Source organism: Micromonospora sp. NPDC000207 (assembly GCF_040300925.1).
In the GTDB taxonomy this organism is placed as follows: domain Bacteria; phylum Actinomycetota; class Actinomycetes; order Mycobacteriales; family Micromonosporaceae; genus Micromonospora.
On sequence record NZ_JBEPEQ010000003.1, the window covers coordinates 56,451 to 113,052 of the forward strand.

Annotated in this window: 60 protein-coding genes and 1 pseudogene (2 of these 61 only partly in view); 25 read left to right on the plus strand and 36 right to left on the minus strand. The window is 72.2% G+C overall.

Translation table 11 applies throughout. The features are described from left to right. The 4 genes from ABT336_RS01870 to mshA all read right to left on the minus strand — a co-directional run. Window positions 1–8, minus strand: partial view of a phosphoglyceromutase gene (locus ABT336_RS01870; protein ID WP_350894571.1) — the 5' portion only. 760 nt of this gene lie to the left of the window's left edge; 8 of the gene's 768 nt are visible here — the first part of the coding sequence; its start codon is at window positions 6–8; its stop codon lies off the left edge, out of view. A 504-nt stretch (window positions 9–512) separates the two neighbouring features. After that, window positions 513–1,205 (minus strand): hypothetical protein, encoded by a 693-nt coding sequence (locus tag ABT336_RS01875; RefSeq protein ID WP_350894572.1) that lies wholly within the window; start codon window positions 1,203–1,205, stop codon window positions 513–515. A gap of 112 nt (window positions 1,206–1,317) precedes the next feature. Further along, window positions 1,318–1,842, minus strand: a complete 525-nt coding sequence (locus ABT336_RS01880) for a type III secretion system chaperone family protein (protein WP_350894573.1) — start codon at window positions 1,840–1,842, stop codon at window positions 1,318–1,320. Between the two features lie 32 nt (window positions 1,843–1,874). After that, window positions 1,875–3,239, minus strand: a complete 1,365-nt coding sequence (mshA, locus tag ABT336_RS01885; RefSeq protein WP_350894574.1) for a D-inositol-3-phosphate glycosyltransferase — start codon at window positions 3,237–3,239, stop codon at window positions 1,875–1,877. A 191-nt stretch (window positions 3,240–3,430) separates the two neighbouring features. On the opposite strand from mshA, the gene ABT336_RS01890 reads away from it, so the two are divergent. Beyond that, the gene (locus ABT336_RS01890; protein ID WP_350894575.1) at window positions 3,431–4,195 is read left to right on the plus strand and encodes an SDR family NAD(P)-dependent oxidoreductase; all 765 of its coding nucleotides are present in this window, start codon (window positions 3,431–3,433) and stop codon (window positions 4,193–4,195) included. A gap of 1 nt (window position 4,196) precedes the next feature. Further along, window positions 4,197–4,985: a class I SAM-dependent methyltransferase gene (locus ABT336_RS01895; protein WP_350894576.1), complete on the plus strand. Its 789-nt coding sequence runs from the start codon at window positions 4,197–4,199 to the stop codon at window positions 4,983–4,985. A gap of 30 nt (window positions 4,986–5,015) precedes the next feature. Here ABT336_RS01895 and ABT336_RS01900 read toward each other — a convergent pair whose 3' ends face one another. Next, window positions 5,016–6,107, minus strand: a complete 1,092-nt coding sequence (locus ABT336_RS01900; protein WP_350894577.1) for a UDP-N-acetylmuramate dehydrogenase — start codon at window positions 6,105–6,107, stop codon at window positions 5,016–5,018. 66 nt (window positions 6,108–6,173) lie between these two features. On the opposite strand from ABT336_RS01900, the gene ABT336_RS01905 reads away from it, so the two are divergent. The 3 genes from ABT336_RS01905 to ABT336_RS01915 all read left to right on the plus strand — a co-directional run bounded on the left by ABT336_RS01905 (window position 6,174) and on the right by ABT336_RS01915 (window position 8,527). Continuing rightward, entirely contained in the window at window positions 6,174–6,932 is a 759-nt protein-coding gene (locus tag ABT336_RS01905) for a maleylpyruvate isomerase family mycothiol-dependent enzyme (RefSeq protein ID WP_350894578.1), read from the plus strand. A 105-nt stretch (window positions 6,933–7,037) separates the two neighbouring features. Further along, on the plus strand, window positions 7,038–8,039 hold the full coding sequence (locus tag ABT336_RS01910; RefSeq protein WP_350894579.1) for a LacI family DNA-binding transcriptional regulator: 1,002 nt from the start codon (window positions 7,038–7,040) through the stop codon (window positions 8,037–8,039). 68 nt (window positions 8,040–8,107) lie between these two features. Next, a complete protein-coding gene (locus ABT336_RS01915) occupies window positions 8,108–8,527 on the plus strand; it encodes a RidA family protein (protein WP_350894580.1) in 420 nt (139 codons plus the stop codon). A gap of 70 nt (window positions 8,528–8,597) precedes the next feature. Here ABT336_RS01915 and ABT336_RS01920 read toward each other — a convergent pair whose 3' ends face one another. Then, window positions 8,598–9,401 carry an EI24 domain-containing protein gene (locus tag ABT336_RS01920; RefSeq protein WP_502891077.1) on the minus strand — a complete coding sequence of 268 codons (804 nt, stop codon included), beginning with the start codon at window positions 9,399–9,401 and terminating at the stop codon, window positions 8,598–8,600. A 187-nt stretch (window positions 9,402–9,588) separates the two neighbouring features. Here ABT336_RS01920 and ABT336_RS01925 point away from each other — a divergent pair, with 187 nt between their 5' ends. From ABT336_RS01925 to ABT336_RS01945, 5 genes are all read left to right on the plus strand, one after another. Then, window positions 9,589–10,500, plus strand: a complete 912-nt coding sequence (locus ABT336_RS01925; protein ID WP_350894582.1) for an ABC transporter ATP-binding protein — start codon at window positions 9,589–9,591, stop codon at window positions 10,498–10,500. An 11-nt stretch (window positions 10,501–10,511) separates the two neighbouring features. After that, on the plus strand, window positions 10,512–11,246 hold the full coding sequence (locus tag ABT336_RS01930; RefSeq protein ID WP_350894583.1) for an ABC transporter permease: 735 nt from the start codon (window positions 10,512–10,514) through the stop codon (window positions 11,244–11,246). Window positions 11,247–11,263: 17 nt separating this feature from the next. Then, complete coding sequence (locus ABT336_RS01935; protein ID WP_350894584.1) at window positions 11,264–12,532, plus strand: sensor histidine kinase; 1,269 nt, start codon at window positions 11,264–11,266, stop codon at window positions 12,530–12,532. After that, window positions 12,529–13,179, plus strand: coding sequence for a response regulator (locus ABT336_RS01940; RefSeq protein ID WP_350894585.1), 651 nt, complete (start codon window positions 12,529–12,531; stop codon window positions 13,177–13,179). Before ABT336_RS01935 ends, ABT336_RS01940 begins: the two co-directional genes overlap by 4 nt. A 95-nt stretch (window positions 13,180–13,274) precedes the next feature. Beyond that, window positions 13,275–14,291 (plus strand): helix-turn-helix transcriptional regulator, encoded by a 1,017-nt coding sequence (locus ABT336_RS01945; RefSeq protein WP_350894586.1) that lies wholly within the window; start codon window positions 13,275–13,277, stop codon window positions 14,289–14,291. Here ABT336_RS01945 and ABT336_RS01950 read toward each other — a convergent pair. The 5 genes and pseudogenes from ABT336_RS01950 to ABT336_RS01970 all read right to left on the minus strand — a co-directional run. Next, window positions 14,282–15,202 (minus strand): SDR family oxidoreductase, encoded by a 921-nt coding sequence (locus tag ABT336_RS01950; protein ID WP_350894587.1) that lies wholly within the window; start codon window positions 15,200–15,202, stop codon window positions 14,282–14,284. The genes ABT336_RS01945 and ABT336_RS01950 overlap by 10 nt on opposite strands. Window positions 15,203–15,474: 272 nt before the next feature. Beyond that, complete coding sequence (locus tag ABT336_RS01955) at window positions 15,475–16,362, minus strand: alpha/beta fold hydrolase (RefSeq protein ID WP_350894588.1); 888 nt, start codon at window positions 16,360–16,362, stop codon at window positions 15,475–15,477. Beyond that, window positions 16,359–16,673, minus strand: coding sequence for a DUF2516 family protein (locus ABT336_RS01960; RefSeq protein WP_350894589.1), 315 nt, complete (start codon window positions 16,671–16,673; stop codon window positions 16,359–16,361). The genes ABT336_RS01955 and ABT336_RS01960 overlap by 4 nt, the downstream gene beginning before the upstream one ends. A gap of 76 nt (window positions 16,674–16,749) precedes the next feature. Next, the gene (locus tag ABT336_RS01965) at window positions 16,750–17,649 is read right to left on the minus strand and encodes a hypothetical protein (RefSeq protein WP_350894590.1); all 900 of its coding nucleotides are present in this window, start codon (window positions 17,647–17,649) and stop codon (window positions 16,750–16,752) included. Window positions 17,650–18,091: 442 nt separating this feature from the next. Further along, window positions 18,092–18,455, minus strand: a pseudogene (locus ABT336_RS01970) (helix-turn-helix domain-containing protein); the annotation flags it as partial. Between the two features lie 111 nt (window positions 18,456–18,566). Here ABT336_RS01970 and ABT336_RS01975 point away from each other — a divergent pair. Beyond that, on the plus strand, window positions 18,567–19,370 hold the full coding sequence (locus ABT336_RS01975; protein ID WP_350894591.1) for an alpha/beta fold hydrolase: 804 nt from the start codon (window positions 18,567–18,569) through the stop codon (window positions 19,368–19,370). Between the two features lie 122 nt (window positions 19,371–19,492). Here the strand turns inward: ABT336_RS01975 and ABT336_RS01980 are convergent, their stop codons facing one another. The 4 genes from ABT336_RS01980 to ABT336_RS01995 are packed head-to-tail and all read right to left on the minus strand — an operon-like array spanning window position 19,493 to window position 22,864. Next, on the minus strand, window positions 19,493–20,452 hold the full coding sequence (locus tag ABT336_RS01980; protein WP_502891078.1) for an asparaginase: 960 nt from the start codon (window positions 20,450–20,452) through the stop codon (window positions 19,493–19,495). Between the two features lie 41 nt (window positions 20,453–20,493). Next, complete coding sequence (locus tag ABT336_RS01985) at window positions 20,494–21,321, minus strand: beta-keto acid cleavage family enzyme (protein ID WP_350894593.1); 828 nt, start codon at window positions 21,319–21,321, stop codon at window positions 20,494–20,496. After that, entirely contained in the window at window positions 21,318–22,439 is a 1,122-nt protein-coding gene (ygfZ, locus tag ABT336_RS01990; protein ID WP_350894594.1) for a CAF17-like 4Fe-4S cluster assembly/insertion protein YgfZ, read from the minus strand. The genes ABT336_RS01985 and ygfZ overlap by 4 nt, the downstream gene beginning before the upstream one ends. Continuing rightward, entirely contained in the window at window positions 22,436–22,864 is a 429-nt protein-coding gene (locus ABT336_RS01995; RefSeq protein ID WP_350894595.1) for a Fur family transcriptional regulator, read from the minus strand. The genes ygfZ and ABT336_RS01995 overlap by 4 nt, the downstream gene beginning before the upstream one ends. A gap of 57 nt (window positions 22,865–22,921) precedes the next feature. On the opposite strand from ABT336_RS01995, the gene ABT336_RS02000 reads away from it, so the two are divergent. After that, window positions 22,922–23,758 carry an aminotransferase class IV gene (locus ABT336_RS02000; protein ID WP_350894596.1) on the plus strand — a complete coding sequence of 279 codons (837 nt, stop codon included), beginning with the start codon at window positions 22,922–22,924 and terminating at the stop codon, window positions 23,756–23,758. Between the two features lie 7 nt (window positions 23,759–23,765). Here the strand turns inward: ABT336_RS02000 and ABT336_RS02005 are convergent, their stop codons facing one another. Further along, window positions 23,766–24,353 carry a heme-binding beta-barrel domain-containing protein gene (locus tag ABT336_RS02005; protein ID WP_350894597.1) on the minus strand — a complete coding sequence of 196 codons (588 nt, stop codon included), beginning with the start codon at window positions 24,351–24,353 and terminating at the stop codon, window positions 23,766–23,768. A 43-nt stretch (window positions 24,354–24,396) separates the two neighbouring features. Next, window positions 24,397–24,501, minus strand: coding sequence for a small membrane protein MtfM (mtfM, locus tag ABT336_RS02010; RefSeq protein WP_350894598.1), 105 nt, complete (start codon window positions 24,499–24,501; stop codon window positions 24,397–24,399). Window positions 24,502–24,524: 23 nt separating this feature from the next. Here mtfM and ABT336_RS02015 point away from each other — a divergent pair, with 23 nt between their 5' ends. From ABT336_RS02015 to ABT336_RS02025, 3 genes are all read left to right on the plus strand, one after another. Continuing rightward, window positions 24,525–24,887: a DsrE family protein gene (locus ABT336_RS02015; RefSeq protein ID WP_350894599.1), complete on the plus strand. Its 363-nt coding sequence runs from the start codon at window positions 24,525–24,527 to the stop codon at window positions 24,885–24,887. 100 nt (window positions 24,888–24,987) lie between these two features. Further along, complete coding sequence (locus ABT336_RS02020; RefSeq protein ID WP_350894600.1) at window positions 24,988–25,380, plus strand: SCP2 sterol-binding domain-containing protein; 393 nt, start codon at window positions 24,988–24,990, stop codon at window positions 25,378–25,380. Further along, the gene (locus tag ABT336_RS02025; protein WP_350894601.1) at window positions 25,377–27,431 is read left to right on the plus strand and encodes an amylo-alpha-1,6-glucosidase; all 2,055 of its coding nucleotides are present in this window, start codon (window positions 25,377–25,379) and stop codon (window positions 27,429–27,431) included. The genes ABT336_RS02020 and ABT336_RS02025 overlap by 4 nt, the downstream gene beginning before the upstream one ends. 46 nt (window positions 27,432–27,477) lie before the next feature. On the opposite strand, the gene ABT336_RS02030 is transcribed toward ABT336_RS02025, so the two are convergent. Next, window positions 27,478–28,344, minus strand: coding sequence for a hypothetical protein (locus tag ABT336_RS02030; protein ID WP_350894602.1), 867 nt, complete (start codon window positions 28,342–28,344; stop codon window positions 27,478–27,480). Between the two features lie 275 nt (window positions 28,345–28,619). On the opposite strand from ABT336_RS02030, the gene ABT336_RS02035 reads away from it, so the two are divergent. The 3 genes from ABT336_RS02035 (at window position 28,620) to ABT336_RS27470 (ending at window position 34,113) form a co-directional block, all read left to right on the plus strand. Continuing rightward, a complete protein-coding gene (locus tag ABT336_RS02035) occupies window positions 28,620–33,026 on the plus strand; it encodes a S8 family serine peptidase (protein WP_350894603.1) in 4,407 nt (1,468 codons plus the stop codon). 294 nt (window positions 33,027–33,320) lie between these two features. After that, window positions 33,321–33,845: a DivIVA domain-containing protein gene (locus tag ABT336_RS02040; RefSeq protein WP_502891079.1), complete on the plus strand. Its 525-nt coding sequence runs from the start codon at window positions 33,321–33,323 to the stop codon at window positions 33,843–33,845. A 106-nt stretch (window positions 33,846–33,951) separates the two neighbouring features. Next, on the plus strand, window positions 33,952–34,113 hold the full coding sequence (locus ABT336_RS27470) for a hypothetical protein (RefSeq protein ID WP_502891080.1): 162 nt from the start codon (window positions 33,952–33,954) through the stop codon (window positions 34,111–34,113). A 46-nt stretch (window positions 34,114–34,159) separates the two neighbouring features. Here the strand turns inward: ABT336_RS27470 and ABT336_RS02050 are convergent, their stop codons facing one another. Continuing rightward, a complete protein-coding gene (locus ABT336_RS02050; protein ID WP_350894605.1) occupies window positions 34,160–36,322 on the minus strand; it encodes a TPM domain-containing protein in 2,163 nt (720 codons plus the stop codon). Here ABT336_RS02050 and ABT336_RS02055 point away from each other — a divergent pair. Continuing rightward, complete coding sequence (locus ABT336_RS02055; RefSeq protein ID WP_350894606.1) at window positions 36,309–36,677, plus strand: hypothetical protein; 369 nt, start codon at window positions 36,309–36,311, stop codon at window positions 36,675–36,677. The genes ABT336_RS02050 and ABT336_RS02055 overlap by 14 nt on opposite strands. 191 nt (window positions 36,678–36,868) lie before the next feature. On the opposite strand, the gene ABT336_RS02060 is transcribed toward ABT336_RS02055, so the two are convergent. From ABT336_RS02060 to ABT336_RS02080, 5 genes are all read right to left on the minus strand, one after another. Further along, the gene (locus tag ABT336_RS02060; protein ID WP_434741867.1) at window positions 36,869–37,192 is read right to left on the minus strand and encodes a DUF1416 domain-containing protein; all 324 of its coding nucleotides are present in this window, start codon (window positions 37,190–37,192) and stop codon (window positions 36,869–36,871) included. A 5-nt stretch (window positions 37,193–37,197) separates the two neighbouring features. After that, a complete protein-coding gene (locus tag ABT336_RS02065; RefSeq protein WP_350894608.1) occupies window positions 37,198–38,046 on the minus strand; it encodes a sulfurtransferase in 849 nt (282 codons plus the stop codon). Between the two features lie 198 nt (window positions 38,047–38,244). Continuing rightward, a complete protein-coding gene (locus tag ABT336_RS02070; protein ID WP_350894609.1) occupies window positions 38,245–38,373 on the minus strand; it encodes an Ms5788A family Cys-rich leader peptide in 129 nt (42 codons plus the stop codon). A 9-nt stretch (window positions 38,374–38,382) separates the two neighbouring features. After that, window positions 38,383–39,192 (minus strand): LmeA family phospholipid-binding protein, encoded by an 810-nt coding sequence (locus ABT336_RS02075; protein ID WP_350894610.1) that lies wholly within the window; start codon window positions 39,190–39,192, stop codon window positions 38,383–38,385. 92 nt (window positions 39,193–39,284) lie between these two features. Beyond that, complete coding sequence (locus ABT336_RS02080) at window positions 39,285–40,328, minus strand: hypothetical protein (protein ID WP_350894611.1); 1,044 nt, start codon at window positions 40,326–40,328, stop codon at window positions 39,285–39,287. A 320-nt stretch (window positions 40,329–40,648) separates the two neighbouring features. Between ABT336_RS02080 and ABT336_RS02085 the strand changes: the two genes are divergently transcribed. The 3 genes from ABT336_RS02085 to mshD all read left to right on the plus strand — a co-directional run bounded on the left by ABT336_RS02085 (window position 40,649) and on the right by mshD (window position 43,518). Further along, complete coding sequence (locus ABT336_RS02085) at window positions 40,649–41,362, plus strand: winged helix-turn-helix transcriptional regulator (RefSeq protein ID WP_350894612.1); 714 nt, start codon at window positions 40,649–40,651, stop codon at window positions 41,360–41,362. A gap of 165 nt (window positions 41,363–41,527) precedes the next feature. Beyond that, the gene (locus tag ABT336_RS02090; protein ID WP_350894613.1) at window positions 41,528–42,394 is read left to right on the plus strand and encodes a polysaccharide deacetylase family protein; all 867 of its coding nucleotides are present in this window, start codon (window positions 41,528–41,530) and stop codon (window positions 42,392–42,394) included. A gap of 197 nt (window positions 42,395–42,591) precedes the next feature. Beyond that, window positions 42,592–43,518 (plus strand): mycothiol synthase, encoded by a 927-nt coding sequence (mshD, locus tag ABT336_RS02095; protein WP_350894648.1) that lies wholly within the window; start codon window positions 42,592–42,594, stop codon window positions 43,516–43,518. A gap of 147 nt (window positions 43,519–43,665) precedes the next feature. Here the strand turns inward: mshD and ABT336_RS02100 are convergent, their stop codons facing one another. The 8 genes from ABT336_RS02100 to ABT336_RS02135 all read right to left on the minus strand — a co-directional run bounded on the left by ABT336_RS02100 (window position 43,666) and on the right by ABT336_RS02135 (window position 51,015). Continuing rightward, a complete protein-coding gene (locus ABT336_RS02100) occupies window positions 43,666–44,154 on the minus strand; it encodes a hypothetical protein (RefSeq protein ID WP_350894614.1) in 489 nt (162 codons plus the stop codon). Window positions 44,155–44,232: 78 nt separating this feature from the next. Then, window positions 44,233–45,123, minus strand: a complete 891-nt coding sequence (gene pstB / locus ABT336_RS02105) for a phosphate ABC transporter ATP-binding protein PstB (RefSeq protein WP_434741873.1) — start codon at window positions 45,121–45,123, stop codon at window positions 44,233–44,235. Between the two features lie 3 nt (window positions 45,124–45,126). Beyond that, entirely contained in the window at window positions 45,127–46,047 is a 921-nt protein-coding gene (gene pstA / locus ABT336_RS02110) for a phosphate ABC transporter permease PstA (protein ID WP_350894615.1), read from the minus strand. Further along, on the minus strand, window positions 46,044–47,036 hold the full coding sequence (gene pstC, locus ABT336_RS02115; RefSeq protein WP_350894616.1) for a phosphate ABC transporter permease subunit PstC: 993 nt from the start codon (window positions 47,034–47,036) through the stop codon (window positions 46,044–46,046). The genes pstA and pstC overlap by 4 nt, the downstream gene beginning before the upstream one ends. Window positions 47,037–47,125: 89 nt before the next feature. Continuing rightward, on the minus strand, window positions 47,126–48,205 hold the full coding sequence (gene pstS, locus ABT336_RS02120) for a phosphate ABC transporter substrate-binding protein PstS (RefSeq protein ID WP_350894617.1): 1,080 nt from the start codon (window positions 48,203–48,205) through the stop codon (window positions 47,126–47,128). Window positions 48,206–48,442: 237 nt separating this feature from the next. Next, window positions 48,443–49,081: a phosphate signaling complex PhoU family protein gene (locus ABT336_RS02125; protein ID WP_350894619.1), complete on the minus strand. Its 639-nt coding sequence runs from the start codon at window positions 49,079–49,081 to the stop codon at window positions 48,443–48,445. 212 nt (window positions 49,082–49,293) lie between these two features. Beyond that, window positions 49,294–50,466, minus strand: a complete 1,173-nt coding sequence (locus ABT336_RS02130; protein ID WP_350894620.1) for a helix-turn-helix domain-containing protein — start codon at window positions 50,464–50,466, stop codon at window positions 49,294–49,296. 246 nt (window positions 50,467–50,712) lie between these two features. After that, entirely contained in the window at window positions 50,713–51,015 is a 303-nt protein-coding gene (locus ABT336_RS02135; RefSeq protein ID WP_350894650.1) for a DivIVA domain-containing protein, read from the minus strand. 313 nt (window positions 51,016–51,328) lie between these two features. Between ABT336_RS02135 and ABT336_RS02140 the strand changes: the two genes are divergently transcribed. Both ABT336_RS02140 and ABT336_RS02145 read left to right on the plus strand, forming a co-directional pair. Next, on the plus strand, window positions 51,329–51,538 hold the full coding sequence (locus ABT336_RS02140; protein ID WP_350894621.1) for a helix-turn-helix transcriptional regulator: 210 nt from the start codon (window positions 51,329–51,331) through the stop codon (window positions 51,536–51,538). Between the two features lie 173 nt (window positions 51,539–51,711). Further along, entirely contained in the window at window positions 51,712–52,290 is a 579-nt protein-coding gene (locus tag ABT336_RS02145) for a hypothetical protein (protein WP_350894622.1), read from the plus strand. Between the two features lie 193 nt (window positions 52,291–52,483). Here the strand turns inward: ABT336_RS02145 and ABT336_RS02150 are convergent, their stop codons facing one another. Further along, complete coding sequence (locus ABT336_RS02150; protein ID WP_350894651.1) at window positions 52,484–53,350, minus strand: NUDIX hydrolase; 867 nt, start codon at window positions 53,348–53,350, stop codon at window positions 52,484–52,486. 267 nt (window positions 53,351–53,617) lie between these two features. On the opposite strand from ABT336_RS02150, the gene ABT336_RS02155 reads away from it, so the two are divergent. Continuing rightward, a complete protein-coding gene (locus ABT336_RS02155) occupies window positions 53,618–54,586 on the plus strand; it encodes a Gfo/Idh/MocA family protein (protein ID WP_350894623.1) in 969 nt (322 codons plus the stop codon). Between the two features lie 52 nt (window positions 54,587–54,638). On the opposite strand, the gene ABT336_RS02160 is transcribed toward ABT336_RS02155, so the two are convergent. From ABT336_RS02160 to ABT336_RS02170, 3 genes are all read right to left on the minus strand, one after another. Then, window positions 54,639–55,643 carry an inorganic phosphate transporter gene (locus tag ABT336_RS02160; protein WP_350894624.1) on the minus strand — a complete coding sequence of 335 codons (1,005 nt, stop codon included), beginning with the start codon at window positions 55,641–55,643 and terminating at the stop codon, window positions 54,639–54,641. Between the two features lie 5 nt (window positions 55,644–55,648). Then, window positions 55,649–56,275: a DUF47 domain-containing protein gene (locus ABT336_RS02165; protein WP_350894625.1), complete on the minus strand. Its 627-nt coding sequence runs from the start codon at window positions 56,273–56,275 to the stop codon at window positions 55,649–55,651. Window positions 56,276–56,416: 141 nt separating this feature from the next. Beyond that, window positions 56,417–56,602 carry the 3' portion of a PPK2 family polyphosphate kinase gene (locus tag ABT336_RS02170; RefSeq protein WP_350894626.1) on the minus strand. 735 nt of this gene lie beyond the right edge of the window, so the window shows 186 of its 921 coding nt (coding positions 736–921); the start codon falls outside the window, past its right edge; the stop codon is at window positions 56,417–56,419.

Here is a 56,602-nt window from a genome sequence, read left to right on the forward strand (position 1 = left end):
GCAGTCATGCCGATCATCCTGCCCGAAGACGGGATCGGACACGCAGCCGGTGGTGGTGACGGCCACCACGTGGCGGTTCGGGGCCGGGTTCCACACCCACCGGGAGCGGGGTTCCACACCCACCGGGAGCGGTGCACCGTCACTGGTGACGTGCGGACGCCCGCCACGGTGTAGAACCGTGACGGGCGTCGCCCCTCGCTGTGCCCGGCGGCGGCGGGCGACACTCACCCCCGTAAGCGTCGCCCGCTCGCGCCGCCGGTCCGGCAGGTGGGCACCGTCCCCCAACGGTGTGGTCCACCCGCCCCTTCGCGTCACCCTCGGTGCGCGGATCTGTTCGATCCGCCGCTCCCCCGAACGTTTCCGAGCGGAACGCGGTGCAATAAAGTTAGTTCGCCCAGTTTATGAATTCAACCCAGGGCGGCTGTCTCGCCGGTCACAGCCCTCGCCCGCAGCTCGGGTCGTGTCCTGCGGTGAGGCAACCGTCGCATACCCCGACCGGACCCCGGTAAACATCAGGCGTCCTCGCGTTGCGGGGATTCGGTCCGGAAGAAGTTGCTCTGCCGTCCGTCGCGCAACTGCTCCTGGTAGATCAGGTTCAGTCGTCGACTGTCGAAGGTCTGGAACCACTCGGCCCAGGTGACCTCCCGCAGGCGGCTGCTCTCCCGGTAGCCCGGAAGGTTGAAGGTCAGCACCCCCGGGCGTCCGTCACGCTCGGTACCGGAGATGGTGGCGGGCTTGGCGTTGCGGGCTGCGGCCCACCGACGGATCACCTCGTGGTTGGTGGTGACCAGACTGCGCCCCGGGCGTTCCGGTCGGTCGGCCAGGGAGGTGATCAGCTGCGAGGAGGAGACCGACCGGGACGTCGACCGACCGGTCCGCACCCCGGTCCGGCCCGCCGTGGCCCTCCGCCCCGAAGCGGCAGGGGTCGAGGCGGCCTTCCGGGCCGGAGTGGCCCGGGTCGAGGCGGCACGGGACCCGGCGGTACGCCGCCCCGAGCGCAGGCTCCGGGCCAACGTCTTGACCAGTTCCGGCTTACGCAGTGCGGACACCCCGGTCACCCCGAGCCGACGCAGCCGCATCCGGATCTCGTCGACCCGCAGCCGGGAGAGCTCCGACTCGGAGACCCCCGGCGTGGCCGGGGACTGGTTGCCCGCCCGTCGTTTCGTCGCGGTCCCGCCGCGACCTGAGCTGTTGCGCTGAGCCATTGGCGTTCACGCTCCTCGACAGAGTGCCTGAGCGCGTCGGTTCGCACCGCACCGCGCGGTGCGGCATACCCCGCAGAGCGCCGACGAACCCCGCAGCGACGAACGGGCCCGCTCAGGTGCCGGGACGCTCAGTGGGTCCGGCACCCGAGGGCTCGAAGAGATGGGCGAAGGCGGCCAGGTTGGCTGTGGACTCCCCCCGCTTGACCCGCCACTGCCACTCCCGCCGGATCGCGGTGCCGAACCCGATCTCCAGCATCGTGTCGAAGGACTCGTCGGCGTAGGTCAGCACCGAGCCGAGCAGCCGGTCCAGCTCGTCGGCGTCGACCCCGCGCAGGTTGACCCGACCGGTGAGGTAGACGTCGCCTGCCGCGTCGATGGAGAACGACACCCCGTACATCCGGGCGTTGCGCTGCAACAGCCAGGCCCAGAGCTCCTCGTGGCGCTCGTCGGGTCGACGCATCACGAACGCCTCGACCCGCAGGGCGTGCTCCCCGGCGATCAGGTGACAGACCGTCTTGAGCTTGTGGGTGCCCGGCAGGGTGACCGCGTACGACCCGTCCCCGGTCGACTCCCAGGCCAGCTCCCGCTCGGTGCAGACCGTCTCGATCAGGGCGGCGACGTCACTCTTCGCGCTCATCCGCCCCACTGTACGGCCCGCTCAGCCCCCGCTCACCAGGTGCAGGACAGGGCCGGGTCGGCGGCCAGCCGGGCGGCGAGCCGGGCCCGGTGCTCGGCGATCGTCGCGTCGTAGACGGCGAGCAGCCCGGCGGCCGTCCGGTTCCAGGAGAAGTCGCGGGCGTGCCGTTCCGCGCCTCGCTCCAGGGCCAACCGTTTCGCCCGGTCCGGCAGCAGACGTTCGAGCGTACGGGCCCAGTCCTGCGGGTCGTGGCTGTCGACCAGCACCCCGCTGACCTGGTCGCGTACCGCTGTGACAAGTCCACCCACGGCGGCGGCCACCACCGGCGTACCGCAGGCCTGGGCCTCCAGGGCGACCAGGCCGAAGGTCTCGTTGTACGACGGGACCGCGACCAGGTCGGCGGCCCGGTAGACGGCCGGCAGGTCGTCCCCGGTCTGCGGCGGCAGGAAGCGCACCCGGTCGGCGACGCCGAGGGAGGCGGCCAACTCGATCAGCGCGGAGGGGCGGTCGAGTCCACTGCCACTCGGGCCGCCCACGATCACCACTGTCAGCTGCTCGGCCAGGGTGGCGTCCCGCTCCCGCAGCGCCGCCGCCGCCCGGACCAGCACGTCCGGTGCCTTGAGTGGTTGGATCCGCCCGACGAACGCCACCTGGTACCCGGTGGTGGGCAGGCCGAGCCGACGGCGGGCGGCCACCCGGCTCGCGTCCCGGTCGCCGGGGGCGGGGCAGAACCGGTCCAGATCCACACCGGGTTGCACGACGTCGACCCGGTCCGGGTCGGCGTGGTAGCGGGTGATCAGGTCCTGGGCTTCCATCCGGGTGTTGGCTACCAGCCGGTCGGCCTCGGCGACGACCTGCTCCTCGCCGATGAGCCGCGCCTTCGGCTCGGGCCGGTCACCGGTGGCGAGCTGGGAGTTCTTGACCTTGGCCAGGGTGTGGGCGGTGTGCACCAGGGGTACGCCCCAGCGGTCCCGGGCCAGCCAACCCACCTGGCCGGAGAGCCAGTAGTGGGAGTGGATGAGGTCGTAGTGGCCGGGGAGCCGGGCGGCCTCGGCCCGCAGGACCCCGGCGGTGAAGGCACAGAGCTGACCGGGGAGTTCCTCCTTGGTCAGCCCCGCCAGCGGCCCGGCCGTGACGTGCCGGACCTGGACCCCGGGGACGATCTCGACCACCTGGGGCAGGTCGCCGGAGGTGGCCCGGGTGAAGATCTCCACCTCGACGTCGGCCTCGGCGAGCCGGCGGGCGACCTCCAGGATGTAGACGTTCATGCCGCCGGCGTCCCCGGTGCCCGGTTGGTGCAGCGGCGAGGTGTGCACCGAAACGGTGGCGATCCGCCGGGGCCGCGGCCACGGTAGGGCACCCCGCTGACGTCCGACACCGGTGTGCATCTCCGCCACTTCTGCTCCTAAATATGGTGATTTGAGGCCGTCTGCGTCGGCCGCCGTCTTCGGACAACGCGCAAGGTCAGACTCATGTTCCCCGCAGGGTCGGGGAGATGCCCCCGGCGCGGCCTCCCGGGTGACGCGCACCTCACCCGACGTGGGCACCGCCCGTTCGGCACAGCCCCCGGGCTCGGCACAATGACCTGATGACACCTGTCGCGATCGTCACCGGCGCCTCCAGCGGAATCGGCGCGGCCACCGCCCGCCGCCTCGCCACCGAGGGCTTCCACGTGCTCGCCGCCGCCCGGCGTACCGACCGGCTGACGGAGCTGGTCGAGCAGATCTCCCGAGCCGGTGGCGCGGCCACCGCTGTCGCCTGCGACGTCACCTCCGACGAGTCGGTGGCCGGGTTGGCGCAGGCCGCCGCCCAGGCCCCCGGGCCGGTCACCCTGCTGGTCAACAACGCCGGTGGGGCACGGGGGCTCGACCCGGTGGAGTCCGGGTCGGTCAGCGACTGGCAGTGGATGTACGACACGAACGTCCTCGGCACCCTGCGGGTGACCCAGGCCCTCCTGCCCGCCCTGGAGGCGTCCGGGGCCGGCACCATCGTGATCGTCAGCTCCACCGCCGGCACCGTCGTATACGAGGGCGGAGGCGGCTACACCGCCGCCAAGCACGCGCAGACCGCCGTGGCCGGCACCCTCCGGCTTGAGCTGTGCGGGCGACCGGTCCGGGTGGTCGAGATCGACCCCGGGATGGTCCGTACCGACGAGTTCAGCCTGGTCCGGTTCGCCGGCGACGAGGACCTGGCGAACGCCGTCTACGCCGGGGTCCCCGACCCGCTGGTCGCCGACGACGTCGCCGACTGCATCGCCTGGTGCGCCACCCGACCGCAGCACGTCAACGTGGACCGGCTGGTGGTGCGCCCGCTGGCCCAGGCCGCCCAGCACAAGGTGCACCGGGTCACCTGAGGTGGCGCAGCACCGCCCGGTGGGCGTGGTGACCCGGGGCACGACCAACCCGAACCGGCTCCGCCGGGTCGACAACTGGATCGTGGAGTCCTGCGGGGACCTCCTGCGTACGGCCGCCGAACCCCTGGTCGTGGACCTCGGGTACGGCGCCGCGCCGACCACGGCCGTGGAGCTGCGCGCCCGCCTCGCCGACCGGGTACGCGCCGACGTACGGCTGGTCGGGCTGGAGATCGACCCGGTACGCGTGGCCGCCGCGGCGGCTGCCGCCGACCCGCCCGGACTGACCTTCGCCAGGGGCGGGTTCGAGCTGGCCGGACTCCGCCCCCACCTGGTCCGGGCGTTCAACGTGCTGCGCCAGTACCCCGAGGACGAGGTCCCGGCCGCCTGGCGGACGATCACCACGGCGTTGGCACCCGGCGGTCGACTCGTCGAGGGCACCTGCGACGAGCCGGGTCGGCTGGGCGGGTGGCTGCTGATCGACGCCACCGGCCCTCGCACCCTGACCCTGGCCGCCCGGCTGGCCGCCCTGGACTCGCCGGCCCGGTTCGCCGAACGCCTCCCCAAGGCGCTGATCCACCGCAACGTGCCCGGAGAGCGCGTACACGACCTGCTTCGGGCGCTCGACGCGGCCTGGCGGTCCGCCGCCGGATACGCGCCCTACGGCCCTCGGCAACGGTGGGTGCAGACGGTCGCCACGGTGAAGGCGGCCGGGTGGCCGGTCCTCGACCGACCCCGCAGGTGGCGGCTGGGGGAGATAACCCTGCCCTGGACCGCCGTCGCCCCCGACTGAGACCCCCGCCCCGCCGAGGCTGCGGGAACCTCAGACGGCGCAGTTGACCAGCACGGGTTCGGGATGCAGGGTGACACCGAAACGGTCGTACACCCCGTCGCGGATCTCCCGGGCCAGCACTACCAGGTCGGCGGTCCGGGCGTTTCCGCTGCGGTTGGTCAACGCCAGGGTGTGCTTGCTGGAGATGGCCACCCCGTTCGGGCCGGGATGTCCCTTGCCGAACCCGGCCCGGTCGATCAACCACGCCGCGCTGACCTTCACCACGTCCCCCGCGCCCGGCCAGGCCGGCGGCTCGCCGAACTCCTCGGCCCGTTGCAGGAACAGCTCGTAGGCGGCCTGGTCGAGCACCGGGTTGGTGAAGAACGAACCCACCGAACGGGTGTCCGGGTCGGCCGGGTCGAGGACCATGCCCTTGCCGGCCCGCAGCCGCAGGACCGTCTCCCGGGCGGCGGCGAGGGGCACCCGGTCACCGACTGCCACCCCGAGGCTGCGGGCCAGCTCGGCGTAGCGGACCGGGCCGGACAGCAGGGAGCGGGTCAGCCGGAAGTCGACGGAGAGCACCGCCCAGCGGTCGCTGTACTTGAAGATGCTGGACCGGTACGCGAATCCACAGTCCGGGGCGGCGACGCGGAGCAGGGCGTCCTCCCGACGGTCGTACACCTGGACGCCGGTGATGGTCTCGGCGACCTCCTGGCCGTACGCGCCGACGTTCTGGATCGGGGTCGCCCCGGTGGAGCCGGGGATCCCGGACAGGCACTCCAGCCCGGACCAGCCGTTGGCGACGGTGGCCGCGACCAGGTCGTCCCAGGGTTCGCCGGCCTCCACCCGGACGGTGACGGTCTCCGGGTCCTCGGCCACCACCGCCAGGCCACGGGAGCGGATCAGGACGACGGTTCCGGTGAACCCCTCGTCTCCGATCACCACGTTGCTGCCGCCGGCGAGCAGGAGGACCGGCTCGTCCCGCCCCTGCGCTTCTTGCACCTTTTGTACGATTTCGGGGGAACTGGTGGCAGTCACCAGCCGCCCCGCGGTCCCGCCGAGGCACAGCGTGGTGAATTTCGCCAACGAATCTGCGTCGTCGGGTTGGATTCCGGTGGTCGGTTGGGCACTAACGTCGGACACGCCTTTCACCCTAGGCTGAACAACAGCCGCGGCACCCATTGGTGGCCGGGTCGCCCAGGAGGACGCATGAGCAGACTGCACGGCACGAAGGACTTCTGGATCGGGGCGCTGCGGGCCGAAGGCCCCGCGTTCGCCGCCGCCCTCGCCGAGGCCCCTCCGGAGACACCGGTCCTCTCCTGTCCCGGCTGGACAGTCACCGACCTCGCCGTACACCTCGGCGGCGTCTACCAGTGGGTGCACACCTTCGTCGGCGCCGGCGAGACCTCCGCCCCGGCCCGGCGGGAGGAGATCGAACTGCCTCCGGGGACCACAGCGGCGCAGTTCTGGCAGCACTCGTACGACCAGTTGATCGCCCTCCTCGACGGCCTCGACCCGGAGGCCCCGGCCTGGAACTGGGCTCCGCAGCCGAAGAAGGCCGGCTTCTGGATCCGCCGGATGGCCCACGAGACCGCCGTCCACCGGTGGGACGCCCAGCTCGCCATCGCCGCCGGCGACCCGATCGAGACCAAACTCGCCACCGACGGGGTCAGCGAGGTCCTCGACACCATGCTGCCCGCCGGTCGACGGACCGCCTCCGGGCAGTGGCGCGGCATGGTCCACCTCGGTGCCACCGACGCCGACCAGGAGTGGTACCTCCGGCTGCGCGGGGAGGGGGTCGCCCTGCTGGACACCGACACCATCCTCGACCACGACGAGCACCACGCCCGGGTACGGGTGGCCGGCACCGCCAGCGACCTCGTCCTGGCACTCTGGGGCCGGATCGCCTTCGACACCCTCGCCGTCACCGGTGACGCCACCCTCCTCGCGGGACTGCGCACCGGCTGAGGCACGGCCCCGGCCACTCGGCCGGCACTCGGCCGGCACCCGACCGGCACTCGGCCGCGAGGGTGTCGGCACCGGCCACCACCGGTGGTGCAATCATCGACGACCATGACACAACGCCCGACCCTGGAGGAGGTGGCCCGGCGGGCCGGGGTCTCCCGGGCCACCGTCTCCCGGGTGGTGAACGGCGCCACGACGGTGGCCGGGCCGATCCAGGAGGCCGTCCGCCGGGCCGTCGCCGAGCTGGGGTACGTGCCGAACCTCGCCGCCCGGAGCCTGGTCACCCACCGGACCGACTCGGTGGCGCTGGTCCTGCCCGAGGCGGCCACCCGGGTCTTCTCCGACGACCACTTCTTCCCCGCCATCATCAGGGGGGTCAGCCGGGAGTTGGAGGCCGCCGACAAACAGCTCGTGCTGATGCTGGCCGGCTCACCGGCCGGACACGCACGGGTCGAGCGGTACACCACCGGGCGGCACGTCGACGGGGTCCTCTTCGCCTCCCTGCACGGCGCCGACCCCCTCCCCGGCATCCTCGCCGACCTGGGGCTGCCGGTGGTGTGCAGCGGTCGGCCCCTCGGCGGGACGACAGTCCCGTACGTGGACGTCGACCACGCCGGCGGGGTGTCCAGGGCCGTCGCACACCTTGTCGCCTCGGGGCGACGGCGGATAGCCACCATCGCCGGACCACAGGACATGGTCGCCGGGATCGACCGGCTCACCGGCTACCGCGACGGCGTCACCGCCGCCGGGTGCCCGGAGCTGATCGGGTACGGCGACTTCACCCGAGCCTCCGGGGCGGCAGCCATGCAGGAGCTGCTCGACCGGCACCCCGACCTCGACGCCGTCTTCGCCGCCTCCGACCTGATGGCGCACGGGGCGCTGCGTACCCTGCGCAGGGCCGGCCGACGGGTGCCGGACGACGTGTCGGTGATCGGATTCGACGACGTCTCCTCGGCCGCCTACACCGACCCCCCGTTGACCACGGTCCGGCAACCGATCCTGGAGATCGGCCGGGTGATGACCCGACTCCTGCTCCGCCTCGCGGCCGGTGACCCCGTCGACCCCTTCGTCGTCCTCCCCACCACCCTCGTCCTGCGCGACTCCGGGTGAGGGCAGGGCCGACCCCTGTCGACGCCCGCGAGGGGTGGGTCCGTCGGGTGGCCGGTTAGCCTGTGGGGATGCCGGACCCCGTCACGCTCGTACGCGTACCCGCGCTCTCCGACGCCGCCGAGTACGCCTACGCGGCCGTTGTCGCGCCCTCCACCCGGTTGGTCTTCACCGCCGGGGCCTGCCCGCTCGACGCCGACGGTGCCACAGTCGCCCCCGGTGACCACGCCGCCCAGGCCCGACAGGTGATGGCCAATCTGACCACCGCCCTGGCGGCGGCCGGGGCTCAGCTCACCGACGTCGTCCGTACCACCGTCTACGTGGCGTCGTCCCGACAGGCCGACCTGGTCACGGTCTGGGAGGTGGTACGGGACGCGTTCGGCGACCACGACCCGCCCAGCACCCTGCTCGGCGTGACTGTCCTCGGCTACGACGACCAACTCGTCGAGGTGGAGGCGGTCGCCGCCGTCCGGGACCAGCCGACGGCCTGAGGGGCCAGCCGACGGCCTGAGGGGCCAGCCGGACGCGGGCTGACCTCCACCCGGCCGGACGGCAAACCTGTCACCCGCCCTTCGCGGGTTCCTGGATGGTCTGGCCCAGGGAACGGCGGGCGAGCAGGGCGGCCCCGGCCACGGCCGCCGGCATGACCAGGACCGCGCCGAGCGGGATCAGGAAGCAGAGGAAGACCGCCACGCCGAAGCCGAGCGCCGTCGGGCGGTCCGCCTTCAACACCGCCCGGCGCTCGGTCAACCCCTTGCCGCGCCGGTAGAAGGGGGCTCCGACCAGCTCGACGGCGAGCAGCCAACCACCGATGGTCGCCCCGACGACGGGTACCACAGTCTGCCCGAGAACCGGGATGAACCCGGCGGCGAAGAGCGTGATGCCGATCGGCACGGAGATCGCGATCAGCCGGAGGGAGTCGCGGACGCTGCGGCGCAGGGACGGCCAGAACGGCTGGTCGACGGCGTCCGGCGTACCGCCGAACCGGTCCTCGACCCGCTCGGAGATCTTCTCGTAGAACGGGTCACCGATCAGCAGGGTCACCGCGGTGAAGGTCACCACGCCGACCAGCCCGGCCAGGGCCAACAGGGCGATCCCGGCGACCACCCGGACCAGGCCACGGGCGGTGGCCGACCAGTCGTCGGCGAACGGGGTGACCCAACCGGTCAGGTCGTCGACGAAGTAGAGCAGGGTGAACAGGGCGGCCCCGAAGATCACAGTGGTGATCAGGGCCGGGATCACCCCGAGGAGCATCAGTCTCGGGTTGCGGACGTAGAGGCCGAGCCCGCGCCGCAGCAGCCCGACCCCGGTGAAGAAACGACGGACGGCGCCGGTCACCGGCGCGGCGAACCTGGGTGCGCTCACGAGCGGGAAGCCTAGCGGTCGTCGGCAACGGCGCGGCGACACACGACCGGCCGAGCGCATCCATCGTCCGGTGGATCGCGGGGATCCACCGGGGGGCGCAGGCCGGGTGCCACCGGCTGGTCGATCCGTCGCGCCGCCGGAACCGAGAGGCTGTTCCCAGGTACGCGGGTCGAGCGCGGGAGACGACGTGACAACGGTGATCGAGGTGACGAACCTCCGGAAACGGTACGGCGACCTGGTGGCCGTACGGGACGTCTCGTTCTCCGTGGCCGCCGGGGAGATCTTCGGGGTGCTCGGCCCGAACGGGGCGGGCAAGACCACGACAGTGGAGTGCGTCGCCGGTCTGCGGGTCCCGGACGGGGGCGGGGTGTCGGTCCTCGGGGCCGACCCCCGCCGGGACCGAGACCGGCTCCGCCGGCTCGTCGGAGTGCAGTTGCAGGAGAGCCAGCTGCCCGACCGGCTCCGGGTCGGCGAGGCCCTCCGGATGTACGCGTCGTTCTACCGGAACCCGGCCGACCCTGGTGAGTTGATGGAGGAGTTGGGGCTGGGGGCGAAGCGCGACGCGGCGTACAAGTCGCTCTCCGGTGGGCAGAAGCAGCGACTCTCCATCGCGCTCGCCCTGGTGGGAAACCCGCAGATCGCCGTTTTGGACGAACTGACCACCGGGCTGGACCCGCAGGCCCGCCGGGAGACCTGGGGCCTGGTCGAGCGGGTCCGGGACCGGGGGGTGACGATCCTGCTGGTCACCCACTTCATGGAGGAGGCCGAACGGCTCTGCGACCGGGTGGCGGTGATCGACTCCGGCCGGGTGGTGGCCATGGACAGCCCCGCCGGCCTGGTCGCGGGGGTCCTGCCGGGGCAGCGGGTCCGGTTCCGCCCCTCGGCCCCGGTCGACGACCGACTCCTCGCCGACCTGCCCGAGGTCACCTCGGTCCGGCGGCACGGCCCCCAGGTGGTCGTCACCGGCACCGGGAACCTGCTCCACGCGGTCACCTCGGTCCTGGCCCGGCACGAGATCGTCGCCGCCGAGCTGCGGTTGGAGCAGTCCACCCTCGACGACGCCTTCGTCGAGCTGACCGGGCGTCGGCCCGCCGAGTGAGGAGCAGCGACATGCGTGCCTTCGGACAGATCCTCCGGACCGAGGCGGTCCTCTTCCTGCGGGACCCCTCCGCCGTCCTGGTCGTGGTCGGGTTGCCCCTGGCGCTCCTGCTGGGCCTCGGGGCGATTCCGGCCCTGCGGGAGCCCAGCCCCGACTTCGGGGGGCAGACGTTCATCGCGTACTTCGCCCCCAGCCTGCTGGTGATGACCCTGGCGGTGACCGGCCTGACCGCCCTGCCGGTCACCCTGGCCACCTACCGGGAACGCGGCATCCTGCGCCGGATGGCGACCACGCCGGTCAGCCCGGCCGCCCTGTTGGCCGCCCAACTCCTTGTCGTCCTGGCCTCGATCGTGGTCAGCGCCGTGCTGGTGGTGGTGGTCGCCCGGCTCGCCTTCGGGGTGCCCCTGCCGCAGCGCCCGCTCGGCTTCGCGGTGGCCTTCCTCCTCGGTACGGCGGCACTGCTCGCCCTCGGTCTGCTGGTGGCGGCAGTGGCCCCGACGAGCAAGGCGGCCCAGGGGTTCTCGGTGCCCCTGTTCATGCTGACCATGTTCCTCGGCGGGGTGTACGTGCCCCGGTTCCTGCTGCCGGACTTCCTGAACCGGGTCGGGGAGTACGCCCCGCCCGGGGTCCAGGCCCTGCTGGACGCGTGGACGGGCACCTCCCCGAACCCGGTTCCGCTGGCCATAATGGCGGTGGTCGCCGTGTTCGCCGGTACGGCCGCCGCCCGGCTGTTCCGCTGGGAGTGAGCGGGGAGGGACCGAAGATGACCAGCGGTGTCGAGCAGCCCACCGGCCGGTACGCGGAACCGGGCCAGGAGATCCGCCTGTACCGGCTGGTGCCCTTCGGGGGGCTGCTCGTCGGGACCCTGGTCGCCACCCTGGCCCCGATCCCCGGCCAGCCTCCCCCTGTCGTGCACCTGAGCATCAGCGCGGCGGCAGCCGCCTGGATCGCCTGGTTCGTCACCCTCCACCCGCAGTGGCTCGACCGGCGCAGGCTGATGGGGACGTACTTCCTCGGACTCACCGGCTTCTCCGCCGCCCTGGTGGTGATCAGCCCCTGGTACGGCTTCTTCGCCTGGGTCGGGCTGATCCACTCGTACTTCGTGCTGCACGGCCGGTGGCGGTTGGTCGGGGTGGGGGTCAGCGCGATGCTGGTCGCCACCGCCCAGAGCGGCGGACCCCCCACCTCCTGGGGGCACCTGGCCCTGTGGGGGGTGCTCGTCTGCTTCAACGTGGGGGTGGCGGTCCTGGTCAGTCGGATCGAAACCCTCAACACCGAGCAGCACGCCAACCGGAAGAAGCTGGTGGAGGAGCTGGCCGAGGCGAACCGTCGACTCTCGGAGACCATGCGGGAGAACGAGGCACTGCACGCCCGGCTGCTCGCCCAGGCCAGGGAGGCCGGGGTGCTCGACGAACGGCAGCGGATGGCCCGGGAACTCCACGACACCCTGGCCCAGGGCCTCACCGGGATCATCACCCAGTTGTCGGCGGCCGGACAGGCCCGGGACCGACCGGTGGACTGCCAGCGGCACGTGGACAACGCCCTCGACCTGGCCCGGGAGAGCCTCACCGAGGCCCGCCGCTCGGTCCGGGCGGTCCGCCCCGAACCGTTGGAACACGCCCGCCTCCCCGAGGTCGTCACCGACCTGGCCCGGCGCTGGTCGGCCCTGAACGAGGTGCCCGCCGAGGTACTGGTCACCGGCACCCCACGACCGCTGCACCCGGAGGTGGAGGTGACCCTGTTGCGGACCGCCCAGGAGTCCCTGGCCAACGTGGCCCGGCACGCCGCCGCCAGCCGGGTCGGCCTGACCCTGTCGTACATGGAGGACGTGGTGACCCTTGACGTACGCGACGACGGCACCGGCTTCGACCCGACAGGTGGGACCCGGGCCCGCCCGGACGGTGGTTTCGGGCTGGCCGGGATGCGCCAGCGGGTGACCGGGGTGGGGGGTCTGCTGGCCGTCGAGTCGGAGCCGGGCGGGGGTACCGCCGTGTCGGCGAGCGTGCCGGTGACGCCCGGGGCTCTGCGGTGAGCGGGCGGCCCCACCCGATCCGGCTGCTGATCGTCGACGACCACCCGGTGGTCCGGGACGGGTTGCGCGGGATGTTCACCGGCGACACCGAGTTCGAGGTGGTCGGTGAGGCGGGCGACGGAGCGGAGGCACTGGTGCTGGCGGCCGACCTCGCCCCGGACGTGGTCCTGATGGATCTGCGGATGCCCGGGATGGACGGGGTCACCGCGATCCGCCGGCTGGCCCGGTCCGGGTCGGCCGCCCGGGTGCTGGTGTTGACCACGTACGACACCGACGCCGACGTCCTCCCGGCGGTGGAGGCGGGGGCGACCGGCTACCTGCTCAAGGACGCCCCCCGGGCGGAACTGGTCCGGGCGGTACGGGCCGCCGCCCGGGGCGAGTCGGTCCTCTCCCCCACTGTCGCCGGACGGTTGATGGGGCGGCTGCGGGCACCGGTCGAGGAGCCGTTGAGCCAGCGGGAGTTGGAGGTGCTGACCCTGGTGGCCCGGGGTTCGTCGAACCGGGAGGCCGCCGCCCGCCTGTTCATCAGCGAGGCCACCGTCAAGACCCACCTGCTGCACGTGTACGCCAAGCTCGGGGTCAACGACCGGGCCGCTGCCGTCGCCGTCGCGTACGACCGGGGTCTGCTCACTCCCACCCCCCGCTGATCCCCACCCCCCCCCCGCTGCAAGTGGATGGGTAAGAGGGGTGCCCTTCTCGACCGCAGGCGTTAACAGGGGGCCCTTCCTTACAGAATGGAGGGGTGCGGGCGGCCAGGTTGATCTCATTGGTGTTGTTGTTGCAGACGCGGGAGACGATGACCGCTGCGGAGTTGGCCCGTGAGCTGGAGGTCTCCGAGCGGACCGTCTACCGCGACGTGGTGGCGCTCTCCGCCGCCGGGGTGCCTGTCTACGCCGACCGGGGCCGGGCCGGTGGTTACCGCCTCGTCGGCGGCTACCGGACCCGGCTCACCGGGCTGACCCGGGACGAGGCGGAGGCGCTCTTCCTGACCGGGCTGCCCGGCCCGGTCGGTGAGCTGGGGTTGGCCGACGCGGTCGCCGCCGCCGAACTGAAGGTGTTGGCCGCGCTTCCGCCCGCCCTCCGGGACGCCCCGGCCCGGACCGGTGCCCGCTTCCACCTGGACGTGCCGGGCTGGTTCCGGGAGGCCGACCCGCCGCCCTGGCTGACCGAGCTGACCCCGGCGGTCTGGCGGGATCTGGTGGTCGACCTGCGGTACCGGCGCGGCGACCGGGAGGTGACCCGGACCGTGGAGCCGTACGGTCTGGTGCTCAAGGGCGGCATCTGGTATCTCGTCGCCCGGGTCGGGGCCTCCACCCGCACCTATCGGGTGGACCGGGTGACCGGGGTCGAGGTCAGTGGGCGGACCTTCGACCGGGACCCGGGGTTCGACCTGGGGGCGTACTGGCGGGAGCAGGCCGAGACGTTCCTGCGCGGGATGCTGGCCGAGCAGGTCACCGTCCGGGTCAGCCCGGTCGGGCTACGGATGCTGCGGCACGTGGTGGACGCCCCGTTCGTCAACGACGAGGCGGTGGCCGCAGCCGGGCCGCCGGACGTCGACGGCTGGTCGGTGCTGCGGCTGCCCGTCGAGTCGGTTGCGGTCGCCTACCACCAGTTGCTCCGCCTCGGCCCGGAGGTGGAGGCCCTCGACCCACCCGAGCTGCGGGAACTCTTCACCGACGCGGTACGCCGGTGGGCGACGCGGTACGCCGTACCCCCGGGCCGTCCGGCGGACGGCCCGGGGGAGAACGGTCAGCGGTAGCCGGTGGCGTCGGCCGGGCGGTCGGCGTCCTGGACCTCGACGACGTACCGCCAGGCGTCCGGGCGGCTGCCGTCGAGGTCGGTGAAGCCGTACACCTGCGCCAGTTCGCCGCTGGAGGTGGAGCGCCCGTTCCACCGGGCCCGGTCGGGGTCGGCTGCCAGCGCCGCCACCGCCCGTCCCACGAACGCCGGGCTCTCCGCCACGACGAAGTGCGGCTCCTTCGCTGTGGCGTCCCGCCAGTTCTCCTCGGTCACCCCGTAGTGCTCCAGCATCGCCTCCGACCGCATCCACCCGGGGGTGACGGCCACCGCCGTGCACCCGTGCGGCGCCAACTCCCTGCCCTGGGCGAAGGCCAGTCTGTTGACAGCGGTCTTCACCAGGTCGTAGTAGGCGGAGAGCCGGTAGTTGGCGGCGTTGTACTCGGTGGTGCCGTCCCCGACCTCCACCACCAGCCCGCCGGGGTGGCGGATCAGCAGGCGCAGGGCGAAGTGGCTGGTGATCAGGTGGGTGTCCACCCCGAGCCGGAGGATCCGCAGCCCGTCGTCGAGCGGGTGTTCCCAGACCGGCTTGTGCCAGGCGGTCAGCGCGTCGGCCCCCCAGATGTCGTTGACCAGAACGTCCAGCCGACCCTGCTCGGCGTCGATCCGGGCTACCAGGTCGCGGACCTGGTCGGGGTCGAGGTGGTCGACCCGTACCGGGATCCCGGTGCCCCCGGCGGCGGTGACCAGCTCCGCGGTCTCCTCGATGGTCTCCGGGCGGTTCACCTCGGACGGCCCGGCGGTACGGCTGCTGCGGCCGGTGACGTAGACGGTCGCCCCGGCCGCCCCCAACTGCACGGCGATCTGCCGACCGGCCCCCCGGGTCGCCCCGGCGACGAGGGCCACCTTCGTGTTCAGTGCTTTCGACGTCATGACCCCGAACCTGCCAGCCATACCTGACAGCCGAGGTCAGTTTTCGGCGGTCACATTCGGACGGCGTTCCAGCAGGGCGATGCCGAGAGCAACAGCTGCTCCGGTACCGCAGCCAGGATGTCGAGGTCGACGGGGCGGATCCAGGACACCTGCCCGGTCTGCCCGGCACCCCACGCCGCCCGGGTGACGGGCGGCAGCAGGAAACGGTGACGACTGGTGAACGACGAGTTTCGAACCGTCGTCGGGTCGGCCGATCGGCGCGCGGGACCGGTTCAGGAGTTGAGGAACGTGGCGACCCGGTGCCGCAGGTCGGCGCGGTCTGACCAGAGGACGCCGGGGCGGTCGTAGACGTGCAGGGTGGCTCGGGGCAGCGCGGCGGCCAGGTCCTCGGCCACCGACACCGGGTGCAGGTCGTCCCCGGCGGCCCCGATGACGAGGGCGGGGGTGGTGACGGTGGCCAGCGCCGACCTGTCGGTCAGCGGTGCCTGGCCGGGCAGCCCGGCCAGCCCGGGGGCGAGCCCGTCACGGAGCAGGTGGTCGAGGCGCTGACGAAGGTACGCCCACCCGGCCGGGGTGTTGCGTACCGCCGGGGGCAGTTCGGTCGAGACCACCTCGGCGACCGCCGAGGCGTCGCCGCTGCCGATCGCGTCGAGGAGGTCGGTGAGCCGCTGCCGGGCGGCGGTGGGCCGGGGCCGGTCCAGCGCCGCCGGCAGGAAGAAGACCACCCTGTCGAACCGCTGGGGGCTCTCGGTGAGCAGCCGGCACAACGCTCCTGCCCCGAGGCTCACGCCGAAGGCCCGGGTGGCACCGCCGAGGTCGGCGACGGCCCGCAGGTCCCGGGCCAGGTCCAGGTAGGTCCAGTCACCCGGCGGGGCGTCCGAGCGGCCGTGCCCCCGGAACTGGAAGAAGATCCGACGCCCGTCGACTCCACTGCCGAACGGACGGGTGGTGGCGATCCCGTTGGCAAGCCCGTGGGCGAAGACAGTCACCGGGTCGCCCGAGCCGGTGACCAACTGCTCCAACCGCACCCCGTGCGGGGTGGTGACCAGAGTGGTCTCCGGCTCCGGTAGCGCCGGTCGACCGGTGCGCGGTCCACCGGGTCCCGGCCCCCAGGTCCGGGGGCCGCCGTCCGGCGGCGGAGGCCACCGGAAACCTCTCACCAGGAGCCTCGACCGTCGCTGAGGTCGCGCAGCCCCACCCGGACGTCGAGCAGATAGATCAGCCCGGCCGCGATACCGACCAGCCCGAAGAGACTGAGCACCCCGAACCCGAGCAGGGTCAGCACCAGGCAGACCGCCAGGATCGCGATCCACCCGCCCTTCGGGAGGGTGCCGATCGCCGCGAAGGCGTCGGAGCGTTGGGTGATGGCGTGCACCAGCGCGACGCCCTGGACGATCAGCGCGAAGACGAGCAGGATCAGCTCGATCACGTAACGGACTTCGATGAAGAACAGCGGCGCGGCGTAGGCCATGTCGGCTAGCTTATGCCGCAGCCGGCGAAACCGTCCCGTAGGACGCTTCCGCCGGCTGTCTGCTCCGTCGCCGCGGTCACTCGGCGGTCGGGCGGGTCCGCTTGGTGGCCTTGGGCAGCTTCGCCGACGGCGTGCCATCGGACGAGGAGGTGGCGGCCCGCTTCCCGGTCGCCTTCGCGGCGGTCCCCTTCCCGGTGGCGTCCTTGGTGCCCTTGCCGGTGGTGGCCTTGCCGGTGGTGCTGCGGGCGGCCGTGCCGGTGCTACGGGCCCGGGTGCGCTTGACCGGGGTGGGCTCGGCGTCGACAACCGCCGCCACGTCGGCCGGGGTGGGGGTGGCGGCGGGCGCGTCGACGAGCGCGGCGGCGGGCTCGGTCGAGGTGCCGACGGTGGTCGCCTCGGTCGCCTCGATGTCGGCGTTGACGGTCTCGGCGGCCTCCACGACACCCGAGCCGACCACCCGCTCGCCCCGGGCGACGAGTGCGCCGTAGGCGGCCAGCGCCCGCTCCTGGGCGGCCTGCGCACCGGCGTAGACCACCGCCGCGTTGCGGGTCGCTGCGGTACGCAGCCGGTCCAGGTCGGTCGCCTCACGCAGCCGGTCGAGGTCGGCGACCTCGCGAAGCCGGTCCGGGTCCGTGGCCTGCCGCAGTCGGTTGACGTCGGCGACCTCCCACAGCCGGTTGAGGTCCTCCCGCAGGCGGGTGTCGGCGGCGACCCGCAGCCGCTCCAGGTCGGCACCGGTGACACCCCGCTCACGCAGGTCCGTCGCGGTCTGGTTGGCGGTACGGAGGGTCTCGGTGGCCTTCTGCCGCAGCTCGAAGCCGGTGACCACGGCCTTCCCCCCGAGGTCGGCAGCGACCCGCCCACCCAGGCCGGTGACCACTGCGGGCAGCTTGCGCAGCTGCTCGAAGGCCAGGTCGCTGACGCCGGCGGCGGCGTAGATCGGGGCGGGGATGCGGTTGGTCTTCGGCTGGGTCATGACTTCTCCTCCTCAGCCGCGGCGGCGGCCTGGTCAGCGGTTCGGGTGGCCGACTGGCCGGCGTCTCGGCCGGTCGGCGCGGCGGTCGCGGGCTCGGTGTCGTTCCCGGCACCGGTGGTCGCGGGCTCGGCGGCCTTTCCGGCACCGGCGGTCGCGGGCTCCGTGTCGTTTCCGGCGCGGGTCGGCCGGTCGGAGCCGGTCGGGGGCGGCGCCGCGCCGGACTCGGCCACGGCGACGGACTCCAGGACCGCCTCGGTCGGCGTGCCCTGCGGAGTGGTCGGTCCGGTGGCGGCCGGGGTCAGGGTGCCGGGGGCCTCCGGTGCGGTCCCGGCCTGCGCCCTGGTGGCCTGCGCCCAGGGGTCCGCGGGCGGCTGCGACCCGGCCTGCGGCGAGGTCTGCTCGGGTTCGGGCCGGGACGGCTCGGGCTCCCCCGGCTCGGAACTGTCGGCGGTCGCCTCGGCGAGCCGGGCGTTCTCCCGCCGGAACGTCTCGTAGATCTGGGTGAGCGACTGCTTCTGCGCCATCGTCAGGTCGGGGTCCACGGCGATCGCCGCGAGCACGCCCTGCCCCTCCTTGTCGTCGAGGAGCCCGGCTCGCAGGTACATCGCCGGGGTGGAGACCCGCAGGGCGCTGGCGAGCTGCTGGAGCACCTCGGCGCTCGGCTTGCGCAGTCCGCGCTCGACCTGACTGAGGTACGGGTTGCTCACCCCGGCCTGGTCGGCGAGTTGCCGCAGCGAGATCTTCGCGTTGCGTCGCAGGTCGCGGATGAACCCGCCGACGTCGGGAAGGTCTTTTCCAGTGGCCATGGGGCCGACGTTATCACTCATGCTAGCTCCTGCAAGCAGAATGCTAACCGCAGTTAGCAAGGTCTCAGTGGCGGGTTGCGAACCGGCCCATCCGGTACGTACCGTCCACCGGTGACCAAGATCGACGTTAATGGCGCAGCCCTGTCGTACGACGACACCGGCACCGGGAACCCCCTGGTCCTGTTGCACGCCGGCATCGCCGACCGGCGGATGTGGCACCGGCAGATCGCCCCGCTCGCCGACCGGTATCGGGTGATCGCCGTGGACCTGCGCGGATACGGCGAGTCGGAGCCGCCGTCCCGGTCGTTCGCCCATCACGACGACGTGATCGGGCTGCTGGACGCGCTCGGCCTCCAGCGGGCCACCCTGGTCGGCAGCTCCTTCGGCGGGGCAGTGGCTGTCGACGCCACACTCGCGTACCCGCACCGGGTCGATGGACTCGCCCTGCTCGGCACCGCAATCTCCGGACACGAGTGGTCGGAGGAGACCAACGACCTCTGGGAGGAGCTGGTCGGCGACGTCGACCCGACGGACCTGGCGGCCACCGCCGCCGCCGAGGTCCGGTTCTGGGTGGTCGGCCCCGGACGGCGTCCGGAGGACGTCGACCCCGACCTGGTCGCCTTCGCCCGGGAGATGGATCATCTGGCACTCACCGCCGAGCAGGCCCTGCGCACCGTCGACGTGGTCGAAGCGGACCCACCGGCCGTCGACAGGCTCGGCGAACTACGGGTGCCGGTGCTGGTCACCGCCGGAGCCGCCGACGTACCGGACATCCGTCGGCTGGCCGACCGGATCGGTGACGAGGCCCCCCACGCGGTACGGCTGCCTGACGTACCGGACACCGCGCACCTGCTCCCCCTGGAACGCCCCGATCCGGTCAACGCCGCCCTGCTCGACTTCCTCGCCCGGATCTGACCCGCTCCGAATGACCCGGCCCGCCCCGACCTGAAGGCCGGGTCCACTCGGAGCAGAGGCACCACCCAGACCGGGAAGCCGGGCCACCAGATGCGGACACCCACCCAGACCGGGACTCCGGGTCACCAGAGCGGACGCACCGCACCCACCGGCACTCCCCCGCCGAACAGTGGCACCTCGGCGAGGTCTGACAGGGTCGGAGTGGACACCCCGAGTCGGCGCAGCGCCGAGACCAGGACCCCCAGCCGGGGCCGGGACGCCCCGTCGTCGATCTTCACAGCCGCCGCCCCGACGCCGGGCACCACCGCCGCGAGGACCCCCTCCGCACCGATCTTGGCCACCGCGCCGGGGAGCGCCCGCATCAGTCCGGTGTCCTCCGCCCCGGTCCCACCGACGAGGTCCGGGTGGGCGCGTACGGCGTCGGCGACGGCCCGTTCGGGAGAGTCCGGCGCACCTGCGACCAGCCGCAGGTAGGCCCGGGCCAGCCCGGTCAACGAGCAGGCGAGCACCGGGGCACCACACCCGTCCACCCCGGTCGCGGTGGTCGGCTCCCCGGTGAACTCCTCGACCGTGTCGCGCAGCACCTGCTGCAACGGGTGCTCCGGCTGCCAGTACCCAGTAGTCGTCCAGCCGGCCGCGAGACAGGTCAACACCATGCCGGTGTGCTTGCCCGAGCAGTTCATCTGGATCCGGCTCGGCCCGCCCCCGGCCCGCAGCACCGCCGCCCGGGCCGCCGTACCGAAGGGCAGCTCCGGCGGGCAGTGCAGCGCCGACTCGTCGAGTCCGGCACCACGCAACAGCGCCTCGACCCGTCCCAGGTGCCGATCCTCACCGGCGTGGCTGGCAGTCACCAGTGCCAGGTCGGCCGGATCGGTCAGCCGCAGCCCGGCCCGAAGCATCCCGACCGCCTGCAACGGTTTGCTCGCCGAACGGGGGAAGACCGGCCCGGTCACGTCCCCGGCCCCGGCCACCACCGAGCCCGTGGCGTCCAACGCCACCACCGAACCCCGGTGCACCCCCTCCACGAAGCCGGAGCGGACCACCTCGGCCAACGGCACACCACCCGCGTACGTCTCTGCCACCCCCCGGACGCTACCCACCACCCGGCGACGGCGGAGAGGTGTCAGACTCCGAGCAGGTCGCGGGCCTCGGCGGTGGTCAGCGGTGGGCGCTGGGCGAGCTGGGCGAAGCCGACAGCCCGCGCGACGAGCTGCATGTTCGACTCGACCGGGCGTCCCCTGGAGTACGTCACGGTGTCCTCCAGGCCGACCCGCAGGTGTCCGCCCGTCGACAGCGACGCCAGCAGGACCGGGATGGTGGTACGGCCGACCCCCGTCGCCGAGAAGGTGGTGCCCTCGGGGAGGTCGCGCAGCATCTGGACGGCGGCGACGAGTGCCGGGGTGGTGCCCGGCATCCCGCCCGGCACCCCCATCACCAGGTCGACGTGGACGTGCCCGCCGTGCGGCAGGCCGTACCTGCCCAGCAGCCGTTGCAGGGCGGTCAGGTGGCCCAGGTCGAAGATCTCGTACTCCGGGACGACACCGGCGTCCTGCATCCGGGTGTGCAGGTCGACGACGAACTCCCAGCGGTTGAGGAAGACGTCGTCGCCGAAGTTGACGGTACCCATCGTGCAGGAGGCCATGTCCGGCCCGGCGTCGAGGACGGCGAGCCGGGCGGACTCCGGATCCGTGACCGCCCCACCCGTGGAGAGCTGCACGATCAGGTCGGTGCCAGCGCGCAGCGCCGCCACCGTCTCCCGCAGCCGCCCTGGGTCGAGGGTGGGACGCGCCTCGTCGTCGCGGATGTGGACGTGGATGACGGCGGCACCCAGCGCCTCGCACTCCCGCGCTGTCGACAGCAGCTCGTCGAGGGTCACCGGCAGCGCCGGGACCTCGGCCTTCGCCGACTCCGCACCGGTCGGGGCGACCGTGATCAGCGTCCCGGTCGTCACGCCGACGGATCCGGGTCGATGGCGGCGGCGGTGTCGCCGACGAGGAGGGCGGCGTCGTCGGGGACGTTGCGCTTGACCACGGCGAGGGCGACCTGTCCCCACTCGAAGTGGTGCACGGCGGTGCCGACGAAACCGACAGCCCGGCCGTCACGGGTCACCGGGGTCCCGGCGGCCGGAGGCTGGTCGGTGGTCACCCCGTCCAGATGCAGCAGTACGAGCCGACGCGGCGGCTTGCCCATGTTGTGCACCCGCGCCACCGTCTCCTGCCCCCGGTAGCAGCCCTTGTCCAGGTGCACCGCCGGGGCGATCAGATCCACCTCGGCGGGGATCGTCCGGTGGTCGGTGTCGACGCCGACCCGGGCCCGTCGGGCGGCCACCCGCATCGCCTCGTACGCCCACAACCCGGCCACCGGCACCCCGGCGTCCCGCAGGTCGGCCACGACCCGGTCGAGCTGTCCCCGTGGCACCAGGAGGTCCACCCCGAGCGGCACCCGACGGGCCCACCCGCCGAGCGGCAGGGGTGCGACGGCGTACCTGGCGGTGGGACGGGCGGGCAGCTCACCGGAGCGGAACTTCGGACCCGGCACCCCCACGACGTCGGGCTCGGCCAACCCGGTCACCCCCAGGGTGGCGGCCGCGCCGGTCGCCTCCGGCCCGACCAGGGAGAGCACCGCGTGGTCGGCGGTGGCGTCCCGGGGCTCCACCTTGCTGAAGAAGCGCATCCTCTCCAGGTAGGTGAGCAGGCCGGCGGTCATCCCCGGCTCGGTGTCCAGCCAGGTCGTGTCCCCGTCCTCGGCCACCATGGCGTGCTGCTCGACGTGCCCGTGCGGGGAGAGCACCAGCAGCTCCGTCCCCTCCCCGGCGGAGAGGGCGGCGAGGTGCTGCGAGGTGAGGGTGTGCAGCCAGCCTGCGCGTTCCTCGCCCGGGACCGCGATCACCCCCCGGTGCGAGCGGTCCACCAGCCCGACCCCGGTGGCGAGGGTCCGCTGCTCCCGCATCGGGTCGCCGTAGTGCGCGGCGACGCCCCGTACCCCGACGGCGACGTGCGCCGGATCCGGCTGTTCCCGGGTCTGCGGGTCGATGCTCTCGGCCGCTACCGCACCGGCGATGTCGATCATTTGGTGCCCCCGTCCTGGCAGCGCCCGCAGACGCCGAAGAATGACACGTGCCCGATGTCGAGCGTGAACCCCCGCTGCCCGGCCAGCTCGTCGGCCAACGGTTGGACCATCGACGGATCGACCTCGTCGATCGCCCCGCACTCCCGGCAGACCAGGTGCACGTGCTGGTGCTCACCGGCCGCGTGATAGGTCGGCGACCCGTGCGAGAGGTGGGTGTGGGTCACCAGGCCGAGCCGCTCCAGCAGCTCAAGCGTGCGGTAGATGGTGGTGATGTTGACGCCGGAGGCGACCTCCCGAACTGCCGTGTGGACCTGCTCCGGGGTGGCGTGCCCCAGCTCCAGCACAGCCTCCAGGACCAGCTGACGTTGCGGAGTCAGCCGCAGCCCACGGGCCCGCAGCATCTCGGCGAGGGAGGATTCGGACACCGTCCGATCATAGTTCGGGGCCGGGGTGACGGTCTCCCCCCGCTAGGCTCGGCGCTCGTGACGGATTCGAGGATCGCGGTACTCGGGCGGGCAGTGGTGCCGGTCACGGAGCCCGTGCTGCGCGGCGACGACCTGGGCGTCCTGCACGGTGACGGACTCTTCGAGACCCTCCACCTCCGCGCGGGGAGGCCGTGGCTGCTCACCGAGCACCTGGACCGGCTGACCCGGGCGGCCGACGCGCTGGACCTGCCCCTGCCGCCCCGGGCCGCCCTGGTCGAGTTGCTGGACACGATCAGCGACGGATGGCCCCCCGACGTCGAGGGTGCGCTGCGGCTGGTCTGCACCCGGGGTCCGGAGGGCGGCGGAGGAACGACCGTCTACGCCACGCTGGCCGAGGTCCCCGCCACCGCCCGGCGGGCCCGCCGGACCGGGATCGACGTGGTCACCCTGCCGCTCGGCGTGACCGCCACCGGCCGCCCCGAGCTGGGCTGGCTGCCGACCGGCGTCAAGTCCACCTCGTACGCGGCCAGCAGCGCCGCCCGCCGCTTCGTCGCCCGTACCGGCGCCGACGACGCCCTCTGGGTCTCCACCGACGGGTACGTCCTGGAGGGGCCCACGGCGAACGTGGTCTGGATGACCGGTGGCACCCTGTGCACCGTGCCCGCCGACGCGACCGGGATCCTGCCCGGCGTGACCGCCCGGTGGCTGCTGGATCAGGCTCCCGCCCTCGGTCTCACAGCCGACGAGCGGATGGTCACCCCCGAGCAGCTCCGCGCCGCCGACGCCGCCTGGCTCACCTCGTCCCTGCGGGGTGCCGCCCCCATCCGTACCCTCGACACCCACCCTCTGCCCTACCGCGCCTTCCCCCTGCCCGGTCTCCACCCACCGGGGTGACCAGGGATCAGCCGGCCACCCGGGTCAGGCGGGCGGAGAGGTGGGGGGAGAGCGGGTGGCCGACGGCGGCCATCTCCTGGGCGTACAGCAGGGCCCCCTCGACGATCCCGAACAGGCGGTGACCGGCGGTGACCTCCTTGGCGGTCGCGGTGCGGACCACAGCGTCGGTGACGAACTCGATCTGGGTGCCCTTGCGCTTGCCGACGTGCAGCTCCATCACCCCCGTCGGGTTGCTCATCAGCGCCTCCAGCTCGTCGGTGACCCGCTCGCCGTCGAGCACCGGCCGCCACCAGCCGACCTCCCGCCCGGCGGGACGCACCGGACGGCTCTGGTCGTCCAACAGCCACGCCCGCGACTCGTAGGACAGGAACGGACGGCCGTCGTGGCTGATCCGGATCTCCTGGCCGTAGTCGAAGTCCTCGATGCTCGGATACCCGCCCCGGCCCCGCCCCCGCCACACCCCGACGTACGGCAGCAGGGCGTCGAGTGCCGGGTGCAGTTTCGGCCCGACCCGCAGGTCGTGACTCTCCTCGTACGGGTACGAGTCGACCGGCGGCGCGTTCAACCACGGTGGCTGCAGGGGATTGTCGCTCACCGACGTCCTTCCTTCGTTACGGCTGCCCGGCGCGCGGCACCACTCACCAGTGGCCTCTCGCCAGGCGAACAGCCAGATAGACCAGGCCACCGGCGAGCGCGCCGAGGCCGGCGACCAGCAGGCTGACGAACCCGATCTCGGTAACCATCATGGTCATCCTATGCTGACCCCATGGCCCGTACTCTCGTCGTCAAGGCCACCGCCGGTGCGGACGCCCCGGAGCGGTGCGCCCAGGCGTTCACCGTCGCCGCCACCGCCGCCGCCGCCGGGGTGGAAGTCTCCCTCTGGTTGACCGGCGAGTCGACGTGGTTCGTCCTGCCCGGCCGGGCCCAGGAGTTCGACCTGCCGCACTCCGCCCCGTTGGCAGAGCTGCTGCACGTGATCATGACCACCGGTCAGGTCACCGCCTGCACCCAGTGCGCCGCCCGCCGGGACATCGGCCCGGACGACGTCCTGCCGGGGGTACGGATCGCCGGCGCGGCGGTCTTCGTCGAGGAGGCAATGGCCGACGGGGTCCAGGCCCTCGTCTACTGAGGCCACGCCCGGCGTCCGGGCGGGTGACCTGCCGGAACGGAGTCGGTGCGGTGCGCGACTTCCGGCCCGGCGGAGACGTTCCGCTCCTACGATTCGACATGTGACAGGGGCCACCGAGGAGTTCTTCGCATCGCTGCCGGAGCGCGCCCCGGCGGTGCTCCGCAGCCCCCTGCGCGGCAGCCTGCGGATCGACCTCTACCACGGTGGCCACACCGCCCACTGGCGGGTCGAGATGGCCCCGGGCGAGGCCCGGGTGAGCCGGGACAGCTCCGACGCGGACGCCACCTGGGTGTGCCGATCCGACTTCTTCGACCGGCTGGTCACCGGCTCCGAGCAGGCCATCGCGGCGATGCTGCGCAGTGAGACGACGATCGTCGGGGACATCCGGCTCTTCCTCGCCTTCCGTGGGTTCCTCCCGAGCCCTCCGGGCACCCGGGACCCGCGTGAGACCGCCCGGGAGTCGGTGCAGGCCCAGGGCGGGGGGACCCGATGAGCGACCTGGTCAGCATCCTGGACGGAAACACCTTCCTGGTCAGCGACGACCGGGGGGACATCGAGCCGGCACCGGACGCCCCGACCGGGCTGTTCTCCTTCGACACGCGGTTCCTGTCGACCTGGGTGTTGACCCTCGGCGGGGCGCGCCTGCACCTGCTCTCCGCCGACGACGCGCACTCGTACCAGAGTCAGTTCTTCCTCGCCCCCGGCGAGCCGATGCACGACCTCGACACCCGGGTCTCGCTGATGCGGCACCGGTGGATCAGCGAGGGGCTCGCCGAGCAGCTCACAGTCTTCAACCACTCCCGGGAGACGATCCGGCTGACCGTCCGGGTCGCGATGGGCACCGACTTCGCCGACCTGTTCGAGATCAAGAACGTGCAGCCGAAGCAGGGTCGGGTCACCGCCGAACCGGGGCACAACGAGCTGCGGCTGGTGTACCAGCGGGCCGGGTTCCGCCGCGAGTCGCTGATCACCAGCAGCACCGACGCGGAGGTCGACGCGGAGGGGATGACGTTCCACATCCGGATCGGTCCGCACGACGAGTGGAACACCCTGCTGCACGTGGCGGCGGTCATCAGGGACACCAAGGGCCGGGACGCCCGGGCCGTCCTGCCGCTGATCGGCGACCGGACCCCTCAGGTGATCCTCGCCGAACAGCAGGAGCTGATCGACCGGGCGCCCAAGCTGGGCTGCGACTGCGGGCCGTTGGCCGGGGCGTACCGGCGCAGCCTCAACGACCTGGCGGCCCTGCGGTACCAGTCGATCACCATCGGGGTACGCCTGATCGCCGCCGGACTGCCCTGGTTCATGACCCTCTTCGGCCGGGACAGCATCTTCACCTCCTTGCAGATCCTGCCGTTCCTGCCCGACCTGGTGCCGCCGACGATCACCATCCTCGCCGGCCTCCAGGGCACCCGGATCGACGACTTCCGGGACGAGGAACCCGGCAAGATCCTGCACGAACTCCGGTACGGCGAGACGGCCGGCTTCGAGGAGCAACCGCACTCCCCCTACTACGGCGGGGCCGACTCCACCCCCCTGTTCGTGATCCTCCTCGACGAGTACGAGCGGTGGACCGGGGACGGTCGACTGGTCCGACAGCTGGAGGCGCAGACCCGCGCCGCGCTGGCCTGGATCGACACCTACGGTGACCTGCTCGGCACCGGATACGTCTGGTACCGGACCCGCAACCCGACCACCGGGCTGCCCAACCAGTGCTGGAAGGACTCCCCGGACGCGATCACCCGGGCCGACGGCGGGCTGCCCGGGTTCCCCCGGGCCACCTGCGAGATCCAGGGGTACGCCTACGACGCGAAGATCCGGGGTGCCCGGCTGGCCCGGAAGTTCTGGAACGATCCGGACTACGCCGACCGGCTGGAACGGGAGGCGGCGGAGTTGAAGGCCCGGTTCAACAGGGACTTCTGGATCGAAGACGGGGAGTACTACGCCCTCGCCCTCGACCCCGAGGGGCGCCCTGTCGACGCGCTCACCTCCAACATCGGGCACCTGCTGTGGAGCGGGATCGTCGACGAGTCCAGGGCGGGGAGGATCGCCGAACATCTCCTCGGTCCCCGGCTCTTCTCCGGTTGGGGGGTCCGTACGCTCGCCACCGGCCAGAGTCGGTACAACCCGGTCGGCTACCACGTCGGCACTGTCTGGCCGTTCGACAACTCGATCATCGCCTGGGGGCTGCGCAGGTACGGCTACCGGGAGGAGGCCGGACAGATCTGCGAGGCGATCCTCAGCGCCTCCCAGCACTTCGGCGGGCGGCTGCCCGAGGCGTTCGCGGGCTACCAGCGGTCGCTCACCGAATACCCGGTGCAGTACCCGACGGCGTGCAGCCCGCAGGCCTGGTCGGCGGGGACACCGTTGCTCCTGCTGCGGGTCATGCTCGGGCTGGAACCACAGCAGGAGCACCTGATCATCGATCCGATGGTGCCGGAGGGGATGGGCCGCATCGAGCTGCTCGACATCCGGGGTCGGTGGGGAACCGTGGACGCCCTGGGGCGCAGCCGGGGGCCGCACGACCCCAGCCGGGGCCACTAGCTCCCGTCAGGAGGCACGGCTTACCGCCCGGGCGGCGGGCCGGGGGCTAGCTCCCGTCCGGGGCGCACCCGGTGGCGGCGGCGAGGCGGACCCCGTCGTCGGCGTGGTCGACGACCACTGTGACCGGGCCGGTGCGGTAGGCGTACACCTCGGGGGTGTCGAGGACCACGGTCCCGGCGGCGTCCGAGGTCCGGGCGGCGGACGGGTCCACCCCGGGCGCGGTGGAGACCCGGACCGTGCGGGCCCGCCGGTCGCCGTCCGGGCAGCGGGTGGTCAACAACTCCGGCGGTGTCGCCTCCGGCCGGTCCAGGGTGGCCAGCACCCGGCTGAGGGCGTCCGCCTCGGGGCCGACCGCCGGTGCCGACTCCGGCCGGTGACCGCCGAGCGGACGGCATCCGGTGTCGGCGGTGAACCGGGCCCGACCGGGCCCGTCGGCCTCCCCGGTGATCGTGACGAACTCCCCCGCGTCGGCCCGCAGCCGCAGACCCCTGTCACTGGGCCGGACCCGGGCCTGGTACTCGGCGGGCAGTCCGGCCGCGACCCGCTCCAGCAGGGGGGCGACGTCGTCGGACCCACCGACCACCTCCACCGTCCGCGCCAGGACGGCCCCGTCGGAGAACGGGGTGATGCGGCACCCCTCGTCCAGCCGGTCCGGGCCGAGGAGGACCACCGGTTCGGCACCGGCGGCCGCGACCAGGGCACCGATCGCCCGGTCGACCACCGGGACCGCCTCCGAGAGGCTGCGCTGCTCGCGGACCGTGGGTTCGTCGTTGCGGGCCGAACGCCAGGTGAGCGCGGCCAGCAGCACCGCCCAGACAACGGTGCCGACGATCAGCCAGCGCGGCCAGCCCGACCCGGGTTCCGGCTGCGGCTCGGGGGGTGGGGCGTACCAGGTCGGGGCGGCGGCGTTCACCCGGCCATCGTGTCACGCAGCGCCGGGCCGGTCGGAGAGAGTCGGGTCGGCAAGCACATCGGGTCGTGACACGGGTTCCCATTCATCGAAACTCTTTGACCGATTGCCGACAGCCGACAGGCATTGATCGACCCGATTCCGCACCAGAGCATGACTCTCAGCGGAACCGGGGGCCACCATCCGTAACTCCCGCCCCGCCCGCTCCCGCGTGGCCGCGACCCCGGCGCACGCCACCGGACCCGAACCGATCGGGTCCGTCACCGTGGGGAGGAACCGTGTTCAGCAGACCCACCGGACCATCAGCGTTACGCCGATCGGCGGTCGCCGTCGCGGCGGCCCTCCTGGCGCTCACCGCCCAGCCCGCCCTCGCCGCCCCGGCCACCGCCGCACCGGCGCCCGCCCGGGCCGAGGTCGACGGGGAACTGGTCCGCCGACTCGACGCCACCGGCACCGCGACCTTCCTGGTCTACCTCCGCGAACAGGCCCCCCTGGCCGGTACGGCGAAGCTCGCCGACGCCGACGAGCGGGCCGGTGAGGTGCACCGCCTGCTCACCACCACCGCCGAACGCACCCAGGGTGGGCTGCGGGCGCTGCTCGACGAGCGGAAAGCCGCCTACACCGGATACTGGATCGCCAACGCGCTGCGGGTCGAGGGCAACCGGGCCCTGCTCGACGAGATCGCGGCCCGCCCCGAGGTGGCCCGGGTCGCGGCGAGCCGCAGCTATCCGCTGGTCAAGCCGACCCCGGCCGAGGGTGGACGCGCCGGCACCAAAGCCGCCGAATGGGGAGTGACGAACATCCGGGCACCCCGGGTGTGGGACGAGTTCGGCGTCCGGGGCGAGGGCGTGGTGGTCGCCAACATCGACAGCGGGGTGGCGTACGACCATCCGGCGCTGGTCGGTGCGTACCGGGGCAACCTCGGCGGAGGTCGCTTCGACCACGCGTACAACTGGTTCGACCCGACCCGGGTGTGCTCCGGGGCCGCGCCCTGCGACAACAACGACCACGGTACGCACACCATGGGCACGATGGTCGGCGACGACGGGGCCGGGAACCAGGTGGGTGTGGCCCCCGGCGCGAAGTGGATCGCCGCCAAGGGGTGCGCCAGCACCAGCTGCGCCGACGCCGCGCTGCTCGCCGCCGGTCAGTGGGTCCTCGCCCCGACCGACGCGAGCGGCCAGAACCCCCGACCCGACCTGCGCCCCGACATCGTGAACAACTCGTGGGGCGGCGACGGCGGAGACCCGTGGTACCAGCAGACCGTCACCGCCTGGCGGGCCGCCGGGATCTTCCCGGTCTTCTCCGCCGGCAACGAGGGACCGGCCTGCGGGACCGCCGGCTCCCCCGGCGACTACCCGAACTCGTACGCGGTGGGGTCGTACACGTCGACGAACGCCATCTCCAGCTTCTCGTCCCGGGGGAACGCCACCGACCCGGCGAGGTTCAAGCCGAACATCGCCGCCCCGGGGAGCAACGTCCGGTCCAGCGTCCCCGGCGGGGGGTACGCGGCGTTCAACGGCACCTCGATGGCCGCGCCGCACGTCTCCGGATCGGTCGCCCTGCTCTGGTCGGCAGCGCCGACGCTGCGCGGGGACCTCGCCGCCACCGAGACGCTCCTCGACGACACCGCCGTCGACGTCGACGCCACCACCTGCGGGGGGACCGCCGACGACAACAACGTCTTCGGCGAGGGGCGGCTCGACGCGTACGCGGCGGTCGAGGCGGCCCCGCGCGGCCCGGTCGGCACCGTCGGCGGGACGGTGACCGACGCGGCCGACGGTGACCCCCTGGTGGGGGCGACAGTCGTCGCCGGCACCCGACAGGCCACCACCGACTCGGCGGGCCGGTACTCGCTCACCGTCCCGGCCGGCGAGGTCACCCTGACCGCCAGCGCCTACGGCTACGGCGAGCGCACCGAGACCGTCACCGTCGCCGACGGCGACGAGGTGGTACGCGACTTCACGCTGCGCGCCGCCACCTCGGTCACCATCTCCGGCACCGTCACCGACGGCTCCGGCCACGGCTGGCCGCTGTACGCCTCGATCGAGGTCTCCGGTCGTCCCGGGGCACCCGTCTTCACCAACCCGGTGACCGGACGGTACTCGGTGACGGTGCCCGGCGACGCCGACTACCGGCTCACCACCACCGCCCGGTACCCGGGCTACCGGACCGTCCAGTCCGAGGTGACGGTCACCGACGGCGCGAAGACCGTGGACGTGGCGGTCCCCGTCGAGGCGGGCTGCACCGCCGCCGGGTACGCCGCCAGCCTCAGCGCCCCGCTGCTGTCGCAGAGCTTCGACGGTACGTCCGCCCCGGAGGGCTGGACGGTGCGCAACCGTACCGACAAGGGGGGTTGGGTCTTCACGGACCTGGGCCGACGGGGGAACCTCACCGGCGGCACCGGCGGCTTCGCCATCGTCGACTCCGACCAGCTCGGTGCGGGCAACACCCAGGACACCGACCTGGTCACCCCACCGGTCGACCTGTCCGGGGCCGGAGCCCCGGTGCTCCGGTTCAACAGCGACTGGCGGGCGGTCGGGTTCAGTGACACCGCCGACGTCGACGTATCCACCGACGCCGGGGCGACCTGGACCAACGTGTGGCACCAGACCGCCAGCCGTCGGGGCCCCCGGGTCGAGGAGGTCCCGCTGACCTCGGCGGCGAACACCGCCGCCGTCCAGGTCCGGTTCCGGTTCAAGGGGACCTACGCCTGGTGGTGGCAGGTGGACGACGTCCAGGTCGTCAACAGGCAGTGCGCCCCCGTGCCGGGCGGACTGGTGGTCGGCACCGTCACCGACCGCAACACCGGATCCCCGGTGGTGGGGGCGACGGTGACCAGCGACGACCGGCCGCAGGACCGGGCCGTCACGGTGGCCACGCCGGACGACGCGAACCTGGCGGACGGGTTCTACCACCTGTTCTCCGGCCTGACCGGGGCACGCCCGTTCACAGTCACCCGGACTCCGTACCCGCCGCTGACCCGGTCGGTCACCGTCGTCGCCGACCAGGCCCGGCGGGCCGACTTCGCGCTGACCGCCGGTCGGCTGACTGTGACCCCGACCAACCTGGAGTCCCAGCAGCCGTACAACAGTGCCCGGAGCACCCGGATCACGGTCCGCAACACCGGCACCGCACCGACCACCGTGGACCTCACCGAACGCGGTGGCGGGTTCGAGACCCTCGCCGACCGGGCGGGTTCGCCCCGCCGGGACGTCACAGTGAAGGGGATCAGCCCGGCCCGCACCGGCCCCGGGTACGGCGGTGGGCACACCGACCGGATCGCACCGGACCGGTCGGGCGGGAACGCTGCCGACGCGTGGGCACCCGTCGCCAAGCTCCCCTCCGCGATCTACGACAACGCGGCGGTCAACCTCGACGGCCGGATCTACTCCGTCGGCGGGGGCGGCGGCACCGGACTGGAGCGCAAGGCCTGGGTGTACGACCCCGCCGCAGCGAGCTGGTCGGCCCTGCCGGACCTGCCGAACGCCCGGTCGAAGCCGGTGGCCGCAGTGGTCGGGGGCAAGATCCACGTGCTGGGTGGTTGGGGTGACGACGACGACCCGGTCGCCTCGGTGGACGTCTTCGACCCGGCGGCCGGCACCTGGAGCACCGTCCCCGGGGCGGTGAACCCGGCCCCGGCGGCGGCGGCCGGTGGTGCTGTCGTCAACGGAAAGATCTACCTGGTGGGCGGCTGCCTCGACGCCACCTGCACCGAGTCCGACAAGACAGTGGTGTTCGACCCGGCCACCGCCACCTTCACCACCGGTGCGACCTACCCGCACCCGGTCTCCTGGCTGGGCTGCGGTGGGATCGGCGGATCCGTCTACTGCGCCGGGGGCGTGGGGGCCACCGAGTACACCGACACCTGGCGGTACGAGCCGGGTGCCGGCACCTGGACGGCCCTGCCGAACCTCCCGGTGGACCTGTGGGGCTCCCAGTACACCACCGCCGGGGGGCTGCTGATCCTGGCCGGTGGGGTGACCAACGGTTCGACGGCGGTCACCAACTTCACCCTCGGCTACGACCCGGTCGCCGGAGCCTGGCGGGACCTACCCAACACCGGGTTCCCCAGGTACCGGGGGGCGGCGGCGTGCGGGACGTACAAGATCGGCGGTTCGCCCAGCTCGTTCGTCGGCTCCGCCGACAGTGAGCGACTCGACGGGTTGGACAGGTGCACGGAGTCGGCCGACCTGCCGTGGCTGACCACCGACCCGACCAGCTTCACCCTCGACCCGGGGGCTTCCCGCACCGTCACCGTCACCTTCACCGCCACCGCCCAGGCCGGTGTGGCACAGCCGGGTGCGTACCTCGGTGAACTGGGGGTCGTCTCGGACTCCCCGTACCCGGTGCCGCCGGTGACGGTGAAGATGAACGTGGCCCCGCCCAGCAACTGGGGCAAGATCCAGGGCACTGTCACCGGGGTCACCTGCGGCGGGACCACCGTCGGGGTACCGGCCACGGTCCGGGCCAACCTGGTCGACCAGGCCACCGGGTACACCCTGACCGCCGACGCGGCGGGACGGTACGTCTGGTGGCTGCCCCGGGGGCGGTACGACGTCATCGCCGCCAAGGACGGCTGGGTCCCGCAGGTGCAGCGGATCAGGGTCGACGCGGGCTTCACCCACACCGTGGACTTCGCGCTGAACCCCTCCTCGACCTGCACCCGAGCAACCGGCATCTGACGCGTGTGGGGGTGCCGGTCCTCCGGCCCGGCACCCCCGTGCAAGGAAGGGCCCCCTGTTAACGCCTACGGTAGAGAGGGGTTCCCCTCTCACGGCGTACCGGCGTACCGGCGTACCGGCGTAAGCACCTTCCTCGGTGAGCCGGTTCAGGGCGATGCTGCCGATCGCGGCGCGCTCCTCGCGTGGCAACGGGCAGAGCTCGCACCGGCTGGCGCGGGTCCACGGTGGATCCGTCCCAGCCCCGACAACCCCCCACACTCCGAGTACGGGGTCCTCGCCGAAAGGTGGTCGACCTTGCGCAACCCGTTCCGGCACCTCCGCTGGCGGCCCCGCACCGCCCCACCCACCCGAACCGACCGGACAGGCTCGACCACCCGGCCCGACCGGGCAGGCGCAGCGACCGGTCACACCGCCTTCGGCCGAGCCACCGTCCGCCCGCCCAACACTGGTCGACACCGCGATCCGATCGTGGAAGGCCACCGACGGTCCGGGCGGCACCGACCGGCAACGCACGGACCCGAGCGCCAGCCGGCGACACACGGACCCGAGCGCCAGCCGGCGACACACGGACCCGAGCACCGACCGGCGACACACGGACCCGAGCGCCGGCCGCTGCGGCGCGAGCAGGTCCAACAGCGACAGTTCACCCTGGTCCGGCGAGGGCTGGACCCGATCGAGGTCGCCCGGTTCCTCGACCGGGTCGCCCGTGACCTGGACCGGCTGCACGCCGAGCCGGGCTCCGTACGCGAGGAGAACGTCCGGATCAAACGGGCCCTACGGGACTGGCAGCGCCAGTTCACCCCGGGCGGCTGGTCGTGACCACGGCCGAAGACGGCGAGCGCCCCCGGGCGTCGTCCATCTCACCGTACGGGTCACGGATCTGGCCGCCGCGTACCTGTTGGCGCGGACGGTCTCCAGGTCGTTGGTGTTCCTGCCGGAGCTGGTGCTCGGCGAGACGCCCCTGAGCGAGGCGGGCCTGCATGGCGTACGGCGTCAGGTCTTCTGCGACCGGCTGGTGGGCAACGGCCGCCGCTGCGTGCTCAGTCCGGAGCACCACGGCGACTGCGCCCGCCGACTCCTGCGCTGACCGGGCCCGGCGACGCGGGCTGACCCGCCGGGCTGCCGGACTGCGGTCAGAACCGGCCGCCGCCGCCCCGACGGCCACCGCTGCTGCGGCCACCACCGCTGCGACGGCTGCTCGACCCGCTTGACCTGCGGCTGGACCCGCTGGACCGGTAACTGGAGCTGCTACGCCGGGAGCGGCTGGAGCTGCCGCCGTACCCGCCGCCCCAGGTTCCGCCCGAGGAGTTGCCGGCGAGGATCCCGCCGAGCAGGGCGCCCCAGAAGGCGTCACCCCCGGAGCCTCCGCCGTGCCCGGCGAAGTCACCCTGGTTCCAGGTGTTCACGTCGGACCGGGCCGCCTGGGAGGCCCGACCGGCGAGCGTGGATGCCTGCTGTGCGGCGGCCAACGCGGTGACCGGATCGACCTCGGCGAGGGACCGGGCCCGGTCGAGGTGCTGACCGGCCTCGGCGAGCAGGACCCGGGGCTGCTGACCGATCGCACCACGTCGGGTGTGCACGAACCGGCTCGCCGAGTCGATCTCGGCGGCGGCCACCTGGATGCTCCGGGGAAGCAGGGAGCGTGCCCGGGCCACCCGCTGGGCGGCCTCGATCGAGCTGGCCAGCGCCCGGTCCATGGCGGCGTCCACCTCCTCCAGCCTGTGCACCGCCGCCTGCGGGTCCGTCGTCGGTCCGGCGAACTCCGCGCGTACGGCGGCGGTCACCTGCTCCGCCCTGGTCACCGCGGCGGTCAACTCGGCCTGCCGCTCCGGCGGAAGTTCCCCACCGCCCGGCATCCCGGGATGCCCTGGCGTCGGATGCTGGCCGGGGACCGCATACTGGCCCGGAATCGAGTGTTGCCCCGGCGTCGAGGGCTGCCCCGGCGTCGAGGGCTGCCCCGGCGTCGGATTCTGCCCGGGGACCGGGTGCTGGCCGGGCGGCGGTGGGAGGGGACGGCCGGCGAGGAGGGCGCGGCCCTGGGCGATCTCGGTGTCCAGTTCGGCGAGGAGGGCGTCGGCGGCCTCCCGGGCGGCGGTGAGGTCACCGTCGAGCCGTTCGATCCCGTCGAGCAGCGTCTCCACCTGCCCCAGTGCCTCCTCGGCGGTCCGTACCCCCAGTGCCGCCCGGGGCAGGGCCTGCTCGCGGGCCGCAGCCCCGGCCTCGTCGAGCGTCGCGGCGGCGAAGGCCAGCCGTTCCCGGGCCTCGGTCACGTCACCGGCCACTGTGGACAGCGCCGAGTCGGTGTACCGGCGGTGCAGGGCGGTCATGGTGGCCTCGGCCCGCCCGGCCCGCTGGTCGAGGTCGGCCCGACGGGTCGCCAGCGCGGTCAGGAACTCGGTCACCCGGGGCTCGATCCCGCGTAGCCTCTCGAAGGCCTCCGCCTCGGCGTCGAGGCCCTTGTCGGCCCGCTCGCACCGCTCGACGATCTCCAGGAGGCGCTGTCGTCGCGTCGGGTCGTCGATGTTCTCGTCCTGGTCGAGGCTGGTACGGAGTCGGAACGCCTCGCCCAGTTCGGCGCGGGCCGCAGCGAGGGCTGCGGTGAACGACGCGGTGGCCTCCGGCCCGTACTGTCCGGTGGCGAGGACGAGTTCCTGTTCGCTGGCGCGCAGCTCGTTGTCCAGCTCGACCAGCAGGACGTTGGCCCGACCGGCAATCTCCTCGGTCTTGGCCTTGGCCAACGCGGCGGACTCCCGCGCCTGCCTGCGTCGCCGGGCCTTCGGCACCAGCCAGAGCGCCAGCAGCCCGGCGACAATCAATCCCAGCGGTACGAGGACCTTCGCCAACGAGGCCGCCCGTTCCCCGCTCGACGGGGTGTCCGGGGGGCCGGGCTGGATGGCCGGCTCCGGAATGGTGGTCCTGTCGAGCACCGCCCGGTATCCGTCGGCCGCCCCGATCGCCGCACCCGCCCAGTCGTTCGCGCCGAGCGGAGGCTCGATCGCCACCCGGGCCACCTGGTCGAGCTGGCCGTCGGTCATCGGATAGTCCCGGTCGAAGGAGTACGCGTACGACCGGTCCCGGGTGGCGACGGCCAACAGGGCGTCCCGGGTGCCAAGGTCACTGCGCTCGGCGGTCTCGTCGGCCCAGTTCTGCGCACTGCGTCCGCTGAACGTCTGGACGTAGACCACGAAGAGCTGGAGCCCGGTCTCCTGTCGCAGCTCCTGGAGCGCCGACTCCACCTCGCCGCGTCGGGCACCGAGCACGTCGGCCTCGTCGACGACCTGGGTGTCGAGGCGCATCGGCCGCTCGGCCGGGAGCCCGCGCACCACCGACGCCCCTGCCGCCGACACCCCTGCCACCGACGCCTCTGCCGCCGACGTCGTCGGCCGGTCGTACGACGTCGCAGCCGCCTGGGTGGCCGCCGACGTCGTCGTCGAGACCGCCGCCGTGGTGGCCGCAGCCGTCGTCGTGGCCACAGCCGTCGTCGTGGCCGCAGCCGCCGTGGTGGCCGCAGCGGTCGTCGTGGCCGCAGCGGTCGTCGTGGCCGCAGCGGTCGTCGTGGCCGCAGCCGGCGGGACGAGGACGGTCGAGCTGAGGGTCAGGACGCCCACGAACACGGCCGCCCGGCGCAACATCAACATTCCTCAAGGCTAAACGCCCAGCTCAACCCAGGCCCCCTGCACCCGCCCCGAGCCCATCAGCCGCCCCGGAGAACCCCTCCCGAACACGCGGACGGCTCGGGCCGGTCCTCCCCGCACGGGGAGGACCGGCCCGAGCCGTTCGTACGTGGTGAGAGGGGTACCCCGCTATACCGCAGGCGTTAACAGGGGGCCCTTCCTTGCACCTCAGGCGGCGACGGTGACGGCTACCTCGTTCACGCCCCGGGCAGCGGTGACGGCGGTGTCGCCGTTGCCGTGCCGGGACAGCGCCCGCAGGGTCCAGGCACCCGGAGCGGCGAAGAACCGGAACTGCCCGGCCGGGGAGGTCACCACCTCTGCGGTGAACTCACCGGTGGAGTCGAGCAGGCGGACGTACGCGCCCGGCACTACCTCGCCGGACTCGGCCGTCACCAGACCGGTGATGACGGTCTCCTTCTCCAGGTCGAGACTGGCGGGCAGCGGCGCGGCCTGGTCGGGCGCGGCGCAACCGGCGGCGGTGGGAGCAGTCATCTCGATCACGCCTTTCCGGGCTCGTCACCGAGGGCGACCGGCACGCCGACGAGCGAGCCGTACTCGGTCCAGGAGCCGTCGTAGTTCTTCACGTTCTGGTGACCGAGCAGCTCCTGGAGCACGAACCAGGTGTGCGAGGAGCGCTCGCCGATCCGGCAGTACGCGATGGTCTCCTTGCCGTCGTCCAACCCCGCCTCGCCGTAGATCTTGCGGAGGTCGTCGTCGGACTTGAAGGTGCCGTCCTCGTTGGCGGCCTTGGACCACGGCACGCTGATCGCGGTGGGGATGTGGCCGGCCCGCTGGGCCTGCTCCTGCGGGAGGTGGGCGGGGGCGAGCAGCCGACCGGCGAACTCGTCGGGGCTCCGCACGTCGACAAGGTTCTTGACCCCGATGGCGTCGACCACCTCGTCGCGGAACGCGCGGATGGTGTTGTCCGGCTCCTGCGCGACGTACTGGGTGCCGGGGCGCTGCACCGCGTCGGTGACCAGCGGGCGGGCGTCCAGCTCCCACTTCTTGCGACCGCCGTCGAGCAGCTTGACGTCGCGGTGGCCGTAGAGCTTGAAGTACCAGTACGCGTACGCGGCGAACCAGTTGTTGTTGCCGCCGTACAGGACGACGGTGTCGTCGTTGCCGATGCCCCGCTCGGAGAGCAGCGCCTCGAACTGGTTCTTGTTCACGAAGTCCCGGCGGACCGGATCCTGGAGGTCGGTCTTCCAGTCGAGCTTGACGGCACCGGCGATGTGCCCGGTGTCGTAGGCCGAGGTGTCCTCGTCGACCTCGACGAAGACGACGCCCGGGGCGTCGAGGTTCTTCTCGGCCCACTCGGCCGAGACGAGTGCGGTGTCGCGACTCATCAGATCTCTCCCTGGTGAGGATTGGTGGTGAGCCAGCGCGCGGAAAGGTGGTCGCACCACGCGCGGGATCCCATGGATTTGGCGGATCACGGGTTCGTGCGACGGCGCCGCTGCCGGGCGTTCAGGGGGAGGCGATCGGGATTCGATAGAACCCACGTGCCGGAAGGCTGCCTCAGGCAGCCAGGGACAGCCCCGCCGTCAGATGGCGGAGCAACACAGGCAGGTGGCCACGCGGCACAGGTCGACCACGCGCCGTTTCGTGAGGAACGTCCCCATGGGCAGCGACGCTACCAGCCCTCGCGCCGAATGCCACCCGCCGACCACCATCCGGGACGCCTATCCGACACGCTGGTTGATCGGGACGTCCCGGGCGTCGGCGGTCACCTCCAGGCCGCCGGGCAGCGGCCGGACCTCCCGGACCGTCAACTGGAACGGCAGCTCCGGCAGGGGCACGTCGATCGAGATGCCCTGCGCCCACTGGTTGAGCAGGGTACGGGCCAGCGGCAGGGCGGGGAGCCCCTCGGCGTCCACCTCGTCGACCTTGAGGGCCACCTGACCCTGGTCGCCGACTGTGACCTCGGCGGTCCCGCTGACTGTCAGCTCCTGGCCGAGGATGTCCACCGGGGCGGTGACCGCGAGGCGGCCGTCGCGCTCGCCGAGCTTGAGTCCCGGCCGGTCGAGGAGGGCGGCGAGGCTGTCGTACGTGATCGTGCCGGTGCCGTCGACGGTCTCGGCGATCACGTCGCCCTGCCCGGTCCGCAGGGTGTCCAGGGAGGCCCGGACGTTGCGGGCGTCGACGTCGAGGGAGGGCAGGTTGACGGCGTTGCCCTGGACCGAGCCGCGTACGTCGCGCAGCTGGATGCTGATCTGTTCGTATCGGCCGGCGACGACCTGGTTGAGGAAGGGGAAGCCGGCCACCTCCACCTGCGGGGCTGCGGAGTCGATCCGCTGTCGGCTCACCTCCTGCTGCACCTGGTCGGCGATGGTCCGTTCGGCGACCGAGACGGCGACCCGGTCTGCGGCGACCGCCAGCCCGCCGAGGAGCAGCACCAGGACGACGAGGGTGACGAGCACCTTGCGTCCCCGCCGCCGGGGTCGACCTGATCGGCGGGGTCGGCCGTCGGACGTCGGGTAGCTGTCGGCCACGCCGCCTCCACTTTCTCGGGGTGTCGTGCGGATCCACGGTCGTGGCCGCAGGGGTGCGGTTTACCCGATGCGAGGAAACCTCAATCGGCGGTTCACAGCAACAACCGACACATCGGGTACGCCGCTGCGGCGGCCATCGCGAAGCCGCCGAGCGGACCCTGGAGATGCCGGGCGATCCACATGGTGGGGGGCTCACCGGCCATCACCCGGCCCACCTCGGCGTACCCGAGGGCGAGGTCGGCCAGGACGGCGGTGACCGCCGCGAGGAGCCCGATCAGCGCGGCCCGGGACGGGGTGAACGGGGCCACCAGGAAGCTCCCGAAGACCGCGCTGGCCAGGGTGCCGACCATCGCCCCGACCACCACCCCGGCTGCGGCTCGCGGCACCTGGGGGGCGAGGCGGGGCCAGACGAGCACGGCGTCGGTGGACCGGGCCACGGCCAGCGCCACCCCGGCGGCGGTCAGGCAGACGGTGACGGCCTGGGTCCCGGCCGGGATGCGGCTGAGGACGAGCAGTCCGGCGAAGGCGACCACCCCGAGGACGGTGAGCAGGGTGACCCCGAGGGAGTCGGTCACCCGGGCCCGGTCGGTCCGGCGGACGAGCTGACCGGCGACGGCGACCACGAACCCGGCCACCACGACGTACCCCAGGGGGGCGAGCCCGGGCTCGGCGGAGCGGACGGCGACGACGTTGGCGACCACCGCGGATCCGGCGCTGACCACGGCGACGACCAGGAGCGCGGGGGGCCGGACCGCCATCGTCCAGGCCAGGATGAACAGCAGTTGGACACCGAACAGGATGATCGCGAAGGGCAGCCGGTGCCCGGGGCCGGCGGTCTGTGCACCGAGCACCAGGCCGATGCCGAGGAGCGCGGCGAAACCGGCGACGGTGAGCGAGAGCTGCCGGGAGATCTCGACCGGTGGTTCGTCGTCCACCTCGTCGTCGGTCGGGTCGGGCTCGTCGTCGGGGCGACGTGCCGCCTCGCCGCTCTTGCGGAACCGGCGCGGTCGGCTCCGCTTGGCCGGGGGTTCCGCGTCGGTCGGGCCGGATCGCGGGGTCGGCGCGGTGGCGCTCGGGCCCGCGTCGTCGTCGGCCCACGGATCGCGCCCTGTCCCGGGCGGGCTGGAGGGATGCACGTACCGATCGTGCCAGACCGGGCGGCGAGTCCGGGGGACACGGTTTCGGCCACGTTAAAACCTGGTCTACAAGATGGGGCACAAGTGATGAACGGGATAAGGCGGAATGGCCAGGCGTGAGCCATCGGTTAGGCTCGTGCCGACACCCGCCCGCCAGCGATGCCGGGAACGAGACGTCAGCCCCGACCACTGCGCTCGTCAGTTCCTGACAGCGGCGTGAGGGCCGGCCCCTGACGCCGGGCCAACGTCAACTGCCGGCGACGCCTCCCCGGACGCCGCCGGTCGCGCGCGGCGTACAGCCGCCGGACGGAGGTGATCGTGTGGAACTCCTGCTCCTGGTGACCGCACGCGCAGGCGAACCATCGGCAGTCCTGCCCGCGCTGGACCTGCTGCCACACTCGGTGCGGACCGCACCCCGCGACGTACGCACCCTGGTGGCCGGGCCCAGCCCGGACGCGGTCCTGGTGGATGCCCGCTCCGAGTTGAGCGAGGCTCGGGCGACCTGTCGGATGCTGCACGCCACCGGGCTCGGGGTGCCGCTCGTCGCGGTGGTCACCGAGGCGGGGCTGATCGCCCTCAACGCCGACTGGGGGGTCGACGACGTCATCCTCGCCTCCGCCGGACCGGCGGAGGTGGAGGCCCGGCTACGGCTGGCGGTCGGCCGACTCAGCAACGCCACCAGCGGGGCCGGCGGCTCGATCCGGGCCGGCGAGTTGACCATCGACCCGGACACCTACGCCGCCCGCCTCAAGGGCCGCCCCCTCGACCTCACCTACAAGGAGTTCGAGCTGCTGAAGTTCCTCGCCCAGCACCCGGGCCGGGTGTTCACCCGTGACCAGCTGCTGCGCGAGGTCTGGGGGTACGACTACTTCGGTGGCACCCGGACCGTCGACGTGCACGTCCGTCGACTGCGGGCCAAGCTCGGCTCGGAGTACGAGTCGATGATCGGCACGGTCCGGCAGGTCGGCTACAAGTTCGTCGTGCCGCCGTCCCGGTCGCTCCCGGAGACCGAAAAGGCTCCCGTACCCGCCTGACCCGTCGCCTCGGGCGATTATCCCGATACGCACCATTTGCCCTTCTCGCCGGCTCTATTCTGACTGCCGGATTAGCGAGGAAGGGACCACGGTGCGTGCAGTGAAAACGGGGAGCCGGGCAGCGGGTGGCCCGAACCCGCCCGAGGTACCGGGACGGAACGCCTGATGCGGGCCGCGACCGCCGGGCGGACCGCCGCGCTCGTCACCCTGGTGGTGGTGGCGCTCCTGGGCTCGGCGTACGCGCTCGGGCGGAGCCTGGTCGCCGACCCCGCTGCGATCCAGTCCCCCGGCCTGGGTGCCGAGATGACCGGCACCCAGTACGCCGAGCAACCCCCGGTGACAGGCACCGCGAACCCGACCCCGGACGGACCCGACGAGGCGCCCCAGAGCGGCGGCCCCTCGCCTGTCCCCTCCTCCTCCAGCGACGACGGCCTCTACGGCAGCCAGCTCACCACCGGCACCGACGAGGTGGCCCTCACCTTCGACGACGGCCCCGACCCGAACTACACCCCCCAGGTGTTGCAGGTGCTGCGCGAGTACGGACTCAAGGCCACCTTCTGCGTGGTCGGCGAGAACGCGCGCAACCACCCGGACCTGGTCCGGGCGATCGCCGCCGACGGGCACACCCTGTGCAACCACTCGTGGAACCACGACCTCCTGCTCGGCAAGCGTTCGCCCGACGTGATCCGGGCCGACCTCATCCGGACCAGCCAGGCGATCCGGGCCGCCGTACCGGACGCGCCGATCGTGTGGTTCCGGCAACCCGGCGGGGCGTGGACGTACCCGGTGGTCTCGGTGGCCCGGGAGTTGGGCATGACCCCGCTGCACTGGACGGTGGACCCATCGGACTGGCGGGCACCGGGGCCGCAGCGCATCGCCAACGTCCTGACCACCTACGTCCAGCCCGGCTCGGTGGTGCTCCTGCACGACGCCGGCGGCGACCGGCAGGGCACCGTCGACGCCCTGCGCTACGCCCTGCCCGACCTGACCAGCCGGTTCCGCCTCACCGCCCTGCCCGACGGCGCGACCTGACAGGTCCCGCCCGCACCCCGCCCCGAGGCGGGTCCGGCCCCGGACCGCCCCGGACCCGCCTCGGGCACCGGCGTACCGAGGTCGGTCCCAGCGGCTACCGTGACGTGGTGAGCAGCGCCGAACCGACCCCCGACCGGGCGAGCAGCACCGAACCCACCACCGAACGGGCGAGCAGCACCGAACCCACCACCGAACGGGTGGGCAGCGCCGAACCCACCACCGACCGGGTGAGCCGGGCCGACCGGCTCTCCGCCGCCGAGGTGACCGAGGTCCTGGCCGTCGTCCGGGCGGCCGCCGACGCCGACGGGGCCGAACCGCTGGACGAGCACGTCCTCCTGCGCCTGCGCGACCCCGAGGCCCCGGCCGTGCACCTCACCGCCCGCGCCCACGACGGCACCCTCACCGGGTACGCCCACCTCGACGTCACCGACACCACCACCGGAACCGGGGTGGACCTGGTGGTGCACCCGGCCCACCGCAGGCGGGGCACCGGACGGGCGTTGGCCCGGGGCGTCCTGGCGGCGGCGACCGGGCCGGTGCGCGCGTGGTCCCACGGCGACCACCCGTCGGCCGCCGCGCTCGCCGTCGACCTCGGCTTCACCCGCGCCCGGGTGCTCTGGCAACTGCGCCGGTCCCTGACCGCGCCGATCGAGCCGCCCCGCCTGCCCGACGGGGTGACGATCAGGGCGTTCCGCCCCGGCGTCGACGACGCCGCCTGGCTCGCGGTCAACGCCAGGGCCTTCGCCGATCATCCCGAGCAGGGCCGATGGACCGGATCCGACCTGCGGGTACGCCTCGACGAACCCTGGTTCGACCCGGCCGGTTTCCTGCTCGCAGTGGACACCGCCACCGACCGGCTGCTCGGATTCCACTGGACGAAGGTGCACGAGCGGCCGGGCTCGCCGCCGATGGGCGAGGTGTACGTGGTCGGCGTCGACCCGGCGGCCCACGGCGGCGGCCTCGGTCGGGCGTTGACCACCGCCGGGCTGGCGTACCTGCGGGACCGGCGCGGGCTGGACCGGGTGATGCTCTACGTCGACGACTCCAACCGGGCGGCGGTGTCCCTCTACGAGCGGCTCGGTTTCGCCGGCTGGGCGGCACACGTCAACTACCACCGGGGCTGAGACCCACCCGGCCGAGGTCGGCGCGGACCTGCCCGGGGGGCGGCCGAACGAGGTCGGCGCGGACCTGCCGGGGGCGGCCGAACGAGGTCGGCGCGGACCTGCCGGCGGGCGGCCGGTCCAGGTCGGCGTGGGCCGGGCGGCGGCGGGTCAGGTCGGCTCGGCGCGGATCTCCTGCCAGCGTCGGGCCTGCTCGGGGCTGATCCAGTAGAAGGTGCCGGTCTCCCCGTCGAGCGAGCTGGGGACGTACCTGTTCAACGGCAGCCCGAGGTCACGGAAGGCCGGGTGGGCGCGCAGCATCCGGCTCACCCCGGCGAGGGCACCACCGAGCCGGTGTCGGGGCACCCCGATGGTGGCGCACACCTCCTCCGCCGAGAACCACTCGCCGGGCCGGGTGGAGAGCAGGTCCAGCATCCGCAGGACCGTATCGTGGCTCTTGGATCGCCCCCGGGCGAACTGCCTCAGCTCCGTCGTCGGCCAGTCGGCGGCCTCCGGTGGGCGGGGACGGGGCTGTCGGGGCACTGGCCGCGCCTGCACCCCCCAGTCGTCCAGTTCGGCCAGGAGCGCCGCGACGTGCTGCACGTACGCCGCCGGCACGGCGATGTGCACCAACTTCGAACCCGCGTCGTCGACTGACACATCACCTTCCCCCGGCAGCCGGCCACCCGGCCGCACCGACCCTCTCCCGTGTCCCACCCCGGCGTACGGGGTCACCGGTCAGCCGAAGCGGCCGGTGATGTAGTCCTCGGTCCGCTTGTCACCCGGGTTGGTGAAGATCCGCGAGGTCTGGTCGAACTCCACCAGCCGACCGTGACGTACCTGCTTCTCGTCCACCTCGGCGGTGAAGAACGCGGTGTAGTGGCTGACCCGCGCGGCCTGCTGCATGTTGTGGGTGACGATGACGATCGTGTACGACTTCGACAGCTCGTACATCAGATCCTCGATCTTGCTGGTGGCGATCGGGTCGAGCGCCGAGCAGGGCTCGTCCATCAGGATCACGTCCGGCTTGACGGCGATCGTCCGGGCGATGCAGAGCCGCTGCTGCTGCCCACCGGAGAGGGCCAGTCCGCTGGTCTTGAGCTTGTCCTTGACCTCGTCCCAGAGGGCGGCACCGGTCAGGGCCTCCTCGACGTGGTCGTCGAGCTTGCCCTTGATCCCGTTGATCCGGAGCCCGTACGCCACGTTGTCGTAGATCGACTTGGGGAACGGGTTCGGCTTCTGGAACACCATCCCGATCCGGCGACGGACCTGGATCGGGTCCACGCCCTTGGCGTAGATGTCCTGCCCGTGGTAGCTGACGGTGCCGGTCACCCGGGCACCAGGGATCAGGTCGTTCATCCGGTTCAGCGACCGCAGGATGGTGGACTTGCCGCACCCGGAGGGGCCGATCATGGCGGTGATCTGGTTCTGCCGGATCGGCATCGAGGTGCCCCGGACCGCCTCGTAGCTTCCGTAGTGGACGCTGACGTCCTCCAGGTTCATCAGGGTGGTGGCGGCACCGTCCGGGGTGTCCGGGGCGGCGGCGTTCCAGCCCTTCGTGGGGGCGCTCACGGCGACCGAGGGGTGGGAGGTGACGGTACCGGCGGAGGTGGTGTTCGGGGTGGCCATGGTTCAGCGCTCCTTCAGGGCGAAGCGGTTGGCGATGATTCGGGAGACGATCGTGAAGAGGACCACGATCACGATCAGGGTCAACGCCGCCCCCCAGGCCCGATCCTGGGCACCGATGAACGGCTGGCTCGCGTTGCGGAAGATCTGCGCCGGCAGCGCAGTGTTCGAGCCGTCGAAGAGGTTGGTGTTCGTGGAGAAGACGATGCCGGTGACGATGACGATCGGCGCGGTCTCGCCGGCCGCCCGGGCCACCGCCAGCAGGGCACCACTGGTGATGCCGGAGATCGCCGCCGGGAGGACGACGGTCAGGATGGTCCGCCACTTGCGGGCCCCCAGCGCCAGGCTCGCCTGCCGCAGCTCGTCCGGGACCAGGCGGAGCATCTCCTCGCTGCTGCGGATCACCACCGGAAGCATCAGGCAGGCCAACGCCAGGGACCCGGCGAAGCCGCTGAACTTGCCGACCACCAGGACCCAGGAGATGTAGATGAACAGACCCATCACGATCGACGGGACACCGGTCATCACGTCGGCCATCAGCCGGATGATCCGGGCCAGCGGCTTCTGCTTGCCGTACTCGTTGAGGTAGATCGCTCCGAACACGCCGAGCGGGATCGCCATCAGCGAGGCCATGCCGGTGATCAGCAGGGTGCCGACGATCGCCGGACCCATGCCCGGCCCCTCCCGGCGGTACGAGTTGGGGATGTCGGAGTTGAGGAAGTCCAGGCTCATCACCCCGGCCCCCCGACTCAGGACGGTCCACATCACCAGGCCCAACGGAATGATCGCGAGGATCAGGGCCAGGTAGATGCCACCGGCGGCGACGTGGTTGACCACCCGCCGTCGCATCGACAGGGCGCCCCGGCTCAGGTCCGGCGGGGTGCCGGTGCTCCGCTCGGGCGCGGGTCGCGTCGCGGTGGTGGTCACGCCACCCCTCCCCTCATCCGGGCCTCGGCCCGGCGGACGATTCGCTGCGCCGCCAGGTTGATCAGCACGGTCATCGCGAAGAGCACCACGCCGAGCCCGATCAGGGCGGCGGTGAAGGTGCCCGTCGACTCGCCGAACTGCTGCACGATGACGGCGGCCATGGTGTTGCCGGGCTCGAAGACGTTCGCGGAGATGTTCGTGGCACCGCCGACGACGAGGGCGACGGCGATGGTCTCGCCCATGGCCCGGCCGAGACCGAGCATCACCGCGCCGGTGATCCCGCCGAAGCTGTGCGGGAAGACCGCTCCCCGGATCATCTCCCAACGGGTGGCGCCCAGGGCCAGGGCGGCGTCCTTGTCCGCCTGCGGCACGGTGCCGAAGACCTCACGGCAGATGGAGGTGATGATCGGGGTGACCATGATCGCCAGGATCAGGCCGGCGGTCATGAAGTTCCGGCCGCTGGCGGCCTCCCCGAAGACGCTTCCGACCACCGGGATCCCGCCGACGACGCCGTGCACGCCCCGGTAGAAGTCGACGAGCACCGGGGCGAGCACCAGGACACCCCAGAGACCGAAGACCACCGACGGTACGGCGGCGAGCAGGTCGATCACGGTGATCGCCGAGGTACGCAGCCGACGCGGCGCGAGTTCGGTGATGAACAGGGCGATGCCGATGGAGACCGGTACGGCGATGATCAGCGCGATCAGCGAGGTGACAGCGGTGCCGTACATGAAGGAGAGCGCCCCGAAGATGGCCGGTCCCTCGGCGGGGTTCGGGTCCCAGGTGCTCTCGGTGACGTACCGGAAGCCCATCTCGACGAACGCCGGCCAGGCCTCCCGAACTGTGGTGATCAGGATGAGGGCGAGGATCGCCAGCACCAGCAGCCCGGTGCCGAGGGTCCACCACGAGAAGGCACGGTCGGCGAGCAGCCCACCCCGCTGGGGGGCCAGCGTGGGTCGGTTGTCGGGTTTGTTCTCTGTCAGGGTCACCTTGTCTCCAGCGGCTCCGGCTACCCCGGTGGGGGCGGGATCGTCGATCCCGCCCCCGTCCGGCATCGCCTACGCGATCTCGGTCCTGATCAGCCCTGGACCTTGTCGATCTGGGCGAGCGCCTTCTCCTTCAGCGACGCGGGCAGCGGCGCGAAGTCGACGTCCTTGGCCAGGTCCTGGCCGTCGTTGAGCATGTACTTGACGAACGCCTTGACCAGCTCGGCGGTGGCCGGGTCGTCGTAGGAGGTCTTGACCAGCAGGAAGGTCGGGGCGGTGATCGGGTACGAGTCGGCCCCGGCGGCGTCGAGCGGGTTGTAGCTCAGGTCCTCGGCGACCTCGGCACCCTCCAGACCGGCGGTGGTCCCCTCGATCGACGGGGCGACGAACTGGCCGTCCTTGTTCTTGATCGAGGCGAAGGTGAGCTGGCTGGCCACGGCGTCGCTCAGGTCGACGTATCCGATGCCGCCGTCGGCCTGCTTGACGATCTGCGCCACACCGGTGTTCTTCTCGCCGCCCTGGGTGTTGGACGGCCAGTTCACCGTGTCACCGCTGCCGAGCTTCCAGGTGTTCGGGGCGGCGGCGGCGAGGTACTTGGTGAAGTTGCTGGTGGTGCCGGAGCCGTCGGACCGGTGGGCGACGGTGATCGGGGTGCCCGGCAGGGTCACGCCGGGGTTGTCGGCGGCGATGGCCGGGTCGTTCCAGTTCCTGATCTCAGCCTGGAAGATCTTCGCGAGGGTGTCCGCGCTGAGCTGGAGCTTGTCGACGCCCTGGAGGTTGTAGCTGACGGTGATCGGCGCGGCGACGGTCGGCACGTAGAGGTAGCTGCCGGCGGCCGGGCCGTCGGTCTCCTTGACCAGGCTGTCGGTGCCCGCGAAGTCGGTCAGGCCCTCGCCGAACTGCTTCTTACCTGTACCGGAGCCGGTCGCGTTGTAGTTGATGGTGACGTTCGGGGCGACTTCCTTGAAGGCCGTGATGACCTCCTGGTAGTACGCGTCGGGGAAGCTCGCACCGGAGGCCTTCAGCTCACCGGAAAGGCTGGAGTACTCGCCACCGGCGTTGTTGCCGGAGCCCGGGGTGTCGCTGTCGCTGCTCGAGCCACAGCCCGTGAGCGCGAGCGCGGTGAGCGCTACGCCGGCGAGGACGCGGCGGGAGAGCACGTTGCGGTTCACCTCAGAATTGCCTCTCTCTAGGGGTTGTCCGGCCATCGGCGACCTGACAAGCCCGACGCTAGGGAGGGCAGGTAGCCGGATTCCCGGCACTTGGTGAACCGCAGGTGAACAGCTCTCACAGATGAGATTGCCACGGATCAGGGGTGACGACCCCGACGGACGGAGGGTGGCGACCTCGGCGACCTCGGCAAACGGAGGCTGACGACTCGGGCGGACGGCGGGTGCCGACCTCGGCGGTCAGCGGACGCCGACGACCAGGTACGCGACCTGTCGACCCACCCCGACCGCATGATCGGCGAAGCGTTCGTAGTAGCGCCCCAGCATCGCCACGTCGACGGCGGCCTGCACCCCGTACGGCCAGTCGTCGGTGAGCTTGGTGAACAGCGAGCGCTGCAACTCGTCCAACTCGTCGTCGTCCAGCCCGGTCTGGAGCGCGTCGACCCGGGCCCGGGTCGCCATCACCAGGGCGGCCTTGTCCGCCAGCCGGGCCGCCGCGTCCGCCATCGCCACGAAGGTGGGACGCACCTGGGCGGGCAGCACCGGATCGGGATACCGGGCCACTGCCACCTTCGCGATGTGCGCGGCGAGCGCACCCATCCGGCGCATGTCCCCGTTCATCCGCAGCCCCGCGACGAGCAGCCGCAGGTCGGAGGCGACCGGCTGCCGCCGGGCCAGCACCGCCGGCACCCACCCCTCGATCCGGTCGTGCAGCTCCCGGGCGGCGGCCACCTCGACCAGCACCGTCCGCCCGGCCTCGGCGTCGGCGTCCAGCAGGGCGGTGCTGGCCCGCCGGATGACCGGGCAGAGTTCCCGCCCGGCGACGGCCAGCATGCCGGCCAACTGGTCGAAGTCCGCCAGGTGCGTGTACCGGCTCATCCGTCCAGCCTAAACGGACATCCAGAACGCAGCGCGACCGAGACGTTGCCGTTTTCTCCCGCCAGACCCTGCACTCACCAACATGCCGGCAGCGCTCCCCACAGGTCGGCAGCACTCGTCCACGTCGGCAGCACTCGCCCACACGTCGGCAGCGAATGGCGTCAGGCGGGCCACGATCTTCCAAGATCTCCGACGGGACCGGCACGGACCGGTCAGGCGACCCCGAGGGTGGTGGCCAGGTGCGCGAACGCCCCCGTGGCGGGTCCGCCCCGGACGACCTCGCCGACCACCGAACGCCCGAACGGACGCGACCGGACCTCGGCGGGCGCGATCCGGTCGGCGTCGACCAGGGCTCGCCCGGCTGTCGTCACGTCACCGACCAGCAGGTACGCCCGCGCGGCCTCGATCAGGTGCGCCGCCCGACACTCGGCGGGCAACCCTCGCCAACACCTCAGGCCGACCGCCTCCTCGTGGCGGGTCACCGCCTCCCCCGCATCACCGAGGTCGACTGCGGCAGCGACCCGAGCCAGGCCGACGACGATGGACCCGAAGCTCGTCCACTCCTCGTCGTTCCCCTCGCCGACCCGTTGGGCGATCTCGCCGGCCCGGTCGAGCAGGACCCGGACGCCTCCTGGGTCGCGGCACCCCGCAGCAGCGAGGGCAGCCTGGACCAGCAGGGTCCCCTGCACCGACAACGCACCGGACGGTGCGGCCCGCGCAGCAGTGACCATCGCCGTCACCGCCGACCGATGACGCCCCAGGACCCGTAGCGCCGGACCCAGTGGCAGCGCCGCGACGGCCGTGAGCAGTGGATCACCGGCTGCCACCGCCACGGCCCGGTCGGCGGCGAGCCAGGCCGACTCCCCGGCACCCAGCTTGACCAGCACCGCCGAGGTGACCCGGTACACCTGGACCAACGGTTCCGCCCCGCCCACGGGCTGCTGTCGATGGGCGCGTCGGGCGGCATCGAGCAGCTCCGGCAGGAGCCGCAGAAGCTGGGGATACTGGGCATGCTGGTAGGTCAGCCAGGCATGCCCGACCCGTCGACGCAGTTCGACGAGGGGAAACGCCGAACCCGGGCAGGGTCCGCCCGCCGGGAAGTCGTACCGGGCGAGTGCGACCCGCACCGCCTCCACCCCGTCGACCCTGGTGGCAGGCGTACGGGGGGCCGCCTCGCGGCCCAGCAGCACCGCCGGGTCCACCCGGAGCACCCCGGCGAGATCCTGGATGACGGAGAACCGGTCGAGGGCACGCACCCCGCGCTCGACCTTGTCCACCCAACTCTTGGACTTGCCGAGCCGGTCGGCGAGCATCTGCTGCGTCATTCGCCGCCGGATCCGCCACTGCGCTACCCGTCGCCCGATCGGCAGTTCAGCGACGGTCACGACGCCACCACCGCCCCTGCGCACCGGCCCGCTGACACCCTGGAATCCCGCCACCGGAATGCTCGGCCCACCGACCCCGGTTGACAGGCATCCGGCACCGGGCTCGGCAGGGCAGCTCGGCACCACACCGGCAGACCCTCCGCCACCGGTGCCACGACCAGACCGGTCGGTGCCGCCGAGCCATCGCCAGTGCGGCGACCCGCACGAACTCGTCGTAGGACCCCGGCTCGACCGGCTCGTCGCCGCTCACCGGTAGAGGGCGTAGCGGTCGCGGGCCTGCTCGGACTGCCACTGCCGCAGTGCATCCTTGATCCGGCGGGTCTCCTGCCGCGCACGCTCGGCCGCCTCCCGCGCGTCGGTCAACTCGACAGCGATCCGATCGAGGAAGTTCTGCACGTCGTCAGGGTCCAACCCCCGCCGACCTAACGGGGTACGCCCGAACCGCCACCCCTGCACCTGCGCCGGCACCAACGGCACGTAGTTCCGAGCCCGGTACACGGCCCCGTCAGCCTGTCGATGCCGCCCCAGCCGACGGCCGAACAGCCGCACGAAGAGATGCCTCACAAGAACCGCCTTTCGACATGTATCGAGAGGACCGAAATGCGACAGCCTGATCGGTCGTCACCGTCGGAGATCTGCCAGATCTGGTCGATCACTGCCTGCGCTTGCTCGTCCTCCTCGGCCACCAGCTGACAGCTGAGGTGCTTGCGCCGAGACCCCGCCCGCCGCCGTAGACCGCCGAGTCTCGGATCCCCCGCACGCCCACCACCGCCACAACCCTGCGTAACATCGTGAACGCTCAGAGCGCTATAGTCAACCCTACTATAGGGGTTGACTATAGCGCGGCTGGGAAGGTCGCAGCGTGCCTCGAAAGCCGCTGCGCGTGATGGGAACCGCAGAGATCGCGGAGTACCTCGGCGTGTCCCGGCAGTGGGTGGAGGTGCTCAGCAAGCGCCGCGACTTCCCCGAGCCGTCCGCGGTGCTAAAGGCCGGCCGGATCTGGCGCACTGAGGACATCGAGCAGTGGACGTCCGAGCACCGCCCCCAACCCGAACCCGACGAGTCCGGGTAGACAGTCCGCTCGACTCCGGGCGGCGATCAGCGCTGCGGGTGCCCGATCCCCCGCTGCAACATCAGCTCCTGTCGACTCGGTCGTGTCAGGTCGTCGAAGATCTCGTGAACCGGCCTCCATCGGCTCACGTAGTGCGACTCGCCGGACCACGGTCGGTCAAGGAGGAGGCGGCAGTGACAGACGACAGGGCAGCAGGGCCAGCGGAAGAACCGTCCGACTCAGAGGAACGGCTCCAACACAACCTGAAACGGCTGTCGGAAGCTCTGACACGGGAGAACAGGCGCGCCTTCGAAGCGCTGCCCGACGATGCCAAGCGGGAGGCGACAGAGGTGGAGAGCATCGCCGAAACCCTCGACGTCATCACCAAGTACACAGAGGATCTGGCCGCAAGCTCGACAGACCTCGTAGAACACGGTGCAGACCTGCGCCGCTCACTTTTTCGGATCAACCACACACCGGCTCTTCTCGACGGCCAGAAGACGTGGCTGAACGACTACATGCGGACGAACATCCCTCTCATGTCCGGCGCGGCACCTGGTGAGCAGCCTGAAGGCGGTTCACCGTCACCATCCTCGACGGCGGAGACAGCGTCGTACGCCTCGATGAGTTCCGGGCGGCAAGGACGTGAGAACAACCCGTCGCCGGGCTCCAATAGCGCCGAACTGGGCCGACCTCCCGCCGAGGGCAGCGCCAAACGGCCACCGAACAACGCTTCGGCACCCGCGCAGCAAACCCGCAAAAACCTCTCCTGACGTCGCCACAACTCTCGACCCCGTCGGGCCACGAACGAACAGTTGCTCGGCGGGCACCGACGACGATCAGTTCCGAGGAGGGGGCAGCACGACGAGATCGATCCCTACGGTTTGGGTTATCGCCCAGCAACGCTCCAGACGAGGTAGGAGCCGTGGGCGGCACGGCAGACAGCGAGGACAGCGTGATTCGGGATCAGGGCTCCCCGTTCAGCAGAAAACGCGGAGTCTCGCCGTCCAGGTCGACCAGGCGGGGCATGACCGGGGTGACGGGATCGCGGTCGGCGGCGAGGCGTACCACGTCGGTCAGGTCGGAGGCCGCAGCCACCTCGGCGAGGGTGACCCGGGTCGGGGGAAGCATCGTCAACTCCCCGCCCTCGGCCCGGTCGACCGCGTCGGCCGGGGGAAGCCAGAGCGAGTGGTCGGCCTCGCCGGAGACGTCCCGGGTCCGCTGACCGTCCGGCAGCAGGGCGACGAAGAAGTACGTGTCGAAGCGGCGCGGCTCGAACTCCGGGGTCACCCACCGGCTCCACGGCAACAGCAGATCGGAGCGGAGAGTCAGCTCCCGCCCGCGCAGGAACTCGGCGAACCCGAGGCGGCGCTGTTCCAGGGCGACCCGGTCGGCCTCCCACTCGTCCCCGCTGACGTCCCCGACGACTGCCGACGCAGTGTTCCCGACGAATCCCGACGCGGCCTCCTCGGACACTGTCGACGCGGTGTCCCCGGCCACCGGGGCCGGGCCGGCGAGGAGTACCCCGGCCTCCTCGAAGACCTCCCGGGCGGCGGCGCAGACCACCGCTCGGGCGGCCTCCTCCGGCAGGGCGAGTCGACGGCTCCACTGGTCAGGGGTGGGTCCGGCCCAACCGGGAAGGGTCTGCGAGTCCGACGGGTCGACGCCACCGCCGGGGAAGGCGTACATCCCGCCGAAGGTCATCGCGGCGACCCGGCGGATCAGATACACCTCGTACCCGATGTCGGCCGGACGCAGCAGCAACACCGTCGCGGCGACCCGGGGGACGGCCGGGGTGCCACCCTCGGCCCGGAACCGACGGGCCTGCTCCACCAACCGGGCCGGGGCGGCGAAACCCTGGGGTGCCGGGGCGGCAGGGTGCTGCCTGGGTGCCGGGGTGGGGAGGCTCCCCGGACGTGTCGGGGTGGCGGGGCTTCCGGTCGGCGGAGCGGCGGAGCGGTCGGGCTCGGTGCTCATGTCGTGAGCCTAGTTCCCGATCGTGGGATCGGAGCGGACGGAGCGCGCTGCGGCGGGAACGAAACCGGTTCGGGGCGGGACGAGGGCTGGGAGCGCTTCCGTGAGCTGGGCTAGCGTGCTGACATGACACGTTGGGGGATTCTCGCCACCGGAAACATCGCTGCCCAGTTCGCCGCCGACCTCAGGCTGGTCCCGGGGGCCGAACTCGTCGCCGTCGGGTCGCGTACCGCCGCGTCCGCCGAGGCGTTCGCAGCACGGCACGGGGTCGAGCGGGCGTACGGCTCCTGGGCCGACCTGGCCGCCGACGACGACCTGGACGTGGTGTACGTCGCCACCCCGCACTCGGCTCACCACGAGGCGACGATGACCTGCCTCGACGCCGGTCGGGCGGTGCTGGTGGAGAAGCCGTTCACCCTGGACCTCGCCGACAGCACCGAACTTGTCGAGACCGCCCGCTCCCGGGGGATCTTCCTCATGGAGGCCATGTGGATGCGGTGCAACCCGGTCGTACGCCAGGTGTGCGACCTGGTCGCCGACGGTGCGATCGGGGCGCTCGCCACAGTGCAGGCCGACTTCGGGATCGCCGGGCCGTTCCCCCCGGAGAGCCGGATGCGGGCCAAGGCGCTCGGCGGCGGGGCCCTGCTCGACCTGGGGGTCTATCCGGTGAGCCTGGCGCACCTGCTGCTCGGCGTCCCGGAGCACGTCCGGGCCTGGGCGAAGATCAGCCCGGAGGGGGTGGACGAGAACACCGGCATCGTCTTCGGCTACGACAGCGGGGCGGTGGCCACCCTGAGCTGCGGAATCCTCGGGCAGACCCCGATCCGGGCGGTCATCGGGGGCACCACCGGTCGGATCGAACTCGCCGACCCGTTCTTCCGGCCGGGCACCGTGACCGTGCACCGGGCCGGTGCGGAGCCGGAGACGATCGTCGCCGACCACGTCGGGTCGGGGTACCAGGACGAGGCGATCGAGGTGCAGCGGTGCCTCGCCGAGGGGCTGACCGAGAGCCCTCTCGTGCCGCACTCGGCGACCCTTGAGGTGATGGGCCTGCTGGACGCGGTCCGCGCCCAGATCGGCGTCTCCTACCGCTGACCCCCCAAGTCAGGAAAGGGCCCCCGTCAGGGGCCCTTCCTGACGGGCATCCCTAGGCGAAGAGGGGGCGGAACAGGTAGTACATGAGGGCGCCGATGCTGCCGGCGGCGGGGAAGGTCAGGATCCAGGCGCCGATGATGTTGCCGGCCACGCCCCACCGGACGGCGGAGAGCCGCTTGGTCGCGCCGACCCCCATGATGGCCGAGGTGATGGTGTGGGTGGTGGAAATCGGGGCACCGAGGACCAGGGCGTTGAAGTAGAGCACGCCGCTGGCGACGGTCTCCGCGGCGAAGCCCTCCGGGGGTCGCAGGTCGATGATCTTCCGACCGAGGGTACGGATGATCCGCCACCCACCGGCGTACGTGCCGGCGGCCAGGACCGCCGCCGAGGTCCAGAACGCCCACTCGGGGATGAAGCCGGGGTCGTCCTGGTATCCGCCGACGAAGAGGGCGAGCACCACGATGCCGATGGTCTTGGCGGCGTCCTGCATGCCGTGGCCGACCGACATGGCGGCGGCGGAGGCGGTCTGCGCCCACCGGAAACCCCGGTTGAGCTTGCCCGGGTGCCCGTTGCGGAAGGTCCACTGTACGGCGATCATCGCGATGTACCCGAGGATGAAACCGATCATCGGGGAGAGCACCATCGGGATGATCACGCTCTCGCCGATGCCGTTCCAGAGCACCGTGCCGGAGGCCGCGATGGTCGAGCCGACCAGGCCCCCGATCAGGGCGTGCGACGAGGACGACGGCAGTCCGAAGTACCAGGTGATCAGGTTCCAGACGATGGCACCGATGACCCCGGCGAAGACGATGGCCAGGCTGGCCCGCCCGGTGGGGAGACTGACCAGGCCGCTACCGACGGTCTTGGCCACCTCGGCACCGAAGTGGGCGCCGATGAAGTTGCCGATGGCGGCCATGCCCAGCGCGACCCGGGGGGTCAGGGCGCGGGTGGAGATGCTTGTCGCGATCGCGTTGGCGGCGTCGTGGAAGCCGTTGGTGTAGTCGAACACCAGGGCCACCCCGATCACCGCCAGCACGGCGATGAGTTCGGGACTCACTGGGCTCAGGACTCCTTGACCGCGATGGTCTCGACGGTGTTCGCCACGTGCTCGAAGGCGTCGCAGGCGGCCTCCAGCTCGTCGGCGACCTCCTTCATCTTCAGCACGGTCAGGGCGTCGTACTCACCGGAGAAGAGCCGGACCAGGAGCATCCGGTACGCCTGGTCGCCCTCGTTCTCGAGCCGGTTGCACTCGATCCAGTAGTCCTCCAGGTCCTTGAGCCCCTTGAGCCGGGGCATCGCCTCGGCGGTCAGCCGGGCCTGCTGGTCGAGGACGTTGACCAGTTCGTGCATCTCCCGGGGGAGCGAGGGCAGCTTGGTGAGCCCGTACAGGTAGAGCAGGTTTCCGACCGCCTCCAGGTGGTCCATCACGTCGTCCAGCAGCGACCCGAGGCGGTAGATGTCCTCGCGGTCGAAGGGGGTGATGAAGGTAGAGTTGATCTTCTTGTACAGCTCGTGGGTGATCTGGTCGCTGTCGTGCTCGACCTCGGTCAGCCGCTCGCTGACCGACTGCACCTCGACGCCGGGCAGCGCAAGCTCGTTGAGCAGCTCGGTTCCCCGTACCAGGTTCTGCGCAGCCCTGGTGAAGAGCTCGTAGAAGGCACCCTCGTTCGGGCGGAAGGAAAACTTCACAGCAGGCCTCGTCGTGTCGATCGTAGGGGTGGCCGGCGACCCGCTGGGGTGCCCGCCCTGGGAATGCTAGGAGCCTTCGGATTCCCGGTTTCGCCGGCCCACCCCTGGTCAGACGACATTCACTGCTCGTTCACCTGTCGTTCATCTGGCCTGTCCCAGCAGGCGCACCAGTCGCTGCCGCTCCCCCGCCACGTCGAAGGTCGCGGCCGGGTACTCCAACCGCAGGTCGGCGAAGGTCTCCCGGAGCAGATGGGCCACCGCCCAGTCCCGGTACCACTTGCGGTCGGCCGGCACCACGAACCACGGCGCGACGTCCGTGCCGCACCG

Coding starts and splice junctions, on each gene's coding strand:
- ABT336_RS01905 (WP_350894578.1), top strand. CDS start 6,174: ATGAGCAGACTGCACGGCACGAAGGACTTCTGGATCGGGGCGCTGCGG.
- ABT336_RS01935 (WP_350894584.1), top strand. CDS start 11,264: ATGACCAGCGGTGTCGAGCAGCCCACCGGCCGGTACGCGGAACCGGGC.
- ABT336_RS02090 (WP_350894613.1), top strand. CDS start 41,528: ATGCGGGCCGCGACCGCCGGGCGGACCGCCGCGCTCGTCACCCTGGTG.
- ABT336_RS02065 (WP_350894608.1), bottom strand. CDS start 38,046: ATGAGTCGCGACACCGCACTCGTCTCGGCCGAGTGGGCCGAGAAGAAC.
- ABT336_RS01960 (WP_350894589.1), bottom strand. CDS start 16,673: ATGGCCTACGCCGCGCCGCTGTTCTTCATCGAAGTCCGTTACGTGATC.
- ABT336_RS02050 (WP_350894605.1), bottom strand. CDS start 36,322: ATGCGCCTCGACACCCAGGTCGTCGACGAGGCCGACGTGCTCGGTGCC.
- ABT336_RS01880 (WP_350894573.1), bottom strand. CDS start 1,842: ATGAGCGCGAAGAGTGACGTCGCCGCCCTGATCGAGACGGTCTGCACC.
- mtfM (WP_350894598.1), bottom strand. CDS start 24,501: ATGGTTACCGAGATCGGGTTCGTCAGCCTGCTGGTCGCCGGCCTCGGC.
- ABT336_RS01930 (WP_350894583.1), top strand. CDS start 10,512: ATGCGTGCCTTCGGACAGATCCTCCGGACCGAGGCGGTCCTCTTCCTG.
- ABT336_RS01915 (WP_350894580.1), top strand. CDS start 8,108: ATGCCGGACCCCGTCACGCTCGTACGCGTACCCGCGCTCTCCGACGCC.
- ABT336_RS01875 (WP_350894572.1), bottom strand. CDS start 1,205: ATGGCTCAGCGCAACAGCTCAGGTCGCGGCGGGACCGCGACGAAACGA.
- ABT336_RS02070 (WP_350894609.1), bottom strand. CDS start 38,373: ATGGTGGTCGGCGGGTGGCATTCGGCGCGAGGGCTGGTAGCGTCGCTG.
- ABT336_RS02025 (WP_350894601.1), top strand. CDS start 25,377: ATGAGCGACCTGGTCAGCATCCTGGACGGAAACACCTTCCTGGTCAGC.
- ABT336_RS02060 (WP_434741867.1), bottom strand. CDS start 37,192: ATGACTGCTCCCACCGCCGCCGGTTGCGCCGCGCCCGACCAGGCCGCG.
- ABT336_RS01950 (WP_350894587.1), bottom strand. CDS start 15,202: ATGACGTCGAAAGCACTGAACACGAAGGTGGCCCTCGTCGCCGGGGCG.
- ygfZ (WP_350894594.1), bottom strand. CDS start 22,439: ATGATCGACATCGCCGGTGCGGTAGCGGCCGAGAGCATCGACCCGCAG.
- pstB (WP_434741873.1), bottom strand. CDS start 45,123: ATGGCCACCCCGAACACCACCTCCGCCGGTACCGTCACCTCCCACCCC.
- ABT336_RS01890 (WP_350894575.1), top strand. CDS start 3,431: ATGACACCTGTCGCGATCGTCACCGGCGCCTCCAGCGGAATCGGCGCG.
- ABT336_RS01965 (WP_350894590.1), bottom strand. CDS start 17,649: ATGACCCAGCCGAAGACCAACCGCATCCCCGCCCCGATCTACGCCGCC.
- ABT336_RS02155 (WP_350894623.1), top strand. CDS start 53,618: ATGACACGTTGGGGGATTCTCGCCACCGGAAACATCGCTGCCCAGTTC.
- ABT336_RS02015 (WP_350894599.1), top strand. CDS start 24,525: ATGGCCCGTACTCTCGTCGTCAAGGCCACCGCCGGTGCGGACGCCCCG.
- ABT336_RS01910 (WP_350894579.1), top strand. CDS start 7,038: ATGACACAACGCCCGACCCTGGAGGAGGTGGCCCGGCGGGCCGGGGTC.
- ABT336_RS02125 (WP_350894619.1), bottom strand. CDS start 49,081: ATGAGCCGGTACACGCACCTGGCGGACTTCGACCAGTTGGCCGGCATG.